Origin of the sequence: Pseudomonas sp. GW460-12-10-14-TSB1 (assembly GCF_017349775.1) — a bacterium.
In the GTDB taxonomy this organism is placed as follows: Bacteria; Pseudomonadota; Gammaproteobacteria; order Pseudomonadales; family Pseudomonadaceae; genus Aquipseudomonas; species Aquipseudomonas piscium.
Genome location: NZ_JACNAC010000011.1, coordinates 1 through 55,112 on the forward strand (window position 1 = coordinate 1; position 55,112 = coordinate 55,112).

Here is a 55,112-nt window from a genome sequence, read left to right on the forward strand (position 1 = left end):
GGTGGAAGTCATAGCCTGGGTTAAAACCGGGCTGGCGATTGCCCCTCCGAACACCCCAACCAGCAAAACTCCCCACCTCAGTAAATTTCATCTTCTCGCAGGCCTTTTTATTCCCCGCATGCAGCAACTCTCAAGGCGGATAACAACTCCTTCATGCGCGTATATCCTAGATACAAAAAACACCCATCAGGGCAAAGATGGTAACGAGTACTCCGACAAATGCGAATTCAAATACAACAGCCATCAGGCTAAGCAAGTTTAATTGGAAACCTCATAAATTGTGGCATCTACAACTTCACCAGCTTCCACTCTACCCGCCTGATTTTATTAACCATTTACATTCAGGGCCTGATTAACCTTAGAACAATCAGCTCAACCATAAAGCAAAACAGCAGAACCAACTGCACATTAAACAGCACGACTAGTTTCCTCTTAAAAGGCTTAGGAAAATTATTCACATCATCAGCATCCATCAATCCTTTTCTCACATGGTAGTTAGGATAGGCTAAGGAGCCTGCAATCATCCCTACCATTGCCATTCGACCCCATGCACCCATATAAAGATAAAACCTATTATTTATTACGGCCTTGCAGTTTTTAACATACCCTAAAATCTCATCCATTCGAGTACACCCCCAATAAAAGAACACCCCTGAAATAATCACCCCACCTGACAGTGTTGCAACACCACAAAAAGCAAGCACATACTCCACTGCACCAAACTTACTCACTGCCCTGCCTCATATATGATCTCTCCAACAAGCTCCCCGAAAGACTCTCCACTCTTACTCACCAAATAGCTACCACCACCTACCACCACCAGACCACAGATGACACCACCTACTCCGCCTGTAGGTACTGCCACTGCAGCACAGATAGTATTTGAAGCAGTAGTTAAAGCCGAAGTAGAAAATATTCCTCCAGCAACTCCCACTGCAAAACTCCCCGCCTCAGTAAACTTCACTTTCTCGCAGGCCTCTTTACTTCCCGCAGAGCAAACATCCTGAACTTTCACATAAGAGGCGCCACCACCTAAAGCGATCCCTACCCAGCCACCATACTTGAGCACCTTTGAAGCCCTCGACACGCCCTCGATATGCGTGGCATACCCCGGTATCTGCCCCGCTGCTCCCGCTTTAGTCCAATGATGAACCAGGCTGCGATTGGAAATCCCCAGTGCGGTTTTCAGGTCGGGGTGGTCCGGAAAGGCAATGCTCATTTTCGTGATGGTCGTCAGGTGGGCATCCAGCCGGGAAAACAGCGTTCGCCTTTCGGCAAAGAATTGGACGCTCCGTAGATGCCCATCCCGCAGGAAGTACCTTTGATGGAGGGATTCGATTTCCTGCAAGGTCCTTTTAATACTGTCCAGATGATTGCCGGCTGCTGACGTAGCAACACCCAGGCTGGTTGAACCGTAAGACAGCACCGACTCGATCTGCTGCCGGTACTGGACCATAAAGGCCGCCTCCTCGGCCGTGAGGGTGTCCAACGCGGCGCTGACCTTTTCCGCAGCGTCCATCAGCAGTGCTTCTTCACGGGTGCACTGATGGTTTTCGGGATGGCTGAGGACCACCATCTGGCCGGGTTTGGCGGTGTCCGTCAGTTGGGGGTTGAGCCGGCGAAATTTCTCCAGGAGGGCCGCGTCGGGCTGACCGAAAAGCACCACTTCGAGGGCTGCACGGCTCATCGGAGACTGAACGATATAAAAGCCCGGCTCTACGCTTTGTTGCGACAACTGAGCGGGCGCTGACAGCGCCGTTTCGCTTATGGGCGCTAGCCCCTTCACCTGATCGCGCGGCACCGAATCTGCAAATTCGTTTTGCGAGTATCCCAGCCTGATCGCTTCAGCCCATTGGTGGGTATTCGCCACAACTTGCGGTACCAAGGCAGCGGGAACTGGAACCAGTGGCTGATTATCCGAGAGGACAGAAGACTGAGTGGCCACAAGACGGTTAGAACCTACAGGGCAGCCACACTGAACGGAGCACCCTTCCACCGCGATAGCCTGTTGGTTATCCAGCCATGTGTTATGGCCTTCCGCGATATAACCCACCGACTGGCACACCGGGCACCACACGGGGTCGGTGATGCGTGCAACTTTGCGGTACTCAACGATGGTCGTTGATGAACCTGCAATAACCTTCCCACCCGTCGTGGTTGGGTCTCCTTCCCTGATGACATAGGCCATGAGTACATCCTGAGTGTCTGAGAAATTCAGGCACCGACCCTATCAATGCAGAAAAGTCGTAAATATCAGAGCTTTCCCAAACCTCCGTACTAAAAGTCTCTATGAACCGCAGGGGACGAATAAGAACGATCAGAACCTCCTGATTTCGCTCTTCAACGGGTCGACAAGGATCACGGATGATGGATGGAGCTACGCCACCACACCAATAAACATATCGAGGTGATCGGGTAAGGACTCTTCGATGACTGCGGCTATCTGACTGACCTGCTCCTTGGTGAGCAGTAGCTCACCAGCGACTTCGGCTGCCAAGCTCTGCCAACCCAATATTTCCATTACGGTCTGTTCACATTCAGATGAGACTTTCAGCTTGTACTGCACTCCTCAGTACTCAACTCAGGTTGCAGGTGAGTTGGAAGATGTAATCTGGGTCGTAAAAAGCCCTACCGACCAGATTCTCAATGGCAGCTAATTGGCCACAATTGAGGTTGTAACCCTCGTCACCTCGTTGAGGTGACGACCACTTCATAATCTCAGCCAGATGAGCATCGCACCTGTGCGGAAGGTCTATCTCAAAAGCTAAAGACTCGGTTTCTTTATCGAAAGCTTCAACGGTGTATCTCACTGCTCGACCTCGTGAGCTTTAATCGTGCCCTTCCCCGACGTCTCAACCCCAATAAAAATATCAAGATCATCTGGAATGGATTCATTGATCAAAGCAGCAATCTGCTGAGCCTGCTCCGCCGTCAACAGCCACTCTCCGCTTGCCATTGCGTTAAGGCTTTTATGGCCCAGCAGGGAGACAATCTGCTGTTCAAATTCAGATGAGACGTCCAACTCGTATTGCAATGAATCGTCATTGGCTTCGTCAGGCAGAAAACCAGTAATGCATAAGTACATAAAAACTCCTTTTCAGCAGTTCGTGTCCGCTTCCACGTTGCCCATAAAAAAGCCCCCATCAGGAGGCGAGTTTGTTAGCAGTTGGCAACAGGACGTTACCCTAAATGACCACAGGTAGGTCGCAGGAAAATTCTGAATTGGATGTGCGCGTCTTCTCTCACCGCTCCGGCGGACTCAGCCGCCCATCCAGCGCAAAGCGCTCCTGCAACACCAGCTCATACAACCCCGTGGCCAGCAATGGGTTGATCAGCAGGTTCCAGCTATGGCGCGACACGCTGGAGGGGATCAGCACGAAGGGGTGCTGTTCCAGCAGGCTGGCGCCGAAGGCTTGTTGGCTGTGGCTGGGGGTGCCGGGGATCAGCCAGTTGGGGTTGGGAATGTCTTCGGGGCGGACGGTGTGGACCTTTGAGGGGTCCAGCACCCGGGCCGCGGTCAGAGTGTGGGGCAGGCAGTCGAGGGCCTTGAAGCCCTTGTGCACCGCCACTTCCAGGATGGCGGTCGAGGCGTCCAGGCTGGCGTACACCACTTGCAGGCCCTTGGGGTTCCAGCGGCCGCCGCTGCCTTCGGCGCCGATGCCGCTGTTCCAGGTCGAGGCATGCCGGGCCTGGTCGAGGCGCCAGAAATGCAGGGACGGGGCCAAGGGGTCGGTGAGCATCAGTAGACCCCGAACTCGAGCCGGTGCAGAAAGTCCGTCACCAGTTCATAGCCCACCGGGTTGGCCAGCAGGTCGATGGGGACTTCGCCATCCAGGCCCAGCGCCGGCTGGGTCATCCACTCCTCGGCCAGCGCCCGCGAGCCCAGCACCGCCTCGGCCTTTTCCAGCACTTGCGCATAGTGCAAGGCGCGGGCGCTCTGTTCGGGGGTCAGGGCCTGGTCCTGGTTCTTCAGGCGCCGCGCCAGGGTGCGCTCGGAAAACCCGACGATCTTCGACAGCACGTTGTAGCGCTTGAAGGCCTCGACCGACTCCACCAGCTCGATCACCGCCCCGAGGGAGAACCCCAGCTGGGTGGCCCTGAAGACCGCCATGGGGTCATCGGCGTCGGTGCCCGGCAGCAGCCCGCGCACCATGGGCGAAGGCAGCGCATAGACCGCCGCCTCTTCGCGCAGCAGGTTCACCTTGGCCTTGGGGATGCGGCTTGCGGAGGGCTTACGTGGTTCGACCTTGGCGATGGCCTTGGGCGCAACGCCCTTGACCTTCTCGGCCTTGGCTGAAGGTTTCACGGTGGCGGTATTTTTGGCTGCGGCGGTCATGCTCATCTCCCTGCCTGATGACAGATGGCATTAATACTAATGCCATTTGGCAAAAGAAAGAACCGCCAGCTTACCAACGGTCGTCAGGCCCCGGTGATGCTTCGCAGGCATGCGCCACGGCGCAGCTCAGCCCTGCGCCCGCTCCAGCGCCCGTTCGATATCCTCGGTGGCAACCGCAGTGCCCTCCAGCCACAGGCTGTTGTCGGCCAGGCGAATGCTCAGGCAGACCGCCTCGCGATCTCCGGGATACTTGCGCAACAGCAGTTCCACCGCCGCCGTCGATGGCGAGCTGGATACCAGGTCCCACGGCCCGCCGCTCAGGTCCAGCAGCACCCGGCCATCGCGACCATCCACCACCTTGGGGGCGTACAGCCAATGGCTCATGCGCATTTCATGGGGCTCGACGCTGATTGTCAGGTGTTCATAACGTTTCGGGTCCATGACCGCTCCTTGGTAACCGCTCGTACGCGTAATGCTGTAGGAGCGAGGCTTGCCCGCGATAGTCGTCACGCGCAATACCGGGATACCACGTTATCGTTCATCGCGAGCAAGCTGCGCTCCTACAGAAGAAGCACGCGCAATCTTGTAGGAGCGGCCGGTCGACGCTCGATTGCCCGCGATAGCCGTCACGCGCAATACCGGGATACCGCGTTATCGTTCATCGCGGGCAAGCCTCGCTCCTACGGAAGAAGCCGGTGTGCACCGCTTCTCGTCCACACCTCGCGGATTCGCTACTATGTCCGCCAGTTACCCGCCTTCTGCCCAACCACTGCGGAGCCTCAATGCCCAACCCCAAGGACATCGCCAGCGATAGCGGCGCCCCGATGATTCCCGAGCAGCGTCGCGAGCTGATTCTGCGCCAGTTGCGCAAGCATCAGGTGTTGAGCGTGCATCAGTTGATGGAGATGTTCGACTGTTCGCACATGACGGTGCGCCGCGATATCGCGCTGCTGGAACAGGAAGGCCGGGCCTATTCGGTGACCGGTGGGGTGCGTATCGCCAGCCAGTTGCACAGCGAGCCGAGCCACCAGAGCAAGGCGGTGGTCGAGCTGCCGCAGAAGCAGGCCATGGCCCGGCTGGCGGCGCGCCTGCTGCACGCGGACATGACGGTGTACCTCGACGCCGGCACCAGCACCCTGGAGATCGTGCCCTATATCAAGGCGCTGTCGGGCATGACGGTGGTGACCAACGACTTCGGCATCGTCCAGGCGCTGATGGAGGCGCCGCAAGTGACGGTGATCCACACTGGCGGCCAGCTCGACCACGACAACCATTCCTGCGTCGGCGGGCTGGCGGTGGCGACCCTGCGTCAGGTGGTGACCGACATCGCCTTCATGTCCACCAGCTCCTGGGACCTGCGCCGGGGTATTACCACGCCGTCGGCGTTGAAGGTCGAGGTCAAGCAGGTGGCGATGCAGTCGGCATCCCAGGTGGTGCTGGTGGCCAGCAGTTCGAAGTACGGCACCTTCAGCATGTACCGCATCGCCGGGCTGGAGCAGTTCGACGTGATCATCAGCGACGACGACCTGGCCCAGGCCGCGGCGGATGGAATTCGCAAGCAAGGGGTGGAATTGCTGCTGCCGTCCGACCTGCAAGCCAAGGCAGCGAAGGACTGACAGCCGGCCTAACGCGTCTCAGCGGTGTTTTTTTCTGAACCGCAGCACACAGGCGATATCCCGCAGGTCTTCGCTCAAGCCGTCGAGGGCCACCCGGGTGGTCCGGCGAATGCGCCGCAGCCATTCCACCACCGCGCACAGGGTGGCGAAAAAGAACAGCAGCACGAACAGTTGCCGCAGGCCGAAGCCCTGGTCCAGCCCCTGGGCGCGGAAGTGGTTCCACAGCCAGAGGCCGCAGGCGGCGCTCAGCACCACCAGCAGCACGCTGGCGATATTGATCCACTGGCCAAGCATGGTGGTGCGCCGGGCGCGGCGGTAGTCGCGCTCGATGCGCTCCAGGGTCACAGTGGGGATCTGTTCCCAATGCAGATCGTGCGGACGACAAGGCGCATCGTCCAGGCCCGACTGATCGACGAATATCGACTTTTCCATGCTCCCCGCTCCCATTGATGGCACCAGTGATGGCCCTGGCGACAGGAAGCGAATGTACCCGCAGGTGGGGGACTAAGGCCGACACCTCCAGAAATGTTCAGATTCCCGCAGAATCACGGCTAGCGGGCGGCACGCACTGACCAGCGCCACCGCCCTGCCCGCCCCTCAGAAGGCTTTCCAGTCCCGCAGCCATTGCAGGCCAGCCGAGGTATCGCCCCGCGGCCGGTACTCGCAACCGACCCAGCCGTCGTAGCCCAGCTGGTCCATCAGCGCGAACAGGTACGGGTAGTGCAGCTCGCCCAGGTCCGGCTCGTGGCGGTCCGGCACCCCGGCGATCTGGATATGGCCGATGCCGGCGAAGTCGCGGCGCAGCTTGGTCGCCAGGTCGCCCTCGACGATCTGGCAGTGGTAGCAGTCGAACTGCACCTTGAGGTTGCTCGCGCCGACTTCCTTGCAGATCGCCTGGGCCTGGTCCTGGCGGTTGAGGAAGAAGCCCGGCATGTCGCGAGTGTTGATCGGCTCCAGCAGCACGGTGACGCCGACCTTGGCCGCCTGGGCGGTGGCGTAGGCCAGGTTCTCCAGGTACACCGCGTGATGGCGTTCGCGCAGGCTTTCCGAGGGCAGCAGACCGGCCATCACATGGATGCGCGAGTTGCCCAGCACCGCGGCGTATTCCAGGGCGCGGTCGAAGCCGGCGCGGAATTCCGCCTCGCGCCCCGGCAGGGTCACGGTGCCCCGCTCGCCCGCCGCCCAGTCGCCGGGCGGTGCGTTGAACAGCGCCTGGACCAGGCCGTTGTCGCTCAGGCGCTGCTTGAGTTCCTCGGCGCTGTAGTCATAGGGGAACAGGTATTCCACCGCTTCGAAACCATCGGCCGCGGCGGCGGCGAAACGGTCGAGAAACCCGTGTTGCGGGTAGAGCATGCTTAGGTTGGCAGCAAAACGAGGCATGTTGGCTCCTAAAAACGGCTCAGACAAAAGGCCAGATCAGCAAGGTAATACAGAAACCCAGGGTACCGAGCAAGGTGGTGATGACGGTCCAGGTGCGCAGGCCGTCAGCCACGTTGAGCCCGGCGAGCTTGGTGAAGATCCAGTAGCCGGCGTCGTTGATATGCGACATGGCCAGCCCGCCACCGCCCATGGCCAGGCACAGCAGCGCCATGTGGTTGGGGGTCAGGTTGAGGGTGGCAATCAACGGGCTGATGATCCCGGCGGTAGTCACCAGGGCCACGGTGGTCGAACCCTGCACTGCGCGCAGCAGCATGGTCAGCAAAAAGCCCAGGGCCAACACCGGCAGGCCGGTGGTGCGCAGCAGGTCGGAAACCACCGCGCCGATCCCGGTGTCCACCAGCACCTTGCCGAACACCCCGCCGGCACCGGCGATCAGGATCACCATGGCCACGCCCGGCAAGGCCGAGCCGATCACGTCCGACACCTGGCTGCGGCTCCAGCCACGGCGCGAACCCAGCAGCCAGGCACAGAGCAAGGTATCGATCAGCAGCGCCACCAGCGGCGCGCCGAGCACGGTCATGACGCCACGCAAGTTTGACTCGGCCGGCAGCAGCGAAGTGGCCAGGGTGCCCAGCAGGATCAGCACGATCGGCAGCAGGATCAGGCTGACGATCAGGCCGAAACCGGGCGCGGGCGCTGGCGGCAGCTTGGCGACTATGGCGCTGGTGGACTCTTCCAGGCCCATGTGGGACACGGCCACTGCGGCCTGTTGCGGGTCCTTGGCGTTGCCATTGGTCCAGGCCAGCAGGTCCTCGTTGGTCACATGGGGGCCATAGACTTCGGCGCGGATGTCGTCGGTCATCGGGTAGAAGCGCCGGGTCATGCGCCCGGCCACGCGGTAGCCGACGTAACACAGGAAGGCGGTGATCGGCAGGCCGAACATCAGCACCCGGCCCAGGTCGGCGCCCAGCTGGCTGGCCGCGGCCACGGCGCCCGGATGGGGCGGCAGGAACGCATGCACGGTGAGCAGCGCCGCGCACATCGGCAAGGCGAACACCAGCAGCGGCTTACGCGCCCGGCGAGCCACGCCATAGGCCAGCGGCATGAGGATGATCACCCCCACTTCGAAGAACACCGGCACGCCGATGATGAACCCGGCGATGGTCAGCGCCAGCGGCGTGCGGCGGTTGCCGAAACGCTCGATCAGGGTCTTGGCCAGGGCCTCGGCGCCTCCGGACAGCTCGATGATCCGCCCGATCATCGCGCCGAGGGCAATGATGATCGCGATATGGCCGAGGGTCTTGCCCATACCGCCTTCGATGGTCGCCACCAGGTCCGCCGGTTTCACCCCGGCCACCAGCGCCACCAGGATGCTCACCAGCATCAGCGCGACAAAGGGCTGGAACTTGTACTTGAGCACCAGGAACAGCAGCAGCGCGATGCCCGCGCCGGCCGTCAACATCAGGATAAGCGGGCTCATTGCGCGGCACCTCCCTCATAAGAGGAAGAAACAGTGGTGAAGCCAAAACAGCTGCAGTCAGGGAACGTCATGCTGGGATGTCCTGTTGTTATTGTTTTTTCAGGCAAGCCGGGGCCGTCGAGAGCCTGACGACTCCCGGGCAGTGCTTGCAATGTCGGTTTACAGTTTCGAGTTGCAGCGGCGCGCTACCTACCAGTGCGCGCCGAAGGTCTCTCGCAGCTCATCCAGGGCTGCCTGATCCAGCGGCGCGGGCTTGGGATTGCTCATCAGCCAGAGTCGCGCGGTTTCTTCCAGTTCTTCCAGGGCGTAGCTGGCCTTGGCCACCGAGCTTTCCCAAACCACCGGCCCCAGGCGCTCGAGCATCACCCCGCGCACGCTGTTGGCCAGTTGCGCCACCTGCTCGGCGACCTTGGGCGAACCCGGGCGCTGGTAGCCGATCAGCGGAATGTGCCCGACCTTCATCACCTGGTACGGCGTCAGCGGCGGCAGGATGTCGTCCGGCCGCCATACGCCAGCCAGGGTCAACGCCACCAGGTGGGTGGAATGGGTATGCACCACGCCACCGACGCTCGGGTTGCGGTCATAGACCTGGCGATGCAGGGCCAGGGTCTTGGATGGCTTGTTGCCGGACACCCACTCCCCCGCCAGGTTGACCTTGGCGATGGCCGCCGGATCGAGGCGGCCGAGGCAGACGTCGGTCGGGGTGATCAGCCAGCCATCATCGAGGCGCGCGCTGATATTGCCGGCGCTGCCCACGGTGTAGCCACGCTGGTAGAGGCTACGACCGACGTCGCAGATCTCTTCGCGCAGGGCCTGTTCCCTTGCCGCGGCGCTCATTGGTCACCTCCGGCCAGTTGCCTGAGGGCCTTGGCGAAGAAGTCGCGGCTGCCGAAGTTGCCGGACTTCAGGGCCAGCGCCAGGGGCTCGGCGGAGTTGCTGAGGGTGGCCGGCACGCCCGGGTCAATCTGCGCGCCGATCTGCAACAGGTTGACCCCAAGCGCCTTGACCACCGCGCCGGAGGTTTCGCCACCGGCGATCACGAAGCGGCGCACGCCGTTCTGGCGCAGGCCCGCGGCAATCTCGCCCAGGGCGTTCTCCACCAGCGTGCCGGCGCGTTCGACGCCAAGTTGCTGTTGCACCGCCTTGACCTCGGCCGGGGTGCTGGTGGCGTAGATCAGTACGGTTTCATCACTGTCGCGGGCAAAGGCCAGGGCCTGCTCCACCACCGGTTTGCCGGCAGCCAGGGCCATGGGGTCGATACGCAGTGCCGGACGGTCGGCCTCCAGCCAGGCCGCGACCTGGCCGATGGTAGCCACCGAGGCGCTGCCGGCCAGCACCACTTCGCCGCCTTCGACGGTCGGCAGCGACGCCGCATCGAAATCGCGCAGTTTGCCGGCGCGGCGGAAGTTGCCCGGCAGGCCCAGGGCCAGGCCCGAGCCGCCGGTCAGCAGCGGCAGGTCGGCGCAGGCGCTGCCGAGGGTATAGAGGTCCTGATCGGACAGCGCATCGGCGATGGCCATGCCGATTCCCTGCTGGCGCAGTTCGGCGATCTTCGCCCGCACCGCCTCGACGCCCCCGGCGATGCTGTCGTAGCGCAGCAGGCCGACTTTCAGCTGGGTCTGGGCTTGCAGCACGCGCACCAGGTTGGCGTCGGTCATCGGCGTCAGCGGGTGATGCTGCATGCCCGACTCGCTGAGCAACTGGTCCTGGACGAACAGGTGGCCACGGAAAATGGTCCGGCCGTTTTCCGGGAACGCCGGGCAGGCCAGAGTGAAATCACTATTGAGGGCCTTGAGCAGGGCCTCGCTGACCTGGCCGATATTGCCGGCGGCGGTGGAGTCGAAGGTCGAGCAGTACTTGAAGAATATCTGCTCGCAGCCCTGTTCGCGCAGCCAGTCCAGGGCCGCGAGGGATTCCTCGACGGCCTCGGCAACCGGCGTGGTGCGCGACTTGAGGGCGATGACGATGGCGTCGGCATCCAGCCCGGCCGCCACTTCACGGCTCGGGATGCCGATGCTTTGCACCGTGCGCATGCCGCCGCGCACCAGCATGTTGGCGAGGTCGGTGGCGCCGGTGAAGTCGTCGGCGATGCAGCCCAGCAACGGGCGTGCGGTGGAATCGGTCATGAAGCGTTCCTCAGACAGGCTCGGGCTTGGCGGTCGGCAGGTCGATGCCCGGGAAAATCTTGATCACCGCCGAGTCGTCCTCGCGGCCGAAACCGGCGCTGGAGGCCTGCATGAACATCTGGTGCGCGGTGGCCGACAGCGGCAGCGGGAATTTGCTGGCGCGGGCGGTATCCAGCACCAGGCCCAGGTCCTTGACGAAGATGTCCACCGCCGACAGCGGTGTGTAGTCGGCCTTGAGGATGTGCGGCACGCGGTTCTCGAACATCCAGGAGTTGCCGGCGCTGTGGGTGATCACTTCGTACAGGGCATCGGCGTCCACCCCTTCGCGCAGGCCCAGGGCCATGGCTTCGGCGGACGCGGCGATGTGCACCCCAGCCAGCAGCTGGTTGATGATCTTGACCTTGGAACCCAGGCCATGGGCCTCGCCCAGGCGATAGACCTTGCCCGCCATGCCGGCGAGTATCGCTTCGGCCTTGGCGTAGGCCGCGGCCGGGCCGGAGGTCATCATGGTCATCTCGCCGGCGGCAGCCTTGGCCGCGCCGCCGGAGATCGGCGCGTCGAGGTACAGCAGGCCCTGCTCGGCCAGGCGCTCGCCCAGCTCCACGGCATAGGTCGGCGCCACGGTGGCGCAACCTATCACCAGGCTGCCGGCACCCAAGGCCGACACGGCGCCATCGCCACCGAACAGCACGGTTTCGGTCTGCTCGGCGTTGACTACCACGGTGATGATCACATCGCAGGCATCGGCCATTCGCGCCGGCGACGCACAGGCCACCCCGCCTTCGCTGGTGAACTGTTGGGTGACCGCTTCACGCACGTCACAGGCATGCACATTGAAACCCGCGCGCAGCAGCGAGCGGGCAATGCCCAGGCCCATCGCGCCCAGGCCGACGACACCGACATTCTTGTTATTCATGGGGTACTCCAGGGAAGACAGCAGCCTGGTCCACGCCGGCAAGGCGCGAGCGGCGGGCCGCGGGGTAAATGGGAGCACGGGCGGCGGGGGCGACAGGGTCGCTTGGCAGGTGAATCGAGACCTTGTCGGACATCGAAGGGCCGTCCTGTGATTTGTTGTTATCAGGTTGTGGCCGATCATCCACCAATGAACGGATTATGTGAAGTATTTTTTCAATCTAACATTTATTAACATTGCCGAACATGAACGCCAGGCACCTCGTGACAACCTTGCAGCCCGCGCAGAATCAAACGGACGAGCGGTAGGCCATTGCGACCAACGAACTGATCTGTATCAAAGGAACGTCTACACTCGAGACCGATGCTGTTAGTCGCAACATCACCGATCAGTGGTACCGCCCTTCATCGTCCACCCATTGACGGTGGGCATGGGACGGCGCTGTATGGTCAATCCGCAATGCTTGAACAAGGATATTCAACATGGCAAAAATCAACGTATTGGCTGGTGATTTTCTACAAGGGAATGGTGAGTATCGTCAGGGAGTCTTCAGGTTGGCCACAGCCACCAACCCCTCGCCGGGGGTCGAGGTCAAAGCCTCCGCATTCAAACATCTGGAAATCGCGACACAGGACAGCATCACCAACAGGGACGCCATTGGCTACGGCATCGCCGGGGCCATGCTGCTGGGTCCGGTGGGTGCTCTTGCGGGCTACCTGATAGCCGGCAAGGAAACCGAGGTGACCTTCATCGCCACCTTCAAGGATGGCCGCAAACTGTTGGCGGCCACAGACAGCGAAACCTACCGGGATATTGAAAAACGACTGACAGCCTGACGTCCGTCGCCTGCCCATGCCCGCAACTTCGGGCATGGGCTACTCCCCCGCCCTACGCCGATTCCGCTTCGCCCGGCCCAGCCCGGCGCTTCTGCCGTTCGCCTTCCAGCCAGACCACCAGCCCCAGCAGGCTGCCGCCGGCAATCAGCAGGCTGACGAACCAGCCCAGGGTTTCCGCCAGCTGGGTGAAGAACAGCGTGTACAGCTGGATGATGAAGAAGGTCGCGCCATAGCCCACCAGCATGGAAAAGCGCAGGCGAATGCCCAGCGCCAACAGGCCCAGGCTGAACGCCGCCCACAGCCCGTTGAACAGCACCAGCTCGCCGGACTCGGCCAGGTGCCAGGGGCCGTCGATCAGGTCGTAGCTGCCGAACAGCGACAACAGCCACAACGCCATCTGGGCCATGAACAGCCCGGCGGAAATCCACACCTTGGCAAAGCCGCGATAACGGGCCAGCCATGACGCCTCGCCCCACAGATGAACAAAGCCGAACAGCGCCATGGCCAGAGCCGCGCCGAGGAAACGCAGCGGATAGTTCATGCCGAACCAGTAGGCGCCCCAACCCGACTCATAACCGCTACGCCCGCCGAACCAAACGAAGAACAGCACGCTGCACAGGGTCAGCAGCAAGGCGTTGTTCAGCCCATAGCTGAGCGCCAGCAACAGCAGCAGGTCCACCAGCAACAGCGCCGGCCAGTTGCCCGAGCCGTCGGAGTAGATCATGCCCAGCACCAGGCTCAGGCCGATCAGGGCAAAGCCGCCGAGCAATTCCAGGGTCGCGCCGAGCAGTTTCAGTTGCTTGCCCAGCAGCCAGCGCCCGGCGCCGAACAACCCGACCATCAACAGACCCAGGCCAACCGCCAGTTTCGGCAAGGTGAACGTCAGGTGTTCATGCAGCAGGATCAGCAAGCCAGCCGCGAGACTGATAGCGCCGAAGGTCAGGAACCAGCGCCCCAGGGAGCGCCAGTCCCAGCGGGTCAGCGGGTACAGCTCGGCGATCCGCGCGTGGGCCTGGGTGTCGATCAGGCCGTCGCGCAGCCATTGGTCCAGGGCGTTGTGCACCTGGCGATTACGGCGATCCGGGTTCATTGGCCAGCCTCCCCGGCGCGCAGCGCGGTGCGTTCGAACAACCAGCCCAGGAACATGCCCACCGCGCCGGCCACGGCAAAAAACAGCGCGGCGCTCAGGTGTTCCCAGGCGTACTCATAAAAGCGCGTGTATAGGTCGATGCCGAGGAACACCACGCCGAAACCGGTGAAGCTGGGGTGCTTGAAGCGCGCACCGAGCACCAGTTGGGCAATGGCGCCGAGGGTGAACAGCAGGGTCCAGGTCAGGGTCTGCTGGTAAGCCTCCTCCAGGCTGAGGAACCACAGCGAGCAGTTGAAGTACAGCAGCCCGAAGATCACATACAACCGTCCGAAACCGCTGAACCGGCGCAAGGCATGATCCTCGGCGCGCTGGTGCCACAGCCCCAGGAGCGCGACCAGCCCAGCGATCACGGCCATGGAGCGCCGGTCCTGGATACCGAAATAGTAAGTGCCGGAACCGCCATACCACTCCCACGAACCCAAGCCGTGGAAGACACAGAGCAGGCCCAGCAGCAGCGGCCAGCGCAGGCGATAGCCATAGGCGGTGGCGATGCTCAGGGCGGCGGTGACCAGCAGCGCCAGCGGCAGGTTGCCGAACTCGCCGGTCTCGCTGTCGGAGCTGCCAAGCAACAGGCTGGCACCCATCAGGATCAGGCCGATGGTCAGGATCGCCACCCCGGTGACCGGCATGCGCCGCGCCGGGTCGCGGGCCAGGCGCGCACCGATCAGCCACAGCCCGACACCGGCGGCGAAAAACAATACCGCCCCCACCAGCACCGACTCGGCCAGCAGGCCAATGCCGCCCAGCACCGCCATGCCGATCAGCAGCACCGCGCCGATGCCCAGCCATTGCAGGACCGTGGACAAGCGGTGTTCGGGACGTTCATACAAGGCGCCGAGCCGCTGCTGCGCCTCGGCATCGATCAGGCCACGGTGGTGCCAGTCGGCGATTTCGTGGAGCAACATCTGCTGGGTGGTTTTTCTCATGGCGCTCTTGGTTCAAGGTGTGGACATCGGCCGCAAACCGGCCGTCGACTGTGCAGCATAGCCGAGCCTGTGTCTGGCAAGACGCCCCGCTACGCTAACGCGGCACGCCGCGTCGATGAAAAAGGCCGCCCCGAGGGCGGCCTTGTTTTCCTGCCAGCGGCATCACCTCGCCCTGGGGCAAGGGTACGCCGAGCCAGGCGCGCGCCTGTCAGCGCAAGGCACTACTCCGCTGTCGTCGGATCGATGATCGAGGTCACCCGCGATACCCGGTCCGCCGGAAAGCCGCCTTGCCGGGCATGCTCGCGGATGAGTTCCTCGTTTGGCGCGATATAGACGCAGTAGATTTTGTCGCCCGTGACGTAGCTGTGCAGCCACTGCACCTGCGGCCCCATTTCATCGAGCACCTCGCAGGACTTTTGCGCGATCCCTTGCAGATCCTGCGCCGACAGCGCTCCAGCGCCCGGAAAATCGCGTTCAATCACAAATTTAGGCATGACAACCTCCAGTTCTGTTCCGCTCTTGCTGAAGCAACAACTTCAGGCCGATCGCCAACGGCTATTGCCTGCCGATCACCGCCGCCAGCAACGGCGCGGCCTGTTCATCGGTCAGCGCCGGGTGCACGTCCATCCTGAGCAGGTCGCTCCACTCCAGCACCCATTTCTGCATCAGCGTGAGATCGTCGGTCTGCGCGATACCAAACCCCGTCATACCGCCGACGGCATGCCAGCGCCCCAGCATGCTCACCCCTGCGGGTGGCGCCCCGCCGGTCTTGAGAAATCGCTCGATCGCACTGTTACGACGTTCGGGGCTGATTGACCAGCTGACAATGAATAACATTTGCCACCTCCAGTGAAACTGGCGCCCGTTGTTCTGCGCGCGCACCTGGCAGGCACCTTGACCACGGCCACGCATCGGTATCGACCCGCATTCCGTCTGGTCTGAAACGATTGTCCCAAGGGAAGGAATAGCAGCCTTGCACCCTCGCCGCATGACCGCCGATCCTGTTCCCGCCCCCAGTATGAAGCCACCGGTCAGCGGCCCAATCCCTCTCGCTCCTCAAGTCGCCTGAAACCGCCCCCAATTGGCGCCGCAGCGCCCTCCTTGCAGCGTCGGGGGGCCAGTAGATAAAGCGCAATCCGGGGGCTATACCTATGCATAGCGGTCGGCCCTACACCTAAGGAAGGGGAAAAAGACCATGGACAACAGCAATGGCTCGGGTAACAACCTTGTCCTCTGGTTACCGGGTAGCGCCCTCATTCTCAGCCTGGTCGTCTCGACCTTCGCCCTCACCCGCGAGCCTTTCCTCGAGCCACGCCCCATCGGCGCACAATTCCAGGCGCAATCGCCGATAGAAGCGCGCCTGTGGCAGGACCCGTTCGATGCGCTCGAGCGCTATCGCAAAAAGTTCAAGGAGGGTAACAAGGCCACGGGTACTGACTTTGAGTGCAGTCCCGATCTTGTTGTCGTTAAGCCATCGGTACTGGACACCGAAAAGCAGCAACAACCGCCAGAGCCTCCCCAGCTTATGGTGGCGTTGGTCGAAGGCGGTCCCTATGCCGATGAAGTGGAGCTGCGCCGGCGTATTCGCTATGCAATCCTGGCGGGGTTCAAAAACTCCCGCATGGTGCCCGAGGACGAGCAGCACATCCGCTGCCTGGCCCTGGCAGACGACCTGTCAGGCAAGCCGGTAACGTCTCAATCCGATCAGCAAGGAAAGTTGAACCGCGCGGAAACTCCCTATGAAACCTTCGTCGCCAATCCGTTTGACCCACCTACGGACATTAACGAAATACCCCACCCATCCGCCCGGACAATACTGTTCTGGATAAAGCAGGAGCATCTTGGTCCAGACCCGCTGCAACGACTCGAAGCATTACGTCTCACCCTGCAGAGCAGGTTTTATCCAGACTGCGGCTCCCCGCAAGCCTGCCCGGAGCCGTCCGACCAGACACTGCTGAAGGTCATCGGCCCCTCCACCTCGAAAGTCTTGCTCGATATGTATAGGGACGAGGCCAACGGCAACGCCAAGCCCGATATCGAGATTTACTCACCCCTGGCCACCGCTGATTACGACACATTGATCCGTGCCCTGGGCAAGCCCTCGCCCGGCGAAGCAACCTCCCAGCAGCAAACACCAGCAACGTCCCCCTCCTCAATGAAACTGCTGCGCACCGTCAGCGACGACGGCGTCATGACACGCCTGCTGCTGGACGAACTGAAGCTGCGCCATGTGGACCCGGTCACGGGTGTGCAATGCAGCCAAGGGGCATTGCTGCGAGTCGGAACCCATTGCAACGCTGGAGGCTGGCAGCGCTCCAATCGCATTGCGTTGGTCTCCGAGTGGGACAGTTTCTACAGCCGCGCACTGATCGAGAGTTTCAAATCGCAGGTTGCCAAGGACGCCGACCTCGACGGCAAAGACGGCAAAGACCAGGCGGCCGTCAATGACTGGGTATTACGCTTCAGTTATCTGCGAGGCATGGACGGGCGCCTCCCAGAAGAAGCTGCAAGCGCCAACAAGGCGCCCGCTACCGAGGACAATAAGAACAGCAAGGACAAGAACACCCTGGATCTGAGCCCACTGGAGAAGTCCGACGGCAATTCCCAGCTCGATTACCTTCGCCGCCTCGCCGACCACATCGCCCGAGAGGACGAAGTCTATCGCCGTAACGGCACCAGCGGCATCGGCGCCATCGGGGTGCTGGGTGCCGATACCTACGACAAGCTACTGGTGTTGCAGGCCCTCAAGGGCCGGATGCCGAACAAAGTGTTTTTCTCGACCAACCTCGATGCGCGCATGCTCCAGCGCGGCCAGGCCCAGACCACCCGCAACCTCGTCCTGGCAGCGCCCTACGGACTCACACTGACTCGCGCCCTGCAACAGGATGTGCCGCCGTTTCGCGACAGTTTGCAAAGTGCCGTGTTCATCGCGGTCCTGGCGGCGCAGGCACCACAGCCCTACGACGCTAAGCGGGCGAAGTTCGACTACTCCAAATCGGAGCTGCTTTCACCGGGAATCTATGAGGTGGGCATCAGCGGCTTCATCCCCCTGTCAAGCAAGCTGAGCGCAGAACGCCCCAAGGATTGCGCCGCACCCGGCCAGACCCGGCAAGCAACGCACGACATCATGGCGCTGCGCTGCCTGCAGGATCCGTCGCCATCGCCCTATCCCGAACTCTCTCAGCCGGTACGCGACAAGCTCGATGAGAAACAGTCGTTTTTCTGGGCCGGGCCGCTTACGGTCATCCTGCTGGTATTGGTGACGCTCCTTGGCTGGTGGTGGACCTATGTGCAATCCAGCGACGACGAACTGCCAGCCTGGGTGCGCAGTATCCCGCTGACGCTTTATGTGGTGTCCGGACTGTCGGCATGGCTCGCCATGCGGTTCTGGCGTGTGGAGTTCATGTGGACCGCCTTCGTGCTGATCCTGTTGGGCATCGTTTGCTCGGAACTGATCCGCCGTCATCAGCCCCAACCAGCGCAACCCGGACAGTCCCCCGTCCCTGCAAGCAGTGGGTTGTTCGACGCCTCGGCGTGGTACGTCGTGGTACCGGTCGTGGTATTCGTCCTGGCCTTGCTGTGGATGTACCAGAGCCGACGCACATTGACGGATAACGGACTGGGTGAGCCGATGTTCCTGTTCGAGGGCATCAGTGCCTGGCCCACCGTGGCCCTGCGCCTGCTCGCCGTGATCATCTCGATCACGGCGCTGGCCTGGGGTTGGCGCAACCTGCGCATCAACAGTCTCGAGATCGAACGGACCTACCACCTGGACCTGTACATGAGCAGGCTGCGGATGAGCCTGTGGGGCCAGCTACGGCGCCTCGTTCACAGAGAAAAGGGTACAACGCTGCAAAAGTGGCGAGCCGCACTTGGACGTTGCCTGTTCCTGACCCTGTTCCCGCTCTCAACCAACAGTCGCGACTGGAACATGCCTAAGCGACTGACAGCCGCGGTCCAGCCCTATGCTGTAGACAAGCGCAGGATCATTTTCGTGACGAGCTTCTGGAAAGAGCACTGCGTGGGTGGCACCTTCGGTGCCCGAATGCTGCGCAGCATCCTCGCCACCTGGATATTCATGGTCGCCACCAGCGCGCTGTTCGTGCTCTGGCCAATGGAAGGAATGCCCATTCGGGGCGAGTCGCCGATCTGGATGTTGAGCTGGCTGCTGCCCACCCTGGCCTTCCAGTTGCTGGTGTTCTGGGTGGTGGATGCCAACCGCCTGCTGACGCGATTCATCCGCAACCTGAGCAAGAATTTTGCGATCTGGCCAAGAGCGTTACGCCAGGAGCACCAGAAGCTCTTCGGTGTTTCTCTGCATCCCTGCATCGACGATTGGGTGGACATGCAACTGATCGCCAAACGCACGGCGACCGTCAATCGCCTGATCTATGCCCCGACGATCGTCATGCTGATCCTGATTGCGTCGCGCAACAGTGTGTTCGACAACTGGCCGACCCCGCCCAGCATCGTCATTACCTTCCTGCTGACCACCCTGATTTTGCTCGCTTCCGCGCTGTCGCTACGCCGTGCCGCAGAAAAGGCGCGTGGCGCAGCGTTACAGCGTCTTGACAACTACCTGCTGGAAATCACCGACAGCACACCTGTCTACAGCAAGCTCAAACTGATCCGCGGACGCATAGATGCTCTCGATACCGGAGCCTTCTCGCGTTACTCGCAAGAACCACTGGTGCGCGCCCTACTGCTGTCGCTGACCGGGGTGGGCGGCTCGCTGATTGTCGATGCATTGAATTATGCGAAGTTCTAGGTACCGGCGGTCAGGAACGAACTGGCCGATCAGCCTTTGACGGCCATCGTTCAAGCCTCACGAACCCGGCAGCGGACAATGAATGGCTATGCTTGATCTGTTGCTGGAAGCAATCCCGCCGCCGCGATAACGGCTGCGACGGGCCCACCCTTTCCGCCAACGCCCCCTAGCGCCGCGCGACATCGGCAAGGAGCGGTTCGAGATGCAACTGATCAGCGTGAACATTGACAAGCCGGAGGCCACCAACTTCATTTTCGGCCAGACCCACTTCATCAAGTCCGTCGAGGACATCCACGAAGCCCTGGTCGGCGCCGTGCCGAACATCGCCTTTGGCCTGGCCTTTTGCGAAGCCTCCGGCCAATGCCTGGTGCGCTGGTCCGGCAGCGATCCGGCGATGATTGCGCTGGCGCAAAAAAACGCCCAGGCCATCGCCGCCGGCCATAGCTTCATCCTGTTTCTCGGCGACGGTTTTTATCCGTTGAACGTGCTCAACACCCTGAAGATGGTGCCTGAGGTGTGCCGCATCTTCTGCGCGACCGCCAACCCGACCCAGGTGATTCTCGCTGAAACGGCGCAGGGCCGAGCGGTACTGGGGGTGGTGGATGGCTTCTGCGCCAAGGGCCTGGAAGGCGACGACGACATCCTGTGGCGCAAGAACCTGCTGCGGCAGATCGGCTACAAGCAGTGAGCGCTGCGCCCACAGGCTACTCGGACGGCGTGGTCCGGCAACTCTTGCGCTGACGAATCTCCTGCTCCGAAGGACGCTCCTTGACGAACTCGAAGCGCGGCTCGCCCTCGTTGTAGGTGACCAGCCAGCCCCACTCCAGCTCGGACTCATCCTGGCCCGGTTTCGGCGGCGCCGCCCACCAGGGCTCTTTGCTGACAATCTGGCGCATGCTCCCCTCCCGTTGATTCGGCCCCTCAACTATAGCCTGCAGGCCTTGAGGCACGCGGATTTCGGCCGGTCGGCGAACCTGACGAGATGGCGCCCCCAATCACCGCGCCAGCGCCCACTCGGCCAACGGCCGATAACGGCCTTTATGGGATTCGAACAGGGCGAAGTGCCGGGCACTCAGGTGAAAATCCGCAGGGGTCTCGGACTCGGGCACCGGCGCCCGATAGTCGCGCATCAAGGTCAAGTGCGGACGAAACTCCCGAGGCGAATCGACCAACCCAAGTGGCAGCAGCGCTTCCTGCAAGGCATACACCAGCTGGCGCAACTCCAGCGGCGCTTGTGTCGGCGCCAGCAACAAGACCCCGGCCCGGCGCCAGACCTCCAGGCGATCGAGCGGAACGTCCAGCGGCTCACCGGAGGTTCGCACGCCCGCCGCCGCGGCGCAGATCCGCGGAATCTGCGCCACGGCGACCGAGCCCAGGAACATCAGGGTCAGATGAAAGTTTTCCGCCGCCACCGGCCGACCGTTCCTGAGCCCCAGTGCGCTGCGCCACTGGGCGATGGCCCGGCGTTGGGCGGCGGTGCAGGGCAAGGCGAAGAACAGCCGCTTGAACGGCTCGCCCTGCTCGCGGGACTCATCATTCATTCCCTGTCCTCCGATTCGGCCCGGGCGAAGTGCTGTCTGTCAGGTTACTCCAGGCCCCCGGTTTTTCGGCAGCACGAACCGACGGCCAGGCCATGATGCCCAAGGTTATAAGGGGCGACGGCAGACCGGCGGTCGGCACAAACAGCATAGCCAAGCACTGGTCCAACCGTCTGCCTGGACGCCCGGGCCGCGTCAGCCGAGCGGATACAGCGCCTCATCGAACTGCGACAAACGTGGAAATTCAATGGGCAGGTCGTCGGCGACCTGCTCCAGTCGCTGCCGGTAAGCCACCAGGAACTCCTCGCGGGCCTGATCGCTGATATAGGGCACATGCCAGGCGACGAAGGGCTCCAGCACCTCGAACCCGACATAGGCCAGGGTGCCGCGCAGGATCGGCCGCAACATGTCGTTCAGCGGCCCATGGATCGCCCCCTCGCCGAACATGTGCTCGCGACCGCCCAGGGTCACGCTGACCAGCGCCTTCTTGCCGCTCAGGCCGCCCTGGTCATAGAAACGCTTGCCGCCATAGCAGATCCCGGACACCAGCACCCGGTCGATCCAGCCCTTGAGGATCGCCGGCGCCGAAAACCAGAAGATCGGAAAATTCAGGATCAGCAGGTCGGCCCACAGCAGCTTGTCGAGCTCCTGGCGGATGTCCGCGGCGATCGACTGGCTTTTCACCCCCAGGCGTTGTTCCAGCGCGTACACCAGGTAGTCGGGATTCTCCCGCGAGGAAAAATCGGCGGCACTGGCCACCGGGTTCCATTGCATGGCGTACAGGTCGCTGACCTGCACCTGATGCCCCTGGGCCTCGAGGGTGCGCAGCGCCTGGTCACGCAGGGCGGCGGTGAAGGATTGCGGCTCGGGATGGGCATGGACGATCAGTACATTCATGGCAGGTTCCTTAGACATGTTCCAATGAGCAAGGCGGAATAAAGACTGCACCAAGGTGACGAGACACAAGACCACAAAGGTCTGTGCCCCGCCACCGGTGGTACGGGAATCAGCGCTGGATGGCCTTGATTTCGACAAACTCGGCCAGGCCCTCCTCACCCCATTCGCGACCGTTGCCGGACTGCTTGTAGCCACCGAACGGCGCCTGATAATTGAACGCCGCCCCGTTGATGAAGCACTGCCCGGTGCGCAGCTGTCGGGCCAGGCCCAGGGCGCGCTCGGGGCTGGCGGCCCAGACCCCGCTGGACAGGCCGAACGGTGAATCGTTGGCCAGGGCGACGGCCTGGTCTTCGTCGGCATAGGGAATCAGACACAGCACCGGGCCGAAGATTTCCTCCTGGGCGATGCGCATGCGGTTGTCGACATCGGCGAACAGGGTCGGCGCGACATAATGGCCCCGCTCGTACTGCGCCGCACCGCCCCACAGCAGGCGCGCGCCTTCCTGCTCGCCGAGCTGGATGTAGGCCTCCACGGTGTGGCGCTGGGAGGCCGAGCACATCGGCCCGAGAAAACTCCGTGGGTCCTGAGGGTCGCCCATGCACAGGCTCCGCGCCTCTTCCACCGCCAGTTCCAGCGCCTCGGCATAACGCCGGGCCGGCAGCAGCATGCGGGTCAGCGCGGTGCAGGTCTGGCCGGAGTTGATCATCACGTCCTGCACGCCATAACGCACCGCCGCGGCCAGGTCGGCATCCTCGCCGATCAACAGCGGCGACTTGCCGCCCAGCTCCAGGCACACCCGCTTCACCGATGGCGCCGCAGCCTGGGCCACGCGCACCCCGGCGCCGGTGGAGCCGGTGAATGACAGCATGTCGACGTCCGGGTGCCGGGCCAGGGCTTCGCCGACCTTCGAGCCCGGCCCGCTGACCAGGTTGAACACCCCGGGCGGCAGGCTGATGGCCTCGATCATTTCGGCCAGCAGAAAGGCATGCAGCGGCGTTTCCTGGCTCGGCTTGAGCACCACCGTGCAGCCCGCCGCCAAGGCCGGCGCGAGCTTGCCGATCAGTTGATGCAACGGATAATTCCAGGGGTTGATAAAGGCGCAGACGCCCACGGGTTCGCGGACCACCAGCGAGTTGCCGACCTCGCGCACTTCGTCCATCGCCCCGGCGAGTTCGACGTACTGCTCCAACCCGACGATCGGCCCGTCGACCTGCACCGCACGGCACCACTGCACCGGCATGCCCAGCTCGGCGGTGATCAGCGCGGCCATCTCGTCGGCCCGCTGGCGCAACTGCCCGGCCAGCGCCCGGATATAACCGGCACGCACCGCCGACGGCGTTCGCGACCATGGGCCGAAGGCGCGCCGGGCAGCGGCCACAGCGTTATCGACATCGCGTTCGTCGCCCAGGGGCACCGCGCCGACCACCTGCTCGGTGGCCGGGTCGGCGACCTCGGCCCTGCCCTGCCCCGACGGCACGCGCCAGGCCCCATCGATGAACAGTCGGCTGTAATCACGCATCGATCGCGGCCTCCAGCAACTCACGGGCACAGCGGGCGATCCGCTGGCAGGCCTCACGCAGTGGCGCCGCACCCAGGACCAGCCCCAGGCGGATATGCCCGGCGGCACTTGGGCCGAAGGCTTCGCCGGCCAGCACCGACACCCCATGGCGTTCCAGCAGGCGATCGGCGAACGCCTGGGCGCTGAGCCCTGTTTCGCGGATATCGACCATCACGAACATCCCGCCATCGGGTTTCAGCGCGCGCACGCCGGGGCAATCGGCCAGGCATTCACAGACCAGGTCGCGGCGCTGGCGATAGGCTTCACGCATGGCCTCCAGTTCCGGCAAACCGCTGTCCAGGGCGACCACGGCGGCATCCTGGATAAATTCCGGCGAGCCGTAGAGCATGCACAGGGCGAGGTTTTCCAGGTGCGCCGCCAATGCCGGCGGCGCGACCACCCAGCCCAGCCGCCACCCCGTCATGGCATGGGATTTCGACAGGCTGTTGAGGGTCGCCGTACGCTCGGCCATGCCCGCCAGGCTGGCCGGGCTGATGTGCTCGCCGTCGAACAGCAGCTCGCTGTAGACCTCATCGGAAATCAGCCACAGGTCATGCTTGATACACAACTCGGCCAGGGCCTGCCAGGTGCTGCGCGGCAAGCTGGCGCCCGATGGATTGTGCGGGCTGTTCAGGGCCATGGCCCGGGTCCGCGGGGTAATGCGCGCGGCGACGTCTTCGGGCAATACCCGAAAGCTGTTTTCGGAACGCACCGGCACCGGCACCACCACGGCGCCACAGGCACCGAACACCGCTTCATAGGTGACATACATCGGCTCGGCGACCAGCACCTCGTCGCCCGGGTCGAGCAGGCACTGGGCAACGCTGAACAGCGCGCATTGGGCCCCGGCCAGCACCATCACCTGATCGGCGTCGACCTGCTGGCCGCTGCGCTGCCGATGCCGCCGGGCGATGCTTTCGCGCAGGCTGCGCTTGCCCCGCACGTCGGTGTAATGGGTATTGCCGGACAGCAGGCTGTCGATGGCTGCCTGCACGATAGGCGCCGGGGTGTCGAAGTCCGGGTCGCCGACCGACAGCAGCAGGATGTCCTCGCCCTGCTCCTGCCTGGCCAGGGCCCGGTAGTGGATACCCCAGGCGGCGGCGCCGTCACCGGCGATACGTTGAGTCAGATCGGAAAAACGCATGGTAAGAGTCCCCGCAAAAAGCGTTGAGGGTCAGCGCGCACAGGCGTGCTTGAGTTCGATCAGGGTCACGCCGTTGCGGCGAAAGCCGCTGCGCAACTCGTTCTGCAATTGATCCAGGCTCTGCGGCTGGGCCACGGTGCAACCGAAGGCGCGACCCAGCGCGGCGAAATCCGGATTGCGCGGCAACACGCCGATCGGTTCGATATCCAGGCCGAGCATGTCGTCGCGGATCTGCCCCAGCGCATCGTTGTTCCACAGCAGGATCACCAGCGGGCTGTCCAGCTCCTCGACGGCGGTCGCCAGCTCCTGCGCGGTGTAAAGAAAACCGCCGTCGCCGACCAGCACCAGCCCGGGCCGCCGCGGCGCGCCGAACTTGGCGCCGATCCCCGCCGGCAGCCCATAACCCAGGGTGCCGTAGCCGGTCGGGTGCAACCAGCTGCGCGGCGCCCGACTGGCGAACAGGTAGTTGCCGGTGTAGGCCAGCTGGGTCATGTCGCTGCTGACAAAGGCCTGCTCCGGCAGCTCCGCGGCCACCCGTTCGAGAATGGCCTGGTGGATCAGCTGCAGGGGGCCGTGGCCGGCGCGTACCGCCGCCCGCAGCCGCGCCACGGCCTCGATGGCCGCCGTCGCGTCCCGGGGCGTTGGCGCCAGGCGCTGCAACAGGGCCGCGACGGTCTGCCGGGCGTCGCCCTGCAAGGCCAGCGCACAGGGGTAGAAGTCATTGAACTTGCGCGGGTCGATATCCACCCGCAGCAACTCGGCGTTCAGCGGCAGGCGTTCGCGCCAATAGTCGGTGTCGGCCATCTCGGTGCCCACGGCCAGCACCACATCGGCTTCGCCGATCAGTTGCCAGCCCGGCTCGACACACAGGGTCGAGCCGGCGTTCAGCGGCGCATCCGGCGCCAGCAATCCCTTGCCGGCGACACTGCTGAAAAACGGCGCGGCCAGGCGCGTGCTGAGCTGTTGCAGCTCCTGCGCCGCATCGAGCGCGCCGCCACCGGCGATGATCATCGGCCGTCGGGCGGCCTGCAGCTTGGCCGCGGCCTGGTCCAGGGCCTGCGCCGTCGGCACACCGCGGCCCGGGCGACGGCGCACTTCAGCGCTCCAGTCCCGAGCCACCGGCGCGGCCAGCACATCCAGTGGCACCGAGATATGCACCGGCCGTGGGCGCTCGCTGTCGAACACCGCGTAGGCGCGGGCAATCAGCTCGGGCAGGTCCTCGGCACTCAGGGCCACCGCGGAGAACGCAGTGATCGGCGCGGTCATCGCCCGCTGGTCCTGGGTTTCGTGCAGGCAGCCCCAGCCCTTGCCGAGGCTGGCCGTGTGATTGACGCTGGAAATCACCAGCATCGGGATCGAGTCGGCGTAGGCCTGGCCGATGGCGGTCGCGGCATTGGTCACGCCGGGGCCGGTGATGACGAAACACACCCCCGGCTTGCCGCTGACCCGGGCATAACCGTCGGCCATGAAACCCGCGCCCTGCTCGTGACGGGTCAAGACATGGCGGATGCCGCTGCCGGGCAGGCCGCGATACAGCTCCAGCGTGTGCACGCCGGGGATGCCGAATACCGTATCGACACCGTAGTTGGCGAGCAGGCGTACCAGGGCCTGGCCACCGGTCAAGGTAGTGCTGTGCATGTTCATCTCCTCAAGCCTGGCCGAGGCGTATCAACGCATCGACCGCAAGGGTGCCCCGGGCACCGACCAACAATGGGTTCACATCGAGTTCGAGCAACTGCTCGGCGTTTTCGCAGGTGTAGTCCGCCACCGCGCGGATCGCCGCCACCAGCGCGTCGAGGTCCGCCGGCTCGCGCCCGCGAAAGCCCTGCAGCAGCACCGCGCTGCGCAGGCTGAGCACGGCCGCGCGAATGGCGCCATCGGTGGTCGGCAGCAACAGGCTGCGGCTGTCCTGGAGCAGCTCCACCAGCACGCCCCCCGCGCCGATGACCAGCGCCAGGGCAAAATCGTTTTCGCGCTTGATGCCGACAATCAGCTCGGCCAACGGCGCACTGGCCATGGGTTCCAGCAGCACCTGGGCGAACGGCACCTGCGGAGCGCAGGCGGCGATCCGCGCACCCATCTGCTCCAGCGCCCCCTTCAACGCCGCCGGAGAGCCCAGGTTCAGCGCCACGGCACCGACCTCGGTCTTGTGCGGCAACTGCGTGCTGACCGCCTTGAGTACCAGCGGATAACCCAGTTCCTGGGCCGCTTGCAGGGCATCGTCCGGGGTGCTCAAGACCCCGCTGGGGATCGGCAGGCCGAAAACCTGCAAGGCCTGTTTCGATTGCCACTCGTCGAGCAGCCGCCCCCCTGACAAGGAGCCCCCCAAGGCCTGCGGGCACAGTGGCGCCAGCGCCGCCTCGCCGAGGTCCAGCAGGGCCTGGCGGGTCGTTTGATAACGCGCGATGCGCGCCCAGGCCGCCAGGGCGTCCTCCACCCCCTGCAAGGCCGCCACGCCCCGGGTGTGCAAACGCTCACGGGCACTGGCCGGCAGCAGTTCGGGAAAGGCCGAGGTGACAAAACCGCTCTTGCCGTGGCGCTCCAGCGCCGCGCAATAAAGCTCCAGCAGCAGGTCGCACTCCTTGCGCTCGCCGGTGAACTCGGCCGGGTAATCGAGCACCAGCATGGCCGCGTCGGCGTTGCTGCGCAGGGCACTGTCGAGCATACGGCTCAGGGCCTCGGCATCGCCCCAGATCGCGGTGGTGAAATCCAGCGGGTTGACCAGGTTGGCGTAAGCCGGCAACACCTGGGCCAGTTCGGCGCGCTGGCTGTCATCGAACTTGACCAGGCTCACCCCGTTGCGCTCGGCATAGTCGGCGATCAACCCGGCATCGCCACCGGAGCAGGCCAGCGCCACCAGGCTGTCGCCCGCCGGCAGCTTGCCGCAGGCGGCGGCCTTGAGGGTCTCGACAAAACTCACCGGGCCGCTGACGCGGATCACCCCGAGACGGGCGAACAGGCTGTCGTACAGCGCATCGGAACCGGACAGCGAACTGGTGTGACTCAAGGCCAGTTCGGCGCCGATCTGCGACACCCCGGTTTTCAGCGCAATGATCGGAATGCCCTTCTCCAGCGCCTTGTATGCCGCCCTGGCAAAGCCGGGCACGTTTTTCAGGCCCTCCAGGTGCAGGCCGATGGCAGTCACCCGCGGCTCGTCGAGCAGCACGTCCATCAGCTCGGCGATGCCCAGCTGCGCCTGGTTACCCACCGAGGCCATGTAGGCCACCGGCAAGGAGCGGTCGCTCATCGACAGGTTGTAGGCGAAGTTGCCGCTCTGGGTCAGCACCGCCACGCCCTTCTCCACCGGCTGGCCGCCATGGGCCACCGGCCACAGCACCGCGTTGTGCAGATAGTCGAGCAAGCCATAACAGTTGGGGCCCAGCAGGGCCATGTTGCCGGCGGCGTCGAGCAACTGCCGTTGCAGGGTCTGGCCCGCGGCGCCGGTCTCGGCAAAGCCCGAGGCGTAGCAGATCGCCCCGCCCGCGCCCTTGGCCGCCAGCTCGGCGACGCAGGTCAGGGTCAGCTCCCGGTTGGTGGCGACGAACACCGCATCCGGGCCACAGGGCAGCTGAGCCACGCTGGGCACGCAGGGTATGCCTTCGAGGCTGGCATGCTGCGGGTTGACCAGCCACATCTGGCCCTGAAAACCGCCTTCGGCACAGCGCCGCAGCGCCCGGGCCATGCTGCGACCGCCGATAAAGGCCAGGTGGCGCGGCGCGAGCAGACGTTTGAGGTTGTCGCGAAGTATCTGGGTCATGGGCATTCTCCAGGCGGCTCAGCGCAACAGCGGACGCAGCAGTTCGCGGGAAATGATGTGGCGCTGGATCTCCGAAGTGCCCTCCCAGATCCGCTCGATCCGCGCATTGCGCCAGATGCGTTCCACCGGCCCCTCGTCCATCAGGCCCATGCCGCCGAAAATCTGCACCGCTTCGTCGGCCACGCGCCCGAGCACCTCACTGGCGAACAGCTTGGCCATGCCGGCCTCGCCGTCGGTCATGCTGCCCTGGTCCATCTTCCAGGCGGTGTGCAGGGTCAACAGCTCGGCCGCGCGGATCTGCGTGGCCATGTCGGCCAGCTTGAACGACACCCCCTGGTAGCTGCCGATGGGCTGGCCGAACTGTTGGCGATCCGCCGCCCATTGCAGCGAAACATCCAGCGCGCGCTGGGCCTGGCCGACACAGTTGGCCGCCACCATCACGCGGCCGGCGGTGAGCCAGGCGTTGGCCACGTCCCAGCCCTTGCCGACTTCGCCCAGCACCTTGGACGCCGACACGCGGCAGTCGTCGAAGAACATCTCGAAGGTGTGATAACCGCGGTTGCTCACGCATTTGGGCCCGCGGCGAATGGTCAGGCCCGGGGTGCCGCGGTCCACCAGGAACGCAGTCACGGCGTTGCGCTTGCGACCGTTGTGCTCGTAGGTGTCGGTCACGGCGAAGACGATCGCGAAATCGGCGTGGCCGGCGTGGCTGATGAAATGCTTGCTGCCATTGAGGATGAAGTCGTCGCCGTCGCGGACCGCACGGGTCTTGATCGCGTTGGCGTCGGAGCCGGCACCCGGTTCGGTGAGGGCAAAACAATCGATCTTCTCGCCCTGGATGCAGGGCAGCAGGTAGTCGTCGATCTGCTGGCCGGTGCAGGCCATGAGAATCTTCGACGGCCGTGCGACAAACACATGCAGGGCCCAGGAACACTTGGACAACTCGCGCTCGATCAGCACCTGGGACAGATAGTCGAGGCCACCGCCGCCGACTTCCTCGGGCATGTTGAAGGCGTAGAAACCGGCGGCAATCGCCTTGCCGCGAATCTGTGCGGCCAGTTCCGCGGGGACTTCATCGGCGCGGTCCACCGCCTCTTCGTGGGGCAGCAGTTCCTTGGCGACGAAGCTGCGAACCGCATCCACCAACATTTCTTGTTCTTGGCTCAGCTGGAAATTCATGGCGCTACCTGTTGTGCGTTTTTATTGAGGGCCTGTAGGAGCGAGCTTGCTCGCGATGTGGGCGCCGCGCGGTGTCAGGCATGACGCCATCGCGAGCAATCGAGCCTCGACCGGCTGCTCCTACAGGGTCGGGCCTAGCGACCGATAAAGTTCGGCGCGCGTTTTTCCGTAGCGGCGCGCAGGGCCTCGGCGCCATCCGCGCTGCGCCCGCACAGCAGGCCGGCGGCCAGCTCGGCCCGCAGTTGCTCGGGCAGGCTGCGCCCGGCGCCTTCGCGCAGCAGTCGCTTGGTCTGGGCAAAGGCGAAGGTCGGCCCGCTGGCCAGGCGTGCGGCCAGTGCCCCGGCCACACTCGGCAGCTGTTCGTCGGCGCACAGCTCCCCGACCAGTCCGGCCGCCAGGGCACGCTCGGCCCCCCAGGGTTCATCGAGAAACAGCAGGCGCTTGGCCTGTTCGCTGCCGATCAGCCGCGGCAGGTGCCAACTGGCGCCGGCGTCCGGCGAGTACGCCATGCTGGTGTAGCCCGCCTTGAACCGCGCCGATCGGGCCGCGATGCGCAGGTCGCAACACAGGCTCAGGTCCATGCCGGCGCCGACCGCGGTGCCGTTGATCGCGGCGATGGTCGGTTTATCCAGGCCGTATAGACGGCCCATCAGCGCGTGGGCGGTTTCGGTCCAGCCATAACTTTCCAGCGCCCCCCGGGCCTCGGCTTCGGCCCACTCGGCCAGATCGGCGCCCGCGCAGAAACTGCGGCCGCTGCCGGTCAACACCAGCACCCGGACCGCTGGGTCGGCATTGCAGTCATCCAGCAGGCCATGGAGTTTTTGCAGCGTGGGAATGTCCAGCGCATTGCGTTGGTCGGGGCGGTTGAGGGTGATCCAGGCAACGCCTGCTTCGACCTGGCAGAGCAGCGACGATGGAGTAGTCATGTGAGTCCTCGAATTATTGTGTTTGGCGTGAGGTGGGGACGACTTGCCGACGATACTAAACGAGTGTTCAGCAAGGCGACAATCCGCGCTCCAAGGCCTTGTAACAGCCGTAAACAGGCGCTATTTGCTTGTTTTAATTGAGTTATTTTTCTGCTTCGCGGTGTGCGGCCGGCGTGGTGTTACAACTTTGAACAACTGGCTACAGAGGGAGCGGCGGCTGCGCCGCCTGTCGCGAGTAAGCTTCGCTCCTACATGAACGGCGCCTGTCCTTGTAGGAGCGAAGCTTGCTCGCGATAGAATCGAATGCCCGACGCCCACCTTGAGCACCAACGAAAAAACGCGACAGTCACCTGCCGCGTTTTTCGTTGCAGCGGCGGGACCTACACCGGCACGGTTGGTGCCAGCACCATCTGCCGCTTGCGCTGGATCAGGTAGTAAGCGCCGTAGCAGATCGCGATAAAGCCGAAGCCCCAGTACAAGGAAGGTCGCTGGGTCGCGTCCATGGCCAGGAACACGAACAGCGAGCAGCACAGGCCGATGCACAGTATCGGCAGGAGCGGGAACCACGGCGCCCGGTACTTCAGGTCACTGAGCTGGCCGCCGTCGCGCAGGTAGGCGCGGCGGAACTTGTACTGCGCCAGGGCGATGACGATCCAGGTCACGGTGCCGGACATGCCGCTCACGGCCATCAGCACCATGAACAGCGTGTCGGCGGCGATAAAGCTGGTCATCAGCGAGATCAGGGCGAAGCCCAGGGTGATGCTCAGCGCCCGCAGCGGCACGCCGCGCTTGCTCAGCGGCGACAGGCTTTTGGGGGCCATGCCGGTTTTCGACATCGCCCACAGGATCCGCGTCGAAGCGTAGAGGCCCGAGTTGCCGACCGAGAGGATCGCGGTGAGGATCACGAAGTTCATCAGGTCGGCGGCATAAGGAATACCGACCATGTCGAACACCTGGACGAACGGGCTTTCCATCAGCCCCGCCTGCTGCCAGGGCACGATGGCCGACAGCACCACGATCGCCAGCACGTAGAAGATCAGCACGCGGAACACCACGTTGCGCACCGCCCGCGGGATGCTCTTCTCCGGCTGGTCGGTTTCCCCCGCCGCCACGCCCATGATCTCGCAGCCCTGGAAGGCGTAGACCACGGTCATCATCACCGCGAACACCGCCGAGAGGCCGTTGGGAAACAGAGTGTCGCCGATCAGGTTGCTCATCATCGGCGCCGGTGCGCCGCTGGCCAGCGGGATCGCGCCGAAGATCACCAGCACGCCGACCACAATAAAGCCGAGGATCGCCGCCACCTTGATCCCGGAGAACCAGTATTCCGCCTCACCGAAGGCGCGGGTGGCCAGGGCGTTGATGCCGAACAGCACCGCCACGAACAGCGCCGACCAGTACCAGATCGGCACGCCGGGGAACCAGCGCTCCATCAGCATCCCGGCAGCGGTGAACTCCAGGCCCACGGTGGTGGCCCAGCTCATCCAGTACACCCAGCCGATCATGAAGCCGGTGGCCGGACCGATGAACTTCGTGGCGTGGGTCTGGAACGAGCCGGATACCGGCATCTGCACCGACAGCTCGCCGAGGCAGACCATCACCAGGTACATCAGGAAACCGGCCACCAGATACGCCAGGATGGCCCCGACCGGGCCGCCCTGGTTGATGATCACGCCGGAGCCCATGAACAGCCCGGTGCCGATCACCCCGCCCAGCGACAACATGAAAATGTGCCGGCTCTTCAAGGCCCGGGTCAGGTGGATGCCTTTGCGTTCGATAGATTCGCTCATGTCGGCACCTCAGCAGTCAGTGAGGGACGCGACGGCCGACAGGACGTCATGGCGCGGGGAAGGATCAGCTTTACGGCAGTTCATTATTATTATCTCCAATAAGCTTCGAGGACCGCGCCCGGCGCGGTTCAAGCGATTATTGGAAAGCCATGTAAGTTCGCGTTGAACCTAAAGATCAAAGATGTAAAAAGTCGTAAGGATTTTGTACGTCAGGTCTCCAGCAGCGCATCCAGGGTCTGCATGGAGCGTTGCAATTGCTCGCTCACCTGCGGGGCCAGGCGCTGCACCGCCTGCTGATCGTTGCCCAGGGCCGCCGCCTCCAGCGCGCGCATGACCCTGGCCAGGGCACTCAGGCCCAGCGAGTCGCTGCTCCCGGCCAGCCGGTGGGCCAGATGGGCGATTTCAGTACAGTCGTCGGCGGCGATGGCGTCCGTGAGCGTCACCCGGTGCTGGGCCAGCGAATCGCGCAGTACCGTCAGCAGGCCCTTGAGCTTCTCGGTGCCCAGCAAGGTGCGGTGGGTTTCCAGCAACGCCCCGTCCAGCTCTTCATCGGCCTGTGCCGCGGCAGCCAGCGGCGCCTGGCCCGCCAATGCCTGGCGCAGGCTGTGCAGTTTCAGCGGCTTGGCCAGGATGCCTTGCATGCCGGCCTCCAGATAGCTGCGCACCAGGGCCGGCTGGACGCTGGCGGTCAGGGCGAAGATCCGACAGTCGCGATTGGCCCCCGGCGTGCCACGAATGCGCTTGCACAGTTCGACGCCGCTGATGCCTGGCAGGTGCACGTCCAACAGAATCAGGTCGAAACGCCGCTGCTGGCAGAGCGTCAGGGCCTCAGTGCCCTCTTCGGCGAGCCAGACCCGGTGCCCGTCGCTCTCCAGCAGGCCGCTGACCACCTCGCGGTTCAGCGCCATATCCTCGACCACCAGGATCTCCAGCGTCTGCATCGGTGGGCTGGGCGTCGCGACTTCGCTGCCGCCGACGGCAGCCTGCAGCTGCAGCTCGAACCAGAAGCGACTGCCCCGCCCCACTTCGCTGTCGACGCCAATACGGCCGCCAAGCAACTCCACCAGATGCTTGCTGATCGCCAGGCCCAGGCCGGTGCCGCCATAACGCTGCGCGACCTCTTCGCTGGCCTGGGTGAAGCGCTCGAAAATCTTCTCCTGCATCGCCGGAGCGATGCCGATGCCATTGTCGCTGACGCTCAGGCGTAGGCGCTGGCCGCCTTGCTGCGTCGCCTGCGGCACCACCTCGACCGCAACGACAATCTGCCCGGCCGTGGTGAACTTGATCGCGTTGGCCAGCAGGTTGCTCAACACCTGGCGCAAGAACTGCTCGGCGCCGTGCAGGCGCTCGGCCAGTTGCCGATCGATCCGGCTGTGCAGGCTGGTACCGTTGCCCTGTGCCCGCGGTTCCAACAACGTCAGCACTTCGTCGATCAGTTGCCGCACCGAGAAGTCCACCGGCTCCGGATGGCTTTCACCCTCCTCCAGCCGGGCGAAATACAGCACCTCATTGAGGATCGTCAGCAGGCCTTCCCCGGCTTTGTACAGGGCTTCCAGGCGTTTGCCATCGCGCTCGTCGAGGGGGGCGCCACGCAGCAGTTCGGCCATGCCGAGGATGCCGTTGAGCGGCGTGCGCAACTCGTGGCTCATGGTCGCGAGAAACCGCGACTTGGCGAGGTTGGCCGCTTCGGCCTCGTCCTTGGCGCGCATCAGGCTGGCGGTGCGCCGCTCGACCATTTTCTGCAGCTCGTCGCGCTTGTCCTGCAAGGCCAGGCGATCGACTTCGCGGCGGTCGATATCGCTGAGGATCGCCCGGCGCATGTCATCCAGGGCATGGGCCACGGTATCGATTTCGTCTTCGCCGCCGCGGCGGCTCTTGTCCAGGCGCAGCGGCTCGTGCCAATCGCCGGCGGCGACGCGCCGGGCGAACCCGGCCATCACTTGCAGGTGACGGGTCACCAGTCGGTAGAACAACCCCGACAACGCTACCGCCAGGCCGCAGAGAAACACGCTCATCCACAACAGGCTGGTCAGCCCGGTGGCGTACAGGCGCCGATGCACGGCGCCCAGGTCGGTGCTGACTTCCAGCTGGCCCAGGTGCCGCGAGCCACCGCTGGGTGGCTGGTAATCCAATTCGAAACGCTCGATGCGCAGCGGCCCGGTCGGCTCGGGATTGCCCTGCACGAGGTCGAAGTCCGGACTGCGCAGGTGCACCCGGGCCACGTCGGAGAAGTCCACCAGGCCACGCAACTGCACATTCAGTTGCTCCTGGTTCAAGTCCCACAGGCTGCGCTCCAGGCTGGCCAGGTAACCGGCGCGGATCAGCGCCATGCGCGAATCGATGTCGCGCATTTCCCGGCGGTACTCGAAATACAGCTGCACGGTGCTGGCGAGCACGGTGAAACACAGGCTGAACAGCAGGATGAACAGCAGCAGACGCCGCAGCAGACCACCGGGGCGAGCGCTGATCATCGGGCACCCGCCGGTAGCTTGAGCATGTCGCGATAGGTGGCCTCGCTTTCATTCAGCCAGCGTTCGATCTCGCCGGCATCGACCATGCGCTGCAGCTGCGCATCGATTTCCGGCATGCGCCGGGCCAGCGGGGAGCGCCGTGAGACTGCGATCCGCAGGTAATCGACGCTCAAGGCCGCGGGCAAGGCCACGATGTCTTCGGCCCCTGGCAGGCGCTCGACGAACAACTGCCCGGTGCGCCGTTCCTGGGTGATGAAGTCGATACGGCCGCGAATCAGCTTGCCAAAATTCTGCTGGCTGTCGGACACCCATTCGATATTGCGGTGCCGGGCGACAAAGCGGTCGAACTCCAGGCCGTAGCTTTCGCCGAACAGCAAGCCGCCGCGGTAACCGGCCAGGTCTTCGAGGCGCTCGAAGCGCACCGGATGGCGGCGATTGACGAACACCGCGACCTCTTCGCGCAGCACCGGCACTTTGGAAAAACGCATGCTCTGCTCGCGTTGCGCGGTGCTGTAGGCCAGGATCACGTCGACCTGCCCTTCGGCGGCGTCCAGCAGGCAGCGCTGCCAGTTGCCGAGCACCACGATCTCGACTTCGTAGCCCAGTTGCCCGAACAACTGCTTGACCACATTCGGTGCCAGGCCGCGCACCTGCCTGCCGTCGCTCCAGGACACCGGCGGATACACCGGGTAGTCGCAGTAACGGATGCGCTCGGCGGCCAGGGTGCCGAGCGGCGCCAGCAGCATCAGCAGCGCCAGCCATCGCCCCAGGGCATTCATGCCGCCACACTGGCAGTGAACAGATACCCGGCGCCGTGGATGGTGATGATCAGTTGCGGTTCGGCCGGATCGTCATGCAGCTTGCGGCGCAGGCGACCGACCAGCACATCGATGGAGCGATCGTTGGGCACCCACTCGCGGTTGCGGATCTGGTCCATCAACTGGTCGCGGCTCAGGGTATGCCCACTGTTGCGCAGGAACACACTGAGCAACTGATATTCGCCCTGGGTCAGCAGGGTTTCGCCGCCGGCCTGATCGATCAGGCGCCGGCGATCGGTGTCCAGGGCCCAGGCGGCGAACTGTTTGACCGGGCGCGCAATCGCCGGCTCGGGCTTGCACGCCTGGGCATGGCGCACCCGACGCACCAGGTTTTTCGCCCGGGACACCAGTTCGCGCGGGTTGAGGGGTTTGATCACGTAGTCATCGGCACCGCATTCCAGGCCCACGATGCGGTCGATCTCGTCGTTGCGCCCGGTGATCAGGATGATCCCCACTTCCGAACGCACCCGCAGCTCCCGGGTCAGGGTCAGGCCGTCCTTGCCCGGCAAGCGGATATCCAGCATCACCAGATCGACCACGTGGGAGGCCAGGAAGGTTTCGGCCAGCTCCGCCGTCTCGGCGCAGTGCACTTCGTAACCTTCCTGGGAGAGATAGGCATGCAGCAGTTCGCGAATCAGCGGATCGTCGTCGACGATCAGTACCCGAGGAGTCATCGCTTGTTGTCCTGGACCTGCCCGAAGGCGCGTTTCTTATTAGAGTTTTACCGCATCAGCGCCCAGAGGTTAGCCACTGCTGAACGATCGATCAACAGCCCTCCGTCTATCGCCGGAATCGCCGCCGGGCACCGGCCTGCAAACCGTCGACCCAAGCCTCGCAGATCTGTATGCCCTGGTTCGGGGTGAACGTCCCGGGATTGAGCCCCGACTCCAGCCAGAGCCCATCGAGCAAGGCGCTGAGGCTGATCGCGGCGAGGTCGGCATCGAAGGCTTCCCAGCCCTCCTCCGCGGCCAGGTCGCCGAGCACCCTGCTCAGCTCGTTGCGGTACTCGCCATAGGAGTGTTCGTGGGCCTGATTGATCGCCTCGGCGGTCTTGACCGCGCCCCAGAACGCCAGCCAGGCGTCGAGCAACTGCGGGTCGAGCAACTCGGCCGAGAACGACCCCCGAAAGAACGCCGACAAGCGCTCCCGGGCACTCGGCGCGGCCTGGGCCATGGCCTCGCGCAACAGCTGCATGACCCGTCCGGTCACCGCCAGATAGGCCTCGGCCACCAGTTCGTCCTTGCCCGAATAATGATGGCTGATCAGCCCTACCGACACCCCGGCCTCGGCACAGATCCGCCGTATCGAAGCGCCCTGGAACCCATGGCGCTTGAGGCAGACCAGGGTGGCCTCGATCAGATTGGCCTTGCGCAGTTCCGGCTCCATCCGGGAAAAACGGGCTTCCTGACTCATCGGGGGCAATCTCCTTTGGGCAATCGATGGGGGCGGCGCTGAACGACTGTACAGCAAGAACCCTGGCCGCCTCCAGCAATCGCCACGACTGGCCCCGGGCGCTTACTTGCTGGCCCAGGCGTTGAAACGCTCTTCGAGCTCCTCGCCATGATCGACCCAGAACGCCACGTCCATCGCCAGCGCGCCCTTGAGGTTCTGCGGCGCGGTGGGCACCCAACGCGACAGGTCGGGATCGAGCCGGGCGGCCGCCTCGGTGTTGGTCGGCCCGTAGGGAATCTGCTCGACGTACTTGAGCTGGGCCTCGGGCCGGTTGGCAAAGGCGATGAAACGCTTGGCCTGGTCGACATGCCTGGAGCCCTTGATGATCGCCCAGTAATCCATGCCGTACAGGCTGCCGGGCCAGACCAGCCCCAGGTGGCTACCGGCCTGGGCCGCCTGCGCGACGCGGCCGCTGTAGGTCGAGGTCATCACCACATCGCCGGCCGCCAGCCACTGGGCCGGCTGCGCCCCGGCCTCCCACCACTGGATATGGGGCTTGAGCTGGTCGAGCTTGGCGAAGGCGCGATCGACACCCTGCGGCGTATTCAGTTGCGCATACACATCCTCGACTTTCACCCCGTCCGCCAGCAGCGCGAACTCCAGGTTGTACACCGCGCGCTTGCGCAAGCCGCGCTTGCCGGGAAACTTCGCCACGTCCCAGAAGTCCGCCCACGAAGCCGGCCCCTTGGCCAGCTTGTCCGTGTCATAGGCGATGGCCACGCTCCACACCAGGGCCGCCGAACCGCAGGCTTGCGCCGCGTCGGCAATCAGCTGGTCGGCGCGCCCCAGGACCTGCCAGTCCAATGGCTCGTACATACCCTCCTCACAACCGCGCATCAGGTCCGGGCCTTCGATCTGCACCAGGTCCCAATCGACATTGCCAGTGTCGACCATGACCTTGATCCGGGCCATTTCGCCGTTGTACTCGCTCTGGATCAGCTTGCTCTGGTCGATGGCGCTGAACGGCTGGAAGAACGCCACGTCCTGGGCCTTTTGCCCGGCGCCGCCGTAACCGACCACCACCATTTCCGGCGCCGCCTGGGCACAGCCCAGGCCTGCGGCTAGGGACAGCAACAAGGGGGAGAACACATGCTTGAGCGTATTGGATTTCATCGCGGGTTCCTCGTGCAGGTACCGCGCGGGCAAGGTGCCGACGCAGCCCTTTTTTATTGTTGTGAGGTTCGCCCCAGGGGTGGGCGCAGGTCGAAGCTACTGCAAAGCGCAGTAAAAAAACAAGTTGATTTTTTACTTTGGGTAAACTTCTATAGCGAAAACAATAACGCCGAACCTCTTGGCCGCGGCCCGCTGGAGCACCTGCATGTCGATCTCAAGCCCTGCTTTCGCCCATCTTTTCGAGCCATTGCAGCTGCGTGGCAAGCGTCTGAAGAACCGCATCATGTCCAGTGGTCACGACACCTCGATGCCCACCGACAATCTTGTCAACGAACGGCTGATCGCCTATCACCGGGCACGGGCCGAAGGCGGTGTCGGGCTGATAGTGCTGCAGGTGGCCGGAGTCCACGACAGTGCGCGCTACACCTCCCATGTGCTGATGGCCACCGACGACGCCTGCATCGACGGCTATCGGCAGCTCGCGCAGACCTGTCATGCCCACGGCACCCTGGTGCTGTCGCAGATCTTTCACCCCGGGCGGGAAATCATGGAGTCCAGCGACGGCCTGCTGGCGGTCGCCTATGCCCCTTCGGCGGTGCCCAACGAACGCTTCAGGGTCATGCCCCGGGCCCTGGACCAGAGCATGATCGACGAGATAATCGGCGGTTACGCAGCGGCTGCGCGTCGCCTGCACCAGGCAGGGCTGGATGGCGTGGAAGTGGTCGCCAGCCATGGTTATCTGCCGGCGCAGTTCCTCAACCCGCGGGTCAACCGGCGCAGTGACGAATACAACGGTGACCTGCAGCAGCGCCTGCGCTTTCTGCGCGAGGTCATCGCGGCGGTCCGGGCCAGTACCGACGAACAGTTCATCATCGGCCTGCGCATCAGCGCCGACGAGCGCGACCCCGAAGGCCTGACCGAGGACGAGTCCCTGGCGGCCGTGCAAGCCATGCAAGCGCAACTGGACTACGTGCATATAGTCGCCGGCACCTCGGCGTCCCTCGGCGGCGCCGTGCACATCGTGCCGCCGATGGCCATCGAGGCCGCCTACCTGGCCAAGGAAGCCGGAACCTTCAAGGCCAGCCTGAAGATTCCGCTGTTCGTCACCGGACGCATCAACCAGCCCCAGGAAGCCGAACTGATCCTCGCCCGCGGCCAGGCGGATGTGTGCGGCATGACCCGCGCGCTGATCTGCGATCCACAGATGCCGAACAAGACCGAGGCCGGGCGCGCCGAAGACGTGCGCGCCTGTATCGCCTGCAACCAGGCGTGCATCGGGCACTTTCACAAGGGGCTGCCGATCTCCTGTATCCAGCACCCGGAAACCGGCCGCGAACTGCTGTTCGGCGCCCTGCGCCCAGCCCTCAAGCCGCGCCGAGTGATGATCGCCGGCGGCGGCCCGGCCGGGATGAAAGCCGCGGCGGTGGCCGCGCAGCGTGGGCATGAGGTGACCCTGTATGAGGCCAGCGCGCAATTGGGTGGCCAGGTGCTGCTGGCGCAACTGCTGCCGCGCCGCAGCGAATTCGGCGGCGCCAGCACCAACCTGCAGCGGGAGATGGAACTGGCCGGCGTGCGCGTGGTGCGCAACACCCGCGTCGACCGCGCCCTGGTGGAGCGCGAGCGGCCGGACGTGGTGATCATCGCCACCGGGGCCGAGCCTTATTGGCCGGCCTTCGAGCGCGGCGGTGAATTACAGGTGGTGGATGCCTGGCAGGTGCTGCGCGATGAGGTGCAACTCGGGCGCTCGGTGGTGGTGGTCGATTGGCGCTGCGACTGGATCGGCCCGGGCATCGCCGAACGCCTGACCCGCGCCGGGCATCAGGTGCAGTTGGCGGTCAACGGCACCCACTGCGGGGAAAACCTGCCGCTCTACGTGCGCGACCAACTGGCGGGGGAACTGCATCGGCTGGGCATTGCCATCACGCCCTATGCCCGGCTCTACGGTTGCGACGACAACACCGTCTACCTGCAACACACCGCCAGCGGCGAACCGATGCTGCTGGAGAACGTCGACAGCCTGGTGCTCTGCCAGGGCCATCAGCCGCTGGACAGCCTGGCCGCCGAGCTGCAAGGGCTGGTGGAGTTCCAGCGCATCGGCGACTGCCTGGCGCCGCGCACCGCCGAGGAAGCGATTTATGAAGGATTGAAGGTCGCCTGGCAGCTTTGAGCCTGTTTATACTCCGAGGCCTTCAGGCGGGCGCAGCGACGCGCCCCCTCTTCCCGGTTCGGAACACGCCATGAGCAACAGCAGCACGACGCCGCCTGCCAGCAGCGCACCCACGCCAGCGAGCGGCGCGGCAGCGCCACACTTTCTCGGGACGCGGATTCGCGGCCTGCGCAAGCGCCGCGGCATGACCCTGGCCACCCTGGCCCAGATGAGCGAACTGACGGCCGGCTATATCAGCCAGCTGGAACGCAACCTGGCCTACCCGTCCATTCCCGCGCTGTTCAATATCGCCCGCAGCCTGGGCGTGACCATCCAGTGGTTCTTCGCCAGCGAAGCCAGCACCGCGCCTGAAGACAGCGGCTATGTGGTGCGCAAGAACAGCCGCCTGAGCGTGCATTACGAAGACGGTATCGTCGACCAGTTGCTGAGCCCGCAGCCCAACCGCCAGCTGGAAATCCTCCACTCGCGTTTTCCGCCCGGCACCTACAGCCAGCAAAGCTACAGCCATGAGGGCGAAGAAGCCGGTTATCTGCTGTCCGGGAGCTTCGAGCTGTGGGTCGGCGAGCGTTACTTCCAGCTCAACGAAGGCGACAGCTTCAGCTTCTCCAGCCAGGAACCCCACCGTTATGGCAATCCCGGCGAGGTCGATGCCCTGGTGATCTGGGTGATTACCCCGCCGACTTTCTAAACCCCAGCCTTTAGCCTTGGGCGTCAAACCCGTCATGGAAACGGACTTCGCCCCGAGGGCTGCTGCCGTCGAAGGACAACGCCTGGAAGTATTCGGCTGGCACACCTGGCAGCAGCAACCCGTCCCGGGCCTTGAAGCCGAAGCGGCCGTAGTAGCCGGGGTCGCCCAGCACCACGCACCCCGCGGCGCCCAGGGCCTGGAGTTCCTCCAGCAATTGGCGGATCAGTAACGAGCCGATGCCCTGCCCCTGATACGCCGGCAGCACCGAGACCGGCGCCAGGCCATACCAGGCGCTTTCGCCCTGGCTCAGGGTCACCGGCGACATGGACGCATGGCCGATCACCACGCCCTCGCGCTCGGCGACCAGCGATAGGGTGAGGACGCCCGCCTCGCGCAGGGCGTTGACGATGTAGTGCTCGGTATGGCTCGAGTGTTCCTCGGTAAGGAAGGCTTCGCGGGTCACGGCTGCGATGGCCGGGATGTCGGCGGGACGTTCACTTCTGATCTGAATAGTCATTGGGCCTCGTTGAAATAGGCAGAGGTTCGACACTCCGCGAGGGGTGCAAGAGCGGCAAGTCTGGCGGTTGTTCGACGCCCCGGCAAATCCCGGCGCCAGACCCAGGCTCGCCAAGGCGCTGCCCGGCCTGTCGGCATTCGGTCATTTTTATCGGTTGTAATGCCCTTTGACGTCCGCCCCACTCACAGGAAGAGCACGATGAGACTCGCGTCCTACAACGTTGAAAACCTGTTCAACCGCGCCAAGGCCATGAACCTGGAAGGCTGGGCCGAGGGCAAGCCGGTGCTGGAGCGTTTCGCCCGGCTCAACCAGCTGCTGGGCGAGCCCATCTACACGGACCAGGACAAGGCGCAGATGGTCAAGCTACTGACCGAGCTGGGGCTGAGCAAGTCGGACAAAGGTCCCTTCGTGATCCTGCGGCAGAACCGCGGCAGCCTGGTCAAGCGGCCCAAGGCCGGCGGCCTGGAGATTGTCGCCAATGGGCGCACCGAGTGGGTCGGCTCGCTGGAGCTGATCGACGCCCCGGTGGACCTGAAAGCCATGCGCAATACCGCGCGGGTGATGATCGACCTGCAAGCCGATGTGCTGGCGGTGGTCGAGGCGGAAAGCCGCCCGGCCCTGCGCGACTTCAATACGGAAATCATCGGCGCCCTGGGCGGCCCGCTGTACCGGCATGTGATGCTGATCGACGGCAACGATACGCGGGGCATCGACGTCGGCCTGATGACCGCCGAGGGCTACCCCATCGGCCAGTTGCGCAGCCATGTCGACGACACCGCGGCCAACGGCGAGCTGATCTTTTCCCGCGATTGCGCGCAGTTCCAGATCCCGCTGCCTAGCGGTAAACGGCTGATTGTCCTGGTCAACCACCTCAAGAGCAAAGGCTTCGGCAGCCTCGCCGCTTCGGCGAAAAAGCGCCTGGCCCAGGCCGAGCGGATCAAGCTTATCTACCAGGAACTGGTGGCCCAGGGCGAGGCCTATATCGCGGTGGTCGGCGACTTCAACGACACCCCGGACAGCGCGCCGCTGGAGCCCTTGCTCAAGGGCACCGACCTGAAGGATGCCTTTGTCCATCCGGCCTTCGATGACGGCGGTTACCCCGGCACCTTCGACACCTGCAAAGCGGCGAACAAGATCGACTACCTGCTGCTGTCGCCCGCGCTGTTCGCCACCGTCACCGCCGGCGGCGTATGGCGCAAGGGCATGTGGCCGGGCAGCAAGCCCAAACGCTGGGACGTCTACCCGCAGCTGGACAAGAAGGAAAACGCCGGCTCGGATCACGCGGCGGTGTGGGTCGACCTGGACCTGTGAGCCGAACAGGCCCCGCTCCTGAGCGGGGCCTGAGGCGCGGCCTGGTCAGCCCTTGACGGTGGCGCTGGCGGCCTCGTGGATAAAGGCCGCGACCTCCGCCGCCCGCGAGGCCAGCGAGGCATGGGAGCTGGCCAGGGTGAGGGTCTTCCGGGGGTTGAGCCGGTCGGCCATCATTTGCTGGTTGCGCGGATGGATCATGCGGTCGTCGCTGGAGATCTGGTACCAGGACGGCTTGTTCTTCCAGGCCGGCGCGCTGATGGTATCGCCGAAGGTGCTGGCCAGCGGCGCCTTCTGGGTCACCGCCATGACCAGCGCTTCGTCGGCGCCCAGGTCCTGGCAGAAACTTTCATGGAAGGCCTGCGGCTTGAGCCACAGGTAGCCATCGCTGTCGGGCTCGAGGTTGGCCGCCGCCGCGGGCAGTTGCTGCTGGGTGATGGAACCCGGGCTTTCCCCCGCATCCGGGGCAAAGGCGGCGATGTACACCAGCCCGACCACGTTGGGCTGGTCGCCCACTTCGGTAATCACCGCGCCGCCGTAGGAATGCCCCACCAGCAACACTGGGCCATCGACCTGGGCAATCATCCTGCGGGTGCGCTCGACGTCATCGGCCAGCGACGTCAAGGGCATTTCCACCGCGCGGATCGCGCTGTAACCCTTGCGCGTCAGCTCGATGATCACCTTGCTCCAATGGGCCGCATCGCCCCAAAAACCGTGCACCAACACAATCGTAGGCTGATCACTCATGAGCTTGAATCCTCTGTCTGGATAAAGACCGCTCGCCGCTGGCGGCGGTACTGCCGGCCCGGGGCACTGCTGGGAAGGTCGCTCGTCGGGCAACAAGGCAGGAGACGCCCTCCCCCGTGCTGGCTTATGCTCGGGCGCGCTCATTATCGAAGGGGACGGTGCCGACCGACCATGACCGAGAAGCCGAAGACTGTGCAGAGACACCTGACCCCACCCGCTTCGCCATCCGACCTCAGGCACCCGGCCGCCGATGTGTTTTTCGAAGTGTTCAGCCTGGCCCGGATGCGTGGCGAGCTGCTGGGCGAGACGCTCCTGCAACCCGGCCAGGTGCTGCAGCGGGCGGCGGGCAGCGCCTGTTTCCATGTGATCCAGGATGCCGGCTGCCAGCTCAGGCTCAACGGCAATGACGAAACCACCCACCTGGTGCCCGGGGACATCCTGTTCGTGCCCCACGGCCAAGCTCATCAACTGCACAGCGCTGCCGATGCCAGCCCGGACCTGCCGGCGCGCATCACCAGCGGGGTCTTTCAGTTCGAGGGCGGGTGCGGCCAGGCCTTGATCCAGGGCTTGCCCGGGGTGCTGCAAGTCAGCTGCCAGGGCGAGGACCCGAACGACCTGATCGGCTCCCGTGAATGGCTGTCGCTGACGGTGGCGGCGATGCAGAAGGAAGTGCAGAACCCCTCCATCGGCAGCCGCATCATGCTCTCGCGGATCATCGACTTGATGTTTATCTGGGCCGTGCGCCATTGGCTGGCCCACGCCCCGCAAGGCATCAGCGGCTGGATCGCCGCCCTGCGCGACCCGTTGATCGGCCAGGCGCTGGCGCTGCTGCATGCCGAACCGGGCGCGGCGTGGAGCGTCGAGCGCCTGGCCGGCCTGGTCAACCAGTCGCGCTCCAACCTGGCGCAACGTTTCACCCACCTGGTGGGCCAATCGCCGATGCGTTACCTGATGCACTGGCGCATGCAACTGGCCGGTCAGCGCTTGCAGACCTCCAGCCTGCGCATTTCGCAGATCGCCGAACAGCTGGGTTATGAATCCGAGGCCGCCTTCAGCCGCGCCTTTCGCCGTGAGTTCGGGGTCGCTCCCAGCGAATACCGTTCACTGGGTTGAGCGGATTTGCTGCCATCTGCTGGATGCGGGTTTCAACCCCGCCCTTTCAACGCGTCGAACAACGCCGCCGAGGCGTTGTACAGCGGCACCCGGCCCTTGAGCAGGATCTGCGCGCTACGCCGGTAGGCGGCCGCGTCGATGCGGATCGAACCGCCCTCCTCGCGCGCGGTAATCAAGGTGTCCAGCACCCCTGCCGGGTTTTCGATCGACACCGGGTATTCCGCCGTGGTGGCGCTCAGCGACTTGGGCGTCTTGAGCAGTTCATGGGCCACGGTGCCTTGCGCCAGACAGGCGGCGGCCAGGCAGCAGCCACCGGAGACGGCCAGCGAGGGATGGGCATTCTGCGGGGTGAAATAACGGGTATTGATATCGCCCGCGCCCTGGGCCGGGCTGACGATGCAGATCTTCGGCAGGGTTTCGCTGCGCTGCAACTCCTCGGCGCTCATCAGGGCGCCGCTGCGGTTGCGCAATTGCATACGCAGGCCGCCCTGCACCATCAGGCTGATCAGCCGCGCCTTGAATTCGCCATCGGCGTCCAGCTGCGCCGGGGTTTCCAGGCCGGTCTTGCCCAGGTCCGCGGCCTGGACGATGACCATCGGCACCGCCACATCGAGGCAGGTGGCGCGCACGCCGTCGAGCAGGTCGATGCGCTGCCCGGTGGGAAACAGCTGGCCGGTCTTGGCCCCCACCGGGTCGCTGAGAAACAGGTCGACCCCGGGGAACACCCCGTTGACCCCGGGAATGCGCGTATCGCTCAGCAGGCGACCGTCCCGGAACGCCAGGCGCGCAAGCATGGTGGTCTGGGTGTTGCTGTTGAAGATCTCGATCTGCGCGCTGTCCTCGTCCGGGCTCAGCCAGCCACGCTCCAGGGCGTACAAGGGCAAGGCCGCCGACATGTTGCCGCAATTGACGCTCCAGTCGATCGCGCTTTTACCCGCCGCCAGCTGCGCCAGGGTACTGACCAGACGCGACTCGCCGGGCCGCCGCTCGGCAATGAACACCTTGTTGCTGGTAGGCCCGCCACGGCCCAGCCCGGTGATCTGGTTATTGCCCGGCAGGTCGCCACTCAGCGGCACACCCATCAAGTGCCGCAGCAACTCCTCGACCAACGCCGGGTCCTCGGGCAGGGTCTCGCGAGCCAGGATCAGACCGGTGGACGTACCACCGCGCGCATGCCAGACCGGAAATTCAAGGATGCCGGCGCGGATTTCGGGAAGGTCCAGTTCAAAAGACATGATCGGGCTCGCAACGATGGACGACAGGCAGGGATCATAAACCGCTGCCCGCGCGAGCGCAGCTTTCCAGGTTCAAGGCCGCGCGCGCCCTGGAGGGCAGCCAGGCAGATGAATGAACTTGAACTAGTATGGATTGCGTAAGGCCCGTGCCATCGGACAGTCAGATGGCCGTGGCCGATCAAGGTGCTTCATAAGCGGTTGCGTGCGAGCTGAAGGCTTCCGGGAGGCGAATCATGCTCGATCAGATTGCGCTGGGCATTCTTATCTTCGCCGGGATAGTCCTGTTCTACGGAATCATCGTCCTGCACGATATTCCCTACGAAATTGCCGTCCATCGGAACCATCCACACCAGGACGCGATTCACGCGGCCGGCTGGGTCAGCCTGTTTACCCTCCATGCCCTGTGGCCGTTCCTGTGGATCTGGGCCATGTTGTACCGCGAGGATCGGGGTTGGGGGTTCGCCACCGGCAAGCCGCAGAGCGAACAGGGCCTGGCGCAAGAGCTGGCCGAGCTGCGCCAGCGGGTCGAGCGACTGGAGGGACAATCCCAAGCCGGGGCCCGCCCGGAAAGGAAGATGTGACCCATGGACCTGTTACTGATCCTGACCTACAGCGCCATCTGCGTGGCCATCTTCAAGATCTTCCGTATCCCGCTGAACAAATGGACGGTGCCCACCGCCGTGCTAGGCGGCGTGGTGTTGATCGGCGCGCTGATTTTCCTGATGAACTACAACCACCCCTATTCGGAAGTGGCGCGCTCCTACTTCGTCTCGGTGCCGGTGATCCCGGTGGTCACCGGCAAGGTGATCGAGGTGCCGGTGCAAGGCAATAAGATGCTGGAGCCCGGCGATGTGCTGTTTCGCATCGACCCCGAGCCGTTCGAAAACCGGCTCAAGTCCCTCAAGGCCCAGCAGGTGGCGGCGCGGGGCGACCTGTACCGGATCAACGAGTTGATCAAGCGCAACTTCGGCACCCGCCGCGAGCAGGAAGCCGCGATTGCCCAGGTGGACGACCTGCAGGCACAGATCGACAACGCCCAGTTCGAACTGGACAACACCGTGGTCCGCGCCCCGAGCAAAGGTTTCGTCACCCATGTGTCGCTGCGTCCGGGGATGATGGCAAGCAAGCTGCCGCTGCGCCCGTCGATGGTGTTCGTTCCGGACGAGGGCCAGTATTTCGCGGCCTGGATGCGCCAGAACAGCCTGCTGCGCCTGGTCCCGGGGGACGAAGCGGAAGTGGCATTCGACGGTATCCCCGGCAAGGTATTCAAGGGCCGGGTCAAGAATGTCATCACGGTGATCGGCGAAGGACAGATACAGCCTTCCGGCACCCTGATCAGCTACACCGGCTCACCGCCACCGGGGCGGGTGCCGGTGGTCATCGAAATCACCGACCCGGACTACCTGCCCTACGCCAAACTCATGCCCGGTGGCGCCTATGGCCAGGCGGCGCTCTATAGCCAGCACTTCCACCATGTGGCGATCATGCGCAAGATCCTCCTGCGCATGGCGGCCTGGATGAACTACATCTTCCCGTTCCATTGATGGGCTGGGATCGGGGCTGATACCTGGTGCGTTGCGAGTCCAGCTTGATTTCACTGCTGGTTGAGTGGCTGCTTTCGCCTGTTGGCCTCGACAGAAAAAGCGGGTGGGCCGCTTGTTTCCATTCTCTCTATACTCGCTGCCCAGGATGAGAGTTAGAGCGCAAATGATGCCCGTCACACCTGATAAAAGTTCCCAGGTCATTTTGGTCCCGGCTCGACAAAGCGACTTGGACAATCTTGTAGCCATTCGAATCGAGGCCATGCGCGAAAGCCTGGAGCGGGTTGGGCGATTTGATCCAGTGCGCGCACGCGAACGCTTTCTTAGCGGCTTTGAGGCCCGTAATACCCGCTACATCGAGGTATCTGGAGAGAGGGTTGGTTTTGTCGTGGTCAAGCACCGGCACACTGAATTCTTGCTCGACCACTTGTATGTGAGACCGAGCACGCAGGGATCAGGGATAGGCTCTGCTGTTCTCGCTCAGATTTTCAAAGAGGCGGATATGGCTGGGCTCCCGATTAGAGTGGGTGCTCTCAAAGAAAGCGCTTCGAATCGTTTTTATACCCGCCATGGTTTCCAATTCATCGAAAGCGGTGAGTTCGACAATTACTATGTTCGTCAGTGCGTTCCGGCGGCTGGCCCAGCTTGCTAGCGGGACGTCATGTACCTCGACGTAGGTTCTTACCCACTCTGGACTCAAAGCGGGCATCCACCACTGCGTGCCTTGTCTCTGCCTGGGGAGCAAGCGACCGTACTGGTTTCCCTGCTCACCCAATGCGAACATGCCGTTCGATATACCAAGACAACAGGGAGGCTTCACCCATGAGCGCTACTTCTTCGCTCTGGTTTTTTGTCGTGCCATTCGCGATTGCGGCAGCAATCCCCGGCCCCGCTCAGGGAGCCCTGCTAGGGCAAGTGGTGTCACGCGGCGCAAGGGCTACGCTGCCCTTCATCGCAGGCATGGTGCTGGGCAATGCTGTCTGGCTGGTGGTCGCCACCCTCGGCCTTGCGGCACTGGCGCTGCAGTTCGAGCAGGTGTTCATTGCCGTGAAATGGCTCGGTGTCGCCTTTATTCTGTTCATCGCATGGAACTTGTGGTCGAAGAACACCGAGCATCTTCAAGACCCTCCAAAGCGCTCGGCAAGCCGAGGTCTGCTTGCAGGCGCTGTGCTGACGCTGAGCAATCCAAAAGCGGTCGTATTTTTCGGTGCAGTGTTGCCTCACGCATTCGATCTGACGGCGCTGTCCTGGCCAGAAGTCATCCTTATTACCGCGCTCGGCATTGGCATCGATCTCACCGTCCAATTGGCGTACCTCGTTACTGCATCACGTATCAAGAACGCCATACGATCTCCGAAGGCAATGAAGCGTCTGAACAGAACCTCAGCTGGGGTAATGACGGGCTGTGCGGGCTGGATGGCCGTTTCGCGCTGATGGCCTCTGCAGCAAGGCTTTGCAAGCCTGCAAAGCCTTCACTCTTCGCCGTTGACCGGCTATGCCAAGCATCTGCCCTTCAATGACCCGGTTACCTGGCATCGACTAACGACTTCACATGAGTCGCAAAATCATCTTGTATCGGTTGGAACCCGCAGCGCAGGTAAAATGCAGCGCCCTCCGGAGTATCCGTGGACAGGCGCACGACACGGAATCGCTGAGCCGCATAGGCCAAAAGCTGCTGCACCAGGGCCTTACCCACATTCTGCCCCCTTGCTGCACGCGCGACGTATACCCTCCGTAGCCTCCCGATGTCCGGCCCGGCATATGGATCATATGAAAGACCACCGATGGCAATCAGTTGCCCGTCGCGGAAAGCGCCCAAAAGGCACTCACCGGGTTGGTCGAATCGATTGGACCCGTTTTTCCAATCCGCAACCAAGCGTGTGAGAAACCTGAAACCTTCTGCAATAGCCTCCGCTTCCAGTACCAGGATGTCCGGAGGAAGTGCTGAGATCTGACGTATCGCCAGTTCGCCCGTTGACCTAACCACTCGATATCCCCCTGCTTGCGTTGGCACCTGCCTGAGGTGGATTAATCTCGTGGCGTCGCACTAGCGACGATAGTAGCGGTGATTGTCTTCGTAGCGGTGCCGCATGGCTCGATCGTGGTGGCGCTCCCAATCACGATGGCGTTCCGCTTCTCGGCGGGCTTGCTCTCTACGCCACTGTTCCCTACGCCACTCTTCTCGGCGCCAATCGTCTCTACGATCGTACCAACGGCCGTCATGCCAGTATCGGTCGTCATGGGCAAGCAACGGCCCCGGCTGCTTGCCGGCCATACTGGCCAAGGTCGGCCAGGGGTTGCCGGCGGCCTGGACCGGAGCCTGAACGGCTGTGACTTCAGTTGCGAAAACAGGGGTTGAGGTCTTCATCTGTGTTGCTGATGCCGAGCCCAATACCGCGAACGCGAACAGGCCGAAGAGCACCATCCATGGGTCATGGAATTTCATGAGCGAAGACAACCTCTGCTTGACAATTGGACGTGTGGCCATCCGGCTGCGGCAAGCCTGCGAGGTCGCGCTGAGCGAGCGGATGAGCCTATCCACATAGACCGATAAATAGAGAAAAGTTCTAGAGAGCCGCTGCTTAAATGGCCGACGACCTTAGTGTTCGGCCTATTTGAGATTGGCTATCCAGATGCTCGCTTTTGGCCGATTGCTGTCATTCGCCGACGATGCCTCAACTAGGTGACGTTGAGCGGTAGCCACATCAGTAACGACTCACGAACTCGGAAAACTGTGAGAAACCGAGAGCGATTAATGATCCTCTGACCCCTTGCCGATTAGAGTCGTTGCGAATTCTTCCATACGTTGGCTGCGCGCAGCTGGGCATTTCTCTGCCTAGACTGGCTCTAGTTCGCCCTTGTTGACTTAACTTCAGATAGGGAAATCACGATGCGCCTCAAGTCCGTCAAACTCACGCACTTTCGCGGTTATCGCACCATTACGGTGATCCCTGCCAACGAAGCCATGACTGGCATCGTCGGTCGTAACGACTATGGCAAATCCAGCATTCTCGAAGCCTTGGCCGTCTTCTTTGAGACGGAAGGGTTCAAGCCTGATAAGAGCGACATGAACTGCTTCAGCCTGGCGGAAGGCGCCGACCAATTTGAAATCGCGTGCGAGTTCGATGGGCTTCCCGAGCGTATGGTTTTGGACGAGGTTGCCGAGACGACCTTGGCAGATGAGTACCTTCTGAATGCAGAGGGCGCGCTGGAGATTGTCAAAACTTACAAGGCAAGTACCGGAAAACTCGAGCGGATAGCCCTTCGTTGCCAGCATCCTGCGGACCCGGAATTGGCAATCCTACTCAGTCTGAAGATGGCCGATCTTAAAAAGCTTGGGGAGCAGCGCGGGATAGCCGAACAGGTTGCCGACAAGCGAGTAGCCTCACTGTGGCGCCAGGCCATTCGCCGTGCGGCCGGGCAGATAGCCTGTCAGGACACAATTCTAGATATCAGCAAAGCGCTTTCGACTGACAACAAATCCATCTGGGAAAAAATCGAAGCGCAGTTACCTGTCTTTGCTCTGTTCAAAGCGGACAGGGAGAGCAGTGATGGCGATGCCGAAGCAAAAAATCCGCTGCAGCAAGCGGTCAAGGAGGCTCAGGCCGAACTTCAGGGCCAAATCACTGAATTGGAGCGTCAAATTGAAGCCAGCGTATTGGAAGTGGCTGCTCGCACCCTCGACAAGTTGCGAGAGATGGCACCTGAGCTGGCCAACGAGTTGACTCCGCGCTTTAAGGATAAACCGAAGTGGGTATTCAACTTCACCTTGGATGGTGAGAACGGCATACCGATCAACAAACGCGGGAGCGGCGTACGTCGCCTCATTCTTCTCAACTTCTTCCGCGCTGAGGCGGAGAAAGCCGTAGTGGGCACCCAGCGCGACGTCATCTACGCCATCGAGGAACCAGAAACCTCTCAGCATCCGAACTACCAAGTGATGCTGATGCGGGCGCTACTTGAACTGTCTCTGCATCCCAGCCGGCAGATCATCGTTACCACTCATGTGCCAGCCCTGGCTGGTCTGATGCCCATAGAGGGAATCCGTTACGTAACCAAGGACGAAAACGGTTACCCGATCGTCAAAATGCCTAGTAACGACGTACTGAAGGAAGCTGCTGAAAGCCTCGGTGTGCTTCCGGAGACAGGTCTTGAGCGCGCGCGTGCGGTCGTATTGGTAGAGGGTAAGTCAGACGTGATCTTCCTTAGGCATGCAGCCAACACGCTCAAGGCTGCTGGGCAGCTTGCCTCTAGCTTGGAGGATCTTGGAATCGTTCCAATTCTGATAGGTGGCTGCGGCAGCGTAAAACACTGGGTCACTCTCAATCTCGCAGATGATCTTGGACTTCCGTGGTGCGTTTTTTTGGATTCGGACATCGGGGGTACCGCCGAGCAAATGGCTGCGATTGCCAAGCGTAAGGGAGAGGTCGAGGCCCAGGGCCGATCGTTCTACTCCACGCGCAAACGAGAAATCGAAAACTACCTTTGCCCAGATTTGATCGAGGCCCAACTCGGAATCAGGGTGACTTTCTCCGATACCTGCGACGCCAAGAAGTTAATCGGATCGGCAGCGCGTATTAACCCTAATGACGTCATTGACCGATTCTGGCCGTTGATGACTGCTGATCAAATCCTCCAACGCTCCAGTTATCGAGAGAACGATTTGGATCGCTCGGAGCTTAAAGAGTTGGTTGAGGACCTGCAGACCTTAATCGCTTGAAGGCTGGGCGCCAGAAGCAGCATGTTTGAGGCCATTACTTTTACCGAAGCCTGGCTGATCTGGTTCGCGACTGGTTGAATCCACAGCCAAAAGCAGCCCCTCATCTGAGGAAAGCTTCCGGCCCGAAGAGATAAGTGCTCTGGGTGCAAACTGTCTCAAAGCAACTGTATGATCCCTAGAGGCGGCGTCGAGCTTTTCTCACCAGCAACGGAAGCAAAGCGATGTATCAAGCGCAGTATTGGGTGGAGCTGCAAAATCTTAAAGCGCATGTCTACTATCTTGAGCTCTACCAAATCAGATCTGAAAATATTGAGAGAGGAATCGGCATAGTACTAGCCATAGCATCGGCTGGCAGTATTGGCGGCTGGGCTATCTGGAAAGAATACGCGTTTGTTTGGGGCCTCTTCATCATGCTCAGCCAAGTCATATCGGTCGTGTACAAGTTTCTCCCATTCAAGGCCCGTATCAAGCCTCTAAGTGCAGCAGGGATAGAGCTTTCTGTGCTAGCTGATGACGCAGAAAAGGGATGGTTTGATGTCGCGCAAGGTGAACTGACCGAGCGAGAGATCAACGAAAAACGTTTTGCAATACGAAAGAAGAAATCGGCGGTAATGAAATCTGCGTTTGCTGGAATGGTCGTTCCTGAGAACGCAGGTCTTATGACCAAAGCCGAGTTGCAGATGAGACGGTACTTCCAAAGCCATTACCCGGAGTTGACCAATGAGTAACGAAAAATCGCAACCACCACGCCATAACCCAACCAGACCAATACAGACCAATGATCGGGGTCTGCCGCCTGTACAAAACACCCTTCCGATGCCGAAGGTACAACCCCCAAAAAAAGAGAAGTGAATCATAGGTGATCCGTTCACAGCGGTGGAACTGATCACCTTTTGAATAGAGCACTTTCGATGGGCCGAGTTTCGACGCTAGTGTCGGCCAGTAGCGGACACCCTTGCCAGTCAGTGTTCACAACAACTAATACTTTAATTACCTCAACATAAACATATAGGAATGAAGAGTACATGAAAGTTACAGCGCTTACGGGACTAATACTACAAATCAATAAAGCCATTGACTCCGGAAAATATAACGACATCACCATCTCCGAAGTACACAACGCAATTAACTCGCAAGGTTTACTGCGCTTCATAAAAGAAAGGTGCGGTAAAGACGTCGACCTAAGCATTCACTTAGAAAGCAACGTCTATGGTGATTTTGAGGAATACTATGAAGAAAAAATGAATCAATTTTACAATGCCTATGCCGGGGACGAAAGGCGTAAATGGGGCGTTGAAAACCTAGGACTTTGTCTGGTCCTTGCCTGGACAAACGAAATCATACAGTGGGGCGAAGGACTGCAGTTATCCTAATAGTGAATCGCCCTTATATTTTTAGACGCCTTTGAGCGGACGCTTCTGGCCGGAAGCGGACGCTCATTTCAGACCACGTTCGATTCGGCGCGGACGCGACTTAACGTTTGTAATCAACGGCGGCGACCTGTTTGCGTGGCAGAGTCCGCTTTATGGAAAGGTTAGCTATCAGCTTCAATGTGTGCGGAATGTGTTCCATACATCTGTGTCTAGCTTCATGGCCGCAAGTACTTCGAAGGCGTACAACTCAAGGTCATTGTTGACCTCAATGAAGGCCACCGTTGTTTGTCGGAGGCGCCCCTGAGCTGAAAGAAAGACTTCCTTGAATTGTTCGTCTTTCATCGCTTGATCACGCTTCATTTCGTGCGGATAGTCTTCTGCAGCCATTTTGTAGACGAGGCTTGCGGTGTTGTGCGACTCGAAATTCAAATGCTGGACGAGCCTCTTTACTACCCCTCTCGAGATACCTACATAGACCGGTTTACCTTGATCGCTGAAGACGTAGCACCCTGGAAAGTCTGTGGTTCTACCCACCTTGGACAGAGCTTCTTTTGATGCACTCTTGAAGCCAACAAAGTAAGCGTCAGATTGTTTTTTTTGCCAGCCTGATGGTGGCAGTCATATGCGGTACAGCGTAGGCCTTGTACCAATGATTCATTCCTGCAATAGCTTTCTGAGCGGGTGCCGTGTCGGCTGCTCCGACCAATTCCGCACAAGCCTGCGCCATTGAGACAAGAATGCGAGCTGCTTCGGGAACGTAGGGAAGATCATTTCCAGCTTCATGGCGCTCGCGAATGATCTGGTAGCGAATGTTCTCCGGGAGGGTCCAGGCACTGATTAAAAACTCCTGAACGGAGTAATCGACGCCTTCGATTTTCACAGTCGCGGAGCGATGCTCCTCATTGAACCCTGCCGTTTCGATCTGCTCACAGCTATCGATAACAGTGTTCATCATTTCTCGAATTTGTTGCCAATCGGTTTTCATTCGAACTCCTTTTCAATGTTGTCTTTCAGCAGGGTACGTTGAGTGTGTTTCTGTGGACAGCGTGAAAGGCAGCTTCTGGCTGTGGACTCAACCAAGCGCCCGTAGTCCCGGCAATGCTTACCAACCGACTCACGCCCGCCGCGCCAACAACAGCACCGAAGCCGCCCCCGACAACAACCCCGCGCAGCAGCGGTTGAAGATCTTCTTGCCACGTGGCTCGGCGAACCAGCGGCGCATGTGCAGGCCCATATAGGCGTAGGCGCTGATGGCGATCCATTCCAGGGCCAGGAACAGCGCGCCGAGCACCAGGAACTGGGCGGACACCGGCGCTTGAGGGTCGACGAACTGCGGCAGGAAGGCGGTGAAGATAAGGATTGCTTTGGGATTGCCGATGGCCACTAAAAACTCTTGCCGGGCCAGGGCCAGCAGGCCCAATGGCGCGGTGTTTTTCTCGGACTCGATCTGGGTATCCGCGGTCCACAGCTGGTACGCCAGGTACAGCAGGTAACCCGCCCCCAGAATCTTGATCCCGTGGAACAGCAGT

56 protein-coding genes (1 of these 56 running past the window's edge) are annotated in these 55,112 nt (G+C 62.8%); 16 read left to right on the plus strand and 40 right to left on the minus strand.

Going from position 1 to position 55,112, the window contains the following annotated elements; all coding sequences use genetic code 11:
- The coding region (locus tag J4D52_RS09520) for a hypothetical protein (protein WP_207272123.1) at positions 1-262 on the plus strand (262 nt) is incomplete at its 5' end.
- A gap of 79 nt (positions 263-341) precedes the next feature.
- On the opposite strand, the gene J4D52_RS09525 is transcribed toward J4D52_RS09520, so the two are convergent.
- From J4D52_RS09525 to J4D52_RS09555, 7 genes are all read right to left on the minus strand, one after another.
- Entirely contained in the window at positions 342-731 is a 390-nt protein-coding gene (locus tag J4D52_RS09525) for a hypothetical protein (RefSeq protein ID WP_124302836.1), read from the minus strand.
- A complete protein-coding gene (locus J4D52_RS09530; RefSeq protein WP_063430213.1) occupies positions 728-2,188 on the minus strand; it encodes a PAAR domain-containing protein in 1,461 nt (486 codons plus the stop codon). Before J4D52_RS09530 ends, J4D52_RS09525 begins: the two co-directional genes overlap by 4 nt.
- 189 nt (positions 2,189-2,377) lie before the next feature.
- Positions 2,378-2,566 carry a pyocin S6 family toxin immunity protein gene (locus J4D52_RS09535; protein ID WP_063430211.1) on the minus strand — a complete coding sequence of 63 codons (189 nt, stop codon included), beginning with the start codon at positions 2,564-2,566 and terminating at the stop codon, positions 2,378-2,380.
- Positions 2,567-2,806: 240 nt separating this feature from the next.
- Positions 2,807-3,085 carry a pyocin S6 family toxin immunity protein gene (locus J4D52_RS09540; protein WP_063430207.1) on the minus strand — a complete coding sequence of 93 codons (279 nt, stop codon included), beginning with the start codon at positions 3,083-3,085 and terminating at the stop codon, positions 2,807-2,809.
- Positions 3,086-3,242: 157 nt separating this feature from the next.
- Positions 3,243-3,740, minus strand: a complete 498-nt coding sequence (locus J4D52_RS09545) for an RES family NAD+ phosphorylase (protein WP_009048639.1) — start codon at positions 3,738-3,740, stop codon at positions 3,243-3,245.
- Positions 3,740-4,336, minus strand: a complete 597-nt coding sequence (locus J4D52_RS09550) for an antitoxin Xre/MbcA/ParS toxin-binding domain-containing protein (protein WP_063430914.1) — start codon at positions 4,334-4,336, stop codon at positions 3,740-3,742. Before J4D52_RS09550 ends, J4D52_RS09545 begins: the two co-directional genes overlap by 1 nt.
- A 126-nt stretch (positions 4,337-4,462) precedes the next feature.
- Complete coding sequence (locus J4D52_RS09555; protein WP_102676468.1) at positions 4,463-4,777, minus strand: hypothetical protein; 315 nt, start codon at positions 4,775-4,777, stop codon at positions 4,463-4,465.
- Between the two features lie 341 nt (positions 4,778-5,118).
- Here J4D52_RS09555 and J4D52_RS09560 point away from each other — a divergent pair, with 341 nt between their 5' ends.
- Complete coding sequence (locus tag J4D52_RS09560) at positions 5,119-5,952, plus strand: DeoR/GlpR family DNA-binding transcription regulator (RefSeq protein WP_025809273.1); 834 nt, start codon at positions 5,119-5,121, stop codon at positions 5,950-5,952.
- Positions 5,953-5,970: 18 nt separating this feature from the next.
- On the opposite strand, the gene J4D52_RS09565 is transcribed toward J4D52_RS09560, so the two are convergent.
- From J4D52_RS09565 to ltnD, 6 genes are all read right to left on the minus strand, one after another.
- Positions 5,971-6,384 carry a hypothetical protein gene (locus J4D52_RS09565; protein WP_102676469.1) on the minus strand — a complete coding sequence of 138 codons (414 nt, stop codon included), beginning with the start codon at positions 6,382-6,384 and terminating at the stop codon, positions 5,971-5,973.
- Positions 6,385-6,549: 165 nt separating this feature from the next.
- The gene (gene otnI / locus J4D52_RS09570) at positions 6,550-7,332 is read right to left on the minus strand and encodes a 2-oxo-tetronate isomerase (RefSeq protein WP_081361784.1); all 783 of its coding nucleotides are present in this window, start codon (positions 7,330-7,332) and stop codon (positions 6,550-6,552) included.
- A gap of 19 nt (positions 7,333-7,351) precedes the next feature.
- A complete protein-coding gene (locus tag J4D52_RS09575) occupies positions 7,352-8,812 on the minus strand; it encodes an SLC13 family permease (RefSeq protein WP_102676470.1) in 1,461 nt (486 codons plus the stop codon).
- Positions 8,813-9,001: 189 nt separating this feature from the next.
- Entirely contained in the window at positions 9,002-9,649 is a 648-nt protein-coding gene (locus tag J4D52_RS09580; protein WP_038631967.1) for an aldolase, read from the minus strand.
- The gene (gene otnK, locus J4D52_RS09585; RefSeq protein WP_102676471.1) at positions 9,646-10,938 is read right to left on the minus strand and encodes a 3-oxo-tetronate kinase; all 1,293 of its coding nucleotides are present in this window, start codon (positions 10,936-10,938) and stop codon (positions 9,646-9,648) included. Before otnK ends, J4D52_RS09580 begins: the two co-directional genes overlap by 4 nt.
- Before the next feature lie 10 nt (positions 10,939-10,948).
- Positions 10,949-11,854, minus strand: coding sequence for an L-threonate dehydrogenase (gene ltnD / locus J4D52_RS09590; protein WP_102676472.1), 906 nt, complete (start codon positions 11,852-11,854; stop codon positions 10,949-10,951).
- Between the two features lie 479 nt (positions 11,855-12,333).
- On the opposite strand from ltnD, the gene J4D52_RS09595 reads away from it, so the two are divergent.
- Positions 12,334-12,687 (plus strand): hypothetical protein, encoded by a 354-nt coding sequence (locus J4D52_RS09595; RefSeq protein ID WP_009048629.1) that lies wholly within the window; start codon positions 12,334-12,336, stop codon positions 12,685-12,687.
- 52 nt (positions 12,688-12,739) lie between these two features.
- Here J4D52_RS09595 and J4D52_RS09600 read toward each other — a convergent pair whose 3' ends face one another.
- The 4 genes from J4D52_RS09600 to J4D52_RS09615 form a co-directional block, all read right to left on the minus strand.
- Positions 12,740-13,777: a DUF2157 domain-containing protein gene (locus tag J4D52_RS09600; RefSeq protein ID WP_102676473.1), complete on the minus strand. Its 1,038-nt coding sequence runs from the start codon at positions 13,775-13,777 to the stop codon at positions 12,740-12,742.
- Positions 13,774-14,763, minus strand: coding sequence for a DUF2157 domain-containing protein (locus J4D52_RS09605; RefSeq protein WP_102676474.1), 990 nt, complete (start codon positions 14,761-14,763; stop codon positions 13,774-13,776). The genes J4D52_RS09600 and J4D52_RS09605 overlap by 4 nt, the downstream gene beginning before the upstream one ends.
- Positions 14,764-14,984: 221 nt before the next feature.
- The gene (locus J4D52_RS09610) at positions 14,985-15,257 is read right to left on the minus strand and encodes a DUF4242 domain-containing protein (protein ID WP_025809282.1); all 273 of its coding nucleotides are present in this window, start codon (positions 15,255-15,257) and stop codon (positions 14,985-14,987) included.
- A 61-nt stretch (positions 15,258-15,318) separates the two neighbouring features.
- Positions 15,319-15,600, minus strand: coding sequence for a DUF3303 domain-containing protein (locus tag J4D52_RS09615; RefSeq protein WP_025809283.1), 282 nt, complete (start codon positions 15,598-15,600; stop codon positions 15,319-15,321).
- A 358-nt stretch (positions 15,601-15,958) separates the two neighbouring features.
- Here J4D52_RS09615 and J4D52_RS09620 point away from each other — a divergent pair, with 358 nt between their 5' ends.
- Both J4D52_RS09620 and J4D52_RS09625 read left to right on the plus strand, forming a co-directional pair.
- Positions 15,959-19,531, plus strand: coding sequence for a hypothetical protein (locus tag J4D52_RS09620; RefSeq protein WP_102676475.1), 3,573 nt, complete (start codon positions 15,959-15,961; stop codon positions 19,529-19,531).
- Positions 19,532-19,733: 202 nt separating this feature from the next.
- A complete protein-coding gene (locus J4D52_RS09625) occupies positions 19,734-20,219 on the plus strand; it encodes an adenosine-specific kinase (RefSeq protein WP_025809285.1) in 486 nt (161 codons plus the stop codon).
- A 16-nt stretch (positions 20,220-20,235) separates the two neighbouring features.
- On the opposite strand, the gene J4D52_RS09630 is transcribed toward J4D52_RS09625, so the two are convergent.
- The 15 genes from J4D52_RS09630 to J4D52_RS09700 all read right to left on the minus strand — a co-directional run bounded on the left by J4D52_RS09630 (position 20,236) and on the right by J4D52_RS09700 (position 38,174).
- Complete coding sequence (locus J4D52_RS09630; RefSeq protein WP_053278797.1) at positions 20,236-20,427, minus strand: hypothetical protein; 192 nt, start codon at positions 20,425-20,427, stop codon at positions 20,236-20,238.
- A 99-nt stretch (positions 20,428-20,526) separates the two neighbouring features.
- Complete coding sequence (thpR, locus tag J4D52_RS09635) at positions 20,527-21,072, minus strand: RNA 2',3'-cyclic phosphodiesterase (RefSeq protein WP_102676476.1); 546 nt, start codon at positions 21,070-21,072, stop codon at positions 20,527-20,529.
- Positions 21,073-21,264: 192 nt separating this feature from the next.
- A complete protein-coding gene (locus J4D52_RS09640; protein WP_102676477.1) occupies positions 21,265-21,966 on the minus strand; it encodes an NAD(P)H-dependent oxidoreductase in 702 nt (233 codons plus the stop codon).
- 109 nt (positions 21,967-22,075) lie between these two features.
- The gene (locus J4D52_RS09645) at positions 22,076-23,485 is read right to left on the minus strand and encodes an aldehyde dehydrogenase family protein (RefSeq protein WP_102676478.1); all 1,410 of its coding nucleotides are present in this window, start codon (positions 23,483-23,485) and stop codon (positions 22,076-22,078) included.
- On the minus strand, positions 23,478-24,668 hold the full coding sequence (locus tag J4D52_RS09650; protein ID WP_102676479.1) for a pyridoxal phosphate-dependent aminotransferase: 1,191 nt from the start codon (positions 24,666-24,668) through the stop codon (positions 23,478-23,480). Before J4D52_RS09650 ends, J4D52_RS09645 begins: the two co-directional genes overlap by 8 nt.
- Before the next feature lie 30 nt (positions 24,669-24,698).
- Complete coding sequence (locus J4D52_RS09655; RefSeq protein ID WP_102676480.1) at positions 24,699-26,306, minus strand: 5-guanidino-2-oxopentanoate decarboxylase; 1,608 nt, start codon at positions 26,304-26,306, stop codon at positions 24,699-24,701.
- A gap of 10 nt (positions 26,307-26,316) precedes the next feature.
- On the minus strand, positions 26,317-28,416 hold the full coding sequence (locus J4D52_RS09660) for an acetate--CoA ligase family protein (protein ID WP_173678531.1): 2,100 nt from the start codon (positions 28,414-28,416) through the stop codon (positions 26,317-26,319).
- A 27-nt stretch (positions 28,417-28,443) separates the two neighbouring features.
- Complete coding sequence (locus J4D52_RS09665; RefSeq protein ID WP_102676482.1) at positions 28,444-29,604, minus strand: acyl-CoA dehydrogenase family protein; 1,161 nt, start codon at positions 29,602-29,604, stop codon at positions 28,444-28,446.
- 134 nt (positions 29,605-29,738) lie between these two features.
- On the minus strand, positions 29,739-30,530 hold the full coding sequence (locus J4D52_RS09670; RefSeq protein ID WP_102676483.1) for an enoyl-CoA hydratase/isomerase family protein: 792 nt from the start codon (positions 30,528-30,530) through the stop codon (positions 29,739-29,741).
- A 380-nt stretch (positions 30,531-30,910) separates the two neighbouring features.
- Entirely contained in the window at positions 30,911-32,320 is a 1,410-nt protein-coding gene (locus tag J4D52_RS09675) for an amino acid permease (protein ID WP_025809294.1), read from the minus strand.
- Between the two features lie 209 nt (positions 32,321-32,529).
- Positions 32,530-34,791 (minus strand): ATP-binding protein, encoded by a 2,262-nt coding sequence (locus J4D52_RS09680; protein ID WP_102676484.1) that lies wholly within the window; start codon positions 34,789-34,791, stop codon positions 32,530-32,532.
- Positions 34,788-35,561, minus strand: coding sequence for a substrate-binding periplasmic protein (locus J4D52_RS09685; protein ID WP_371860283.1), 774 nt, complete (start codon positions 35,559-35,561; stop codon positions 34,788-34,790). The genes J4D52_RS09680 and J4D52_RS09685 overlap by 4 nt, the downstream gene beginning before the upstream one ends.
- A 5-nt stretch (positions 35,562-35,566) precedes the next feature.
- Positions 35,567-36,283, minus strand: a complete 717-nt coding sequence (locus J4D52_RS09690; RefSeq protein WP_053278786.1) for a response regulator — start codon at positions 36,281-36,283, stop codon at positions 35,567-35,569.
- A 106-nt stretch (positions 36,284-36,389) separates the two neighbouring features.
- The gene (locus J4D52_RS09695; protein WP_102676485.1) at positions 36,390-37,022 is read right to left on the minus strand and encodes a TetR family transcriptional regulator C-terminal domain-containing protein; all 633 of its coding nucleotides are present in this window, start codon (positions 37,020-37,022) and stop codon (positions 36,390-36,392) included.
- Between the two features lie 102 nt (positions 37,023-37,124).
- A complete protein-coding gene (locus tag J4D52_RS09700) occupies positions 37,125-38,174 on the minus strand; it encodes an ABC transporter substrate-binding protein (protein ID WP_102676486.1) in 1,050 nt (349 codons plus the stop codon).
- A 205-nt stretch (positions 38,175-38,379) separates the two neighbouring features.
- Between J4D52_RS09700 and J4D52_RS09705 the strand changes: the two genes are divergently transcribed.
- Positions 38,380-40,341, plus strand: coding sequence for an FAD-dependent oxidoreductase (locus J4D52_RS09705; RefSeq protein WP_102676487.1), 1,962 nt, complete (start codon positions 38,380-38,382; stop codon positions 40,339-40,341).
- Positions 40,342-40,411: 70 nt separating this feature from the next.
- Positions 40,412-41,029 carry a cupin domain-containing protein gene (locus J4D52_RS09710; RefSeq protein WP_025809300.1) on the plus strand — a complete coding sequence of 206 codons (618 nt, stop codon included), beginning with the start codon at positions 40,412-40,414 and terminating at the stop codon, positions 41,027-41,029.
- A gap of 10 nt (positions 41,030-41,039) precedes the next feature.
- On the opposite strand, the gene J4D52_RS09715 is transcribed toward J4D52_RS09710, so the two are convergent.
- Positions 41,040-41,546: a GNAT family N-acetyltransferase gene (locus J4D52_RS09715; RefSeq protein ID WP_102676488.1), complete on the minus strand. Its 507-nt coding sequence runs from the start codon at positions 41,544-41,546 to the stop codon at positions 41,040-41,042.
- Positions 41,547-41,744: 198 nt separating this feature from the next.
- Between J4D52_RS09715 and J4D52_RS09720 the strand changes: the two genes are divergently transcribed.
- Positions 41,745-42,857 carry an endonuclease/exonuclease/phosphatase family protein gene (locus tag J4D52_RS09720; protein WP_102676489.1) on the plus strand — a complete coding sequence of 371 codons (1,113 nt, stop codon included), beginning with the start codon at positions 41,745-41,747 and terminating at the stop codon, positions 42,855-42,857.
- A 45-nt stretch (positions 42,858-42,902) separates the two neighbouring features.
- Here J4D52_RS09720 and J4D52_RS09725 read toward each other — a convergent pair whose 3' ends face one another.
- Complete coding sequence (locus J4D52_RS09725) at positions 42,903-43,601, minus strand: alpha/beta hydrolase (protein WP_102676490.1); 699 nt, start codon at positions 43,599-43,601, stop codon at positions 42,903-42,905.
- Positions 43,602-43,772: 171 nt separating this feature from the next.
- On the opposite strand from J4D52_RS09725, the gene J4D52_RS09730 reads away from it, so the two are divergent.
- Complete coding sequence (locus J4D52_RS09730) at positions 43,773-44,714, plus strand: AraC family transcriptional regulator (protein ID WP_102676491.1); 942 nt, start codon at positions 43,773-43,775, stop codon at positions 44,712-44,714.
- Between the two features lie 32 nt (positions 44,715-44,746).
- Here the strand turns inward: J4D52_RS09730 and J4D52_RS09735 are convergent, their stop codons facing one another.
- The gene (locus J4D52_RS09735) at positions 44,747-45,949 is read right to left on the minus strand and encodes a PrpF domain-containing protein (RefSeq protein ID WP_102676492.1); all 1,203 of its coding nucleotides are present in this window, start codon (positions 45,947-45,949) and stop codon (positions 44,747-44,749) included.
- Positions 45,950-46,182: 233 nt separating this feature from the next.
- Here J4D52_RS09735 and J4D52_RS09740 point away from each other — a divergent pair, with 233 nt between their 5' ends.
- The 4 genes from J4D52_RS09740 (at position 46,183) to J4D52_RS09755 (ending at position 48,924) form a co-directional block, all read left to right on the plus strand.
- On the plus strand, positions 46,183-46,530 hold the full coding sequence (locus J4D52_RS09740) for a DUF3302 domain-containing protein (protein WP_102676493.1): 348 nt from the start codon (positions 46,183-46,185) through the stop codon (positions 46,528-46,530).
- 3 nt (positions 46,531-46,533) lie between these two features.
- Complete coding sequence (locus tag J4D52_RS09745) at positions 46,534-47,493, plus strand: HlyD family secretion protein (RefSeq protein WP_063430147.1); 960 nt, start codon at positions 46,534-46,536, stop codon at positions 47,491-47,493.
- 166 nt (positions 47,494-47,659) lie between these two features.
- Complete coding sequence (locus J4D52_RS09750) at positions 47,660-48,142, plus strand: GNAT family N-acetyltransferase (protein ID WP_102676559.1); 483 nt, start codon at positions 47,660-47,662, stop codon at positions 48,140-48,142.
- 170 nt (positions 48,143-48,312) lie between these two features.
- Positions 48,313-48,924 carry a LysE family translocator gene (locus J4D52_RS09755; RefSeq protein ID WP_102676494.1) on the plus strand — a complete coding sequence of 204 codons (612 nt, stop codon included), beginning with the start codon at positions 48,313-48,315 and terminating at the stop codon, positions 48,922-48,924.
- A 91-nt stretch (positions 48,925-49,015) separates the two neighbouring features.
- On the opposite strand, the gene J4D52_RS09760 is transcribed toward J4D52_RS09755, so the two are convergent.
- Together J4D52_RS09760 and J4D52_RS09765 are read right to left on the minus strand one after the other, a co-directional pair.
- The gene (locus J4D52_RS09760; protein ID WP_102676495.1) at positions 49,016-49,477 is read right to left on the minus strand and encodes a GNAT family N-acetyltransferase; all 462 of its coding nucleotides are present in this window, start codon (positions 49,475-49,477) and stop codon (positions 49,016-49,018) included.
- Positions 49,478-49,537: 60 nt separating this feature from the next.
- Positions 49,538-49,936 carry a hypothetical protein gene (locus J4D52_RS09765; RefSeq protein WP_158246963.1) on the minus strand — a complete coding sequence of 133 codons (399 nt, stop codon included), beginning with the start codon at positions 49,934-49,936 and terminating at the stop codon, positions 49,538-49,540.
- 444 nt (positions 49,937-50,380) lie between these two features.
- Between J4D52_RS09765 and J4D52_RS09770 the strand changes: the two genes are divergently transcribed.
- The 3 genes from J4D52_RS09770 to J4D52_RS09780 all read left to right on the plus strand — a co-directional run bounded on the left by J4D52_RS09770 (position 50,381) and on the right by J4D52_RS09780 (position 53,583).
- Positions 50,381-52,210: an AAA family ATPase gene (locus J4D52_RS09770; RefSeq protein ID WP_102676497.1), complete on the plus strand. Its 1,830-nt coding sequence runs from the start codon at positions 50,381-50,383 to the stop codon at positions 52,208-52,210.
- A 221-nt stretch (positions 52,211-52,431) separates the two neighbouring features.
- Positions 52,432-52,938 (plus strand): hypothetical protein, encoded by a 507-nt coding sequence (locus J4D52_RS09775; RefSeq protein ID WP_102676498.1) that lies wholly within the window; start codon positions 52,432-52,434, stop codon positions 52,936-52,938.
- Positions 52,939-53,235: 297 nt separating this feature from the next.
- Entirely contained in the window at positions 53,236-53,583 is a 348-nt protein-coding gene (locus tag J4D52_RS09780; protein WP_102676499.1) for a hypothetical protein, read from the plus strand.
- A gap of 174 nt (positions 53,584-53,757) precedes the next feature.
- On the opposite strand, the gene J4D52_RS30495 is transcribed toward J4D52_RS09780, so the two are convergent.
- The 3 genes from J4D52_RS30495 to J4D52_RS09795 form a co-directional block, all read right to left on the minus strand.
- Positions 53,758-53,970, minus strand: a complete 213-nt coding sequence (locus tag J4D52_RS30495) for a hypothetical protein (protein WP_256581483.1) — start codon at positions 53,968-53,970, stop codon at positions 53,758-53,760.
- 196 nt (positions 53,971-54,166) lie between these two features.
- Positions 54,167-54,568, minus strand: coding sequence for a hypothetical protein (locus J4D52_RS09790; protein ID WP_102676501.1), 402 nt, complete (start codon positions 54,566-54,568; stop codon positions 54,167-54,169).
- A gap of 129 nt (positions 54,569-54,697) precedes the next feature.
- Positions 54,698-55,112, minus strand: partial view of a LysE family translocator gene (locus tag J4D52_RS09795; RefSeq protein ID WP_102676502.1) — the 3' portion only. 206 nt of this gene lie beyond the right edge of the window; the window shows 415 of its 621 coding nt (coding positions 207-621); the start codon falls outside the window, past its right edge; it ends in the stop codon at positions 54,698-54,700.

What these genes read in the sequence shown, in the direction of transcription:
- J4D52_RS09530 (WP_063430213.1), bottom strand. Translation starts at nt 2,188, where the DNA reads ATGGCCTATGTCATCAGGGAAGGAGACCCAACCACGACGGGTGGGAAG.
- J4D52_RS09540 (WP_063430207.1), bottom strand. Translation starts at nt 3,085, where the DNA reads ATGTACTTATGCATTACTGGTTTTCTGCCTGACGAAGCCAATGACGAT.
- J4D52_RS09545 (WP_009048639.1), bottom strand. Translation starts at nt 3,740, where the DNA reads ATGCTCACCGACCCCTTGGCCCCGTCCCTGCATTTCTGGCGCCTCGAC.
- J4D52_RS09550 (WP_063430914.1), bottom strand. Translation starts at nt 4,336, where the DNA reads ATGACCGCCGCAGCCAAAAATACCGCCACCGTGAAACCTTCAGCCAAG.
- J4D52_RS09555 (WP_102676468.1), bottom strand. Translation starts at nt 4,777, where the DNA reads ATGGACCCGAAACGTTATGAACACCTGACAATCAGCGTCGAGCCCCAT.
- J4D52_RS09560 (WP_025809273.1), top strand. Translation starts at nt 5,119, where the DNA reads ATGCCCAACCCCAAGGACATCGCCAGCGATAGCGGCGCCCCGATGATT.
- J4D52_RS09565 (WP_102676469.1), bottom strand. Translation starts at nt 6,384, where the DNA reads ATGGAAAAGTCGATATTCGTCGATCAGTCGGGCCTGGACGATGCGCCT.
- otnI (WP_081361784.1), bottom strand. Translation starts at nt 7,332, where the DNA reads ATGCCTCGTTTTGCTGCCAACCTAAGCATGCTCTACCCGCAACACGGG.
- J4D52_RS09575 (WP_102676470.1), bottom strand. Translation starts at nt 8,812, where the DNA reads ATGAGCCCGCTTATCCTGATGTTGACGGCCGGCGCGGGCATCGCGCTG.
- J4D52_RS09580 (WP_038631967.1), bottom strand. Translation starts at nt 9,649, where the DNA reads ATGAGCGCCGCGGCAAGGGAACAGGCCCTGCGCGAAGAGATCTGCGAC.
- otnK (WP_102676471.1), bottom strand. Translation starts at nt 10,938, where the DNA reads ATGACCGATTCCACCGCACGCCCGTTGCTGGGCTGCATCGCCGACGAC.
- ltnD (WP_102676472.1), bottom strand. Translation starts at nt 11,854, where the DNA reads ATGAATAACAAGAATGTCGGTGTCGTCGGCCTGGGCGCGATGGGCCTG.
- J4D52_RS09595 (WP_009048629.1), top strand. Translation starts at nt 12,334, where the DNA reads ATGGCAAAAATCAACGTATTGGCTGGTGATTTTCTACAAGGGAATGGT.
- J4D52_RS09600 (WP_102676473.1), bottom strand. Translation starts at nt 13,777, where the DNA reads ATGAACCCGGATCGCCGTAATCGCCAGGTGCACAACGCCCTGGACCAA.
- J4D52_RS09605 (WP_102676474.1), bottom strand. Translation starts at nt 14,763, where the DNA reads ATGAGAAAAACCACCCAGCAGATGTTGCTCCACGAAATCGCCGACTGG.
- J4D52_RS09610 (WP_025809282.1), bottom strand. Translation starts at nt 15,257, where the DNA reads ATGCCTAAATTTGTGATTGAACGCGATTTTCCGGGCGCTGGAGCGCTG.
- J4D52_RS09615 (WP_025809283.1), bottom strand. Translation starts at nt 15,600, where the DNA reads ATGTTATTCATTGTCAGCTGGTCAATCAGCCCCGAACGTCGTAACAGT.
- J4D52_RS09620 (WP_102676475.1), top strand. Translation starts at nt 15,959, where the DNA reads ATGGACAACAGCAATGGCTCGGGTAACAACCTTGTCCTCTGGTTACCG.
- J4D52_RS09625 (WP_025809285.1), top strand. Translation starts at nt 19,734, where the DNA reads ATGCAACTGATCAGCGTGAACATTGACAAGCCGGAGGCCACCAACTTC.
- J4D52_RS09630 (WP_053278797.1), bottom strand. Translation starts at nt 20,427, where the DNA reads ATGCGCCAGATTGTCAGCAAAGAGCCCTGGTGGGCGGCGCCGCCGAAA.
- thpR (WP_102676476.1), bottom strand. Translation starts at nt 21,072, where the DNA reads ATGAATGATGAGTCCCGCGAGCAGGGCGAGCCGTTCAAGCGGCTGTTC.
- J4D52_RS09640 (WP_102676477.1), bottom strand. Translation starts at nt 21,966, where the DNA reads ATGAATGTACTGATCGTCCATGCCCATCCCGAGCCGCAATCCTTCACC.
- J4D52_RS09645 (WP_102676478.1), bottom strand. Translation starts at nt 23,485, where the DNA reads ATGCGTGATTACAGCCGACTGTTCATCGATGGGGCCTGGCGCGTGCCG.
- J4D52_RS09650 (WP_102676479.1), bottom strand. Translation starts at nt 24,668, where the DNA reads ATGCGTTTTTCCGATCTGACTCAACGTATCGCCGGTGACGGCGCCGCC.
- J4D52_RS09655 (WP_102676480.1), bottom strand. Translation starts at nt 26,306, where the DNA reads ATGCACAGCACTACCTTGACCGGTGGCCAGGCCCTGGTACGCCTGCTC.
- J4D52_RS09665 (WP_102676482.1), bottom strand. Translation starts at nt 29,604, where the DNA reads ATGAATTTCCAGCTGAGCCAAGAACAAGAAATGTTGGTGGATGCGGTT.
- J4D52_RS09670 (WP_102676483.1), bottom strand. Translation starts at nt 30,530, where the DNA reads ATGACTACTCCATCGTCGCTGCTCTGCCAGGTCGAAGCAGGCGTTGCC.
- J4D52_RS09675 (WP_025809294.1), bottom strand. Translation starts at nt 32,320, where the DNA reads ATGAGCGAATCTATCGAACGCAAAGGCATCCACCTGACCCGGGCCTTG.
- J4D52_RS09680 (WP_102676484.1), bottom strand. Translation starts at nt 34,791, where the DNA reads ATGATCAGCGCTCGCCCCGGTGGTCTGCTGCGGCGTCTGCTGCTGTTC.
- J4D52_RS09690 (WP_053278786.1), bottom strand. Translation starts at nt 36,283, where the DNA reads ATGACTCCTCGGGTACTGATCGTCGACGACGATCCGCTGATTCGCGAA.
- J4D52_RS09695 (WP_102676485.1), bottom strand. Translation starts at nt 37,022, where the DNA reads ATGAGTCAGGAAGCCCGTTTTTCCCGGATGGAGCCGGAACTGCGCAAG.
- J4D52_RS09700 (WP_102676486.1), bottom strand. Translation starts at nt 38,174, where the DNA reads ATGAAATCCAATACGCTCAAGCATGTGTTCTCCCCCTTGTTGCTGTCC.
- J4D52_RS09705 (WP_102676487.1), top strand. Translation starts at nt 38,380, where the DNA reads ATGTCGATCTCAAGCCCTGCTTTCGCCCATCTTTTCGAGCCATTGCAG.
- J4D52_RS09710 (WP_025809300.1), top strand. Translation starts at nt 40,412, where the DNA reads ATGAGCAACAGCAGCACGACGCCGCCTGCCAGCAGCGCACCCACGCCA.
- J4D52_RS09715 (WP_102676488.1), bottom strand. Translation starts at nt 41,546, where the DNA reads ATGACTATTCAGATCAGAAGTGAACGTCCCGCCGACATCCCGGCCATC.
- J4D52_RS09720 (WP_102676489.1), top strand. Translation starts at nt 41,745, where the DNA reads ATGAGACTCGCGTCCTACAACGTTGAAAACCTGTTCAACCGCGCCAAG.
- J4D52_RS09725 (WP_102676490.1), bottom strand. Translation starts at nt 43,601, where the DNA reads ATGAGTGATCAGCCTACGATTGTGTTGGTGCACGGTTTTTGGGGCGAT.
- J4D52_RS09730 (WP_102676491.1), top strand. Translation starts at nt 43,773, where the DNA reads ATGACCGAGAAGCCGAAGACTGTGCAGAGACACCTGACCCCACCCGCT.
- J4D52_RS09735 (WP_102676492.1), bottom strand. Translation starts at nt 45,949, where the DNA reads ATGTCTTTTGAACTGGACCTTCCCGAAATCCGCGCCGGCATCCTTGAA.
- J4D52_RS09740 (WP_102676493.1), top strand. Translation starts at nt 46,183, where the DNA reads ATGCTCGATCAGATTGCGCTGGGCATTCTTATCTTCGCCGGGATAGTC.
- J4D52_RS09745 (WP_063430147.1), top strand. Translation starts at nt 46,534, where the DNA reads ATGGACCTGTTACTGATCCTGACCTACAGCGCCATCTGCGTGGCCATC.
- J4D52_RS09750 (WP_102676559.1), top strand. Translation starts at nt 47,660, where the DNA reads ATGCCCGTCACACCTGATAAAAGTTCCCAGGTCATTTTGGTCCCGGCT.
- J4D52_RS09755 (WP_102676494.1), top strand. Translation starts at nt 48,313, where the DNA reads ATGAGCGCTACTTCTTCGCTCTGGTTTTTTGTCGTGCCATTCGCGATT.
- J4D52_RS09765 (WP_158246963.1), bottom strand. Translation starts at nt 49,936, where the DNA reads ATGAAATTCCATGACCCATGGATGGTGCTCTTCGGCCTGTTCGCGTTC.
- J4D52_RS09770 (WP_102676497.1), top strand. Translation starts at nt 50,381, where the DNA reads ATGCGCCTCAAGTCCGTCAAACTCACGCACTTTCGCGGTTATCGCACC.
- J4D52_RS09775 (WP_102676498.1), top strand. Translation starts at nt 52,432, where the DNA reads ATGTATCAAGCGCAGTATTGGGTGGAGCTGCAAAATCTTAAAGCGCAT.
- J4D52_RS09780 (WP_102676499.1), top strand. Translation starts at nt 53,236, where the DNA reads ATGAAAGTTACAGCGCTTACGGGACTAATACTACAAATCAATAAAGCC.
- J4D52_RS30495 (WP_256581483.1), bottom strand. Translation starts at nt 53,970, where the DNA reads ATGGCTGCAGAAGACTATCCGCACGAAATGAAGCGTGATCAAGCGATG.
- J4D52_RS09790 (WP_102676501.1), bottom strand. Translation starts at nt 54,568, where the DNA reads ATGAAAACCGATTGGCAACAAATTCGAGAAATGATGAACACTGTTATC.